Genomic DNA, 56,571 nt, shown 5'->3' with positions numbered 1-56,571 from the left:
AGGCCGACGACCTCATCGGATCACTCGGCTGACGAGGGGGCCTCGATCGACATCCCCATCGCCCTGAGCAGGGTGGCGAACTTCGCCGAGGTCTCCTCGAGCTCGAGACGGGGGCGCGAGGCAGGCATGATGCCGGCCCCCGCGTACAGGGTCATCGTGCGCTCGGCGATCTCCGCACACCGGATGCCCACCACCCACTGGCCGTCCCCGTCGGCGTCGCACCAGCCGATCGCCCCCGCGTAGAAGCCCCGGTCGAAGGGCTCGAGCTCGGCGATGGTGTCCCTGGCAGCCTCGAACGGGGCACCGCAGACGGCCGGGGTGGGGTGCAGCGCGGTGGCGAGCCGCAGCGACGAGACGTCCGGGTCGGCCAGCTCCCCGGTGACCGTGGTCGACAGGTGCCACACGGCGCTCGTGCTGACCAGCGAGGGCTGGTCCGGCACATGAAGCGAGCGGCAGAACGGGCGCAGCGCGTCGACCACCGCGGACACCACGACACGGTGCTCCTCGTGGTCCTTGGCCGAGGACAGCAGTCGCTGTGCGGCCTGGCGGTCACGCTCCGGGTCGGGGTGGCGCGGGATCGAGCCGGCCAGCGGGTTCGCCTCCACGGACAGCCCGGTACGGGTGAGCAGCATCTCGGGCGTGGCCCCGACCAGCGTCCGGCCGCCCGGCAGGTCCACGGCGTAGGTGAAGCCGCTGGCGTTGTCCCTGGCCAGGTTGGCCAGCAGCGCGGCGACCCGCACCGGCTCCGGCAGGTGCAACCGCAGCGCCCTGGCCAGTACGACCTTGTCCAGCTCGCCGGCACGCAGCCGCTGGACGGCGCGCTCGACGACGCGCTCGTACTCGGCTGGGGCGGGCACCGGGACCACGGTCGCCCCGGCGGCGACCGGAGCGCTCGGTAAGGACGCCGGACGCACCGGCCCCGACCAGCGAACGGACTCGGGGAGCACGATGTGGGGTGCGGCCGCGCGGTCGAACGGGAGGGCGCCGACGGCCAGCGGCACGTCCGAGTCGACCAGCAGCTTGGTGACCCGGGCGGCCAGCTCCTCGGGGTCGCGCTCGGTCACGACGGCCTGCGAACCGGTGGCGAGCAGCGCACGCCGCGGCGAGGAGAGCAGGAAAGAACCTGGCCGGTAGTCCGCCATGAGCCCAGAGGTCACACGACCCATCATGCCCACGACCCGGCTCGGAAAACTCCCTCGCGGGTAGGATTTTGAACACGTTCAGGGCCCGGCGGTAGTGGCTCTCACCACTACCGCCGGGCCCTGACCAGCGATTTCGTTAGTTCAGCGCGTCGATCAGCGCCGAACGCTGGCGCTCGCCGAGGCCGGCGGCACGCCGGTCCGGGTCGATACCCGCCTGCTCGAGCAGGGCGGCGACCTTCACCGCGCCGAGGCCCGGAACCGCCTTGAGCAGCGCCGCGACCTTGGTCTTGCCGATCGTCTTGTCGTCCTTCGCACGCCCGAGCACCGACGCGATGGTCTGCTTACCGGACTTGATCGACGCCAAGAGCTCGGACCGCGCCTTGCGCGCCTCCGCAGCCTTGGCCAGCGCCTCAGCGCGCTGCTCTGGAGTCAACGTGGGCAGAGCCACCGTGGTGATCCTTCCTTGCTCGACTTCTCCACTGGCCCACGAGCGGGCGCGACCATGCCCTGACCTGGTCGTTCCCCCGCGGTGCCGCGGCCAAGTAAACACACCGACGCTCCAGAACATACGCGCGACACGCGCATTCTTCTCGGCGAAAGCCCAGGTAACCCACGTTCTGGGGGTCTGATACGCAGCGTTACCCATGTCCAATGGCGCCATTCCGGCACTACTGTTCGGGTTCAAGACCGCTCGAGTCACCCAGGGAGCTTGAACAGCGATGTTGGGCACCATGCAGGACGGGCAACTGTCCATCGCCAACCTCTTGCGCCACGGCAGTCGGGTCCACGCCTCCGCGGAGGTCGTCACCTGGACCGGCGACGGGGCCAGGCGCACCTCGTTCGCGGAGGTCGGGCGTGAGGCGGCACGACTCGCCCACGCCCTGCGCGGCCTCGGGGTGACCGGGGACCAGCGGGTCGGGACCTTCATGTGGAACAACACCGAGCACCTGGTCGCCTACCTCGCGGTCCCCGCGATGGGCGCCGTGCTGCACACGCTCAACATCCGCCTGTTCCCCGACCAGCTCACCTACGTGGCCAACCACGCCGAGGACCACGTGATCCTGGTGGACGGCACGCTGGTCCCGCTGCTGGCGAAGGTCCTGCCGACGTTCGAGACCGTCCGGCACGTGATCGTGGCCAACGGGGACGCGAGCACGCTGAAAGCCCCGGAAGGGGTGTCGGTTCACTCCTACGACGACCTGGTCGGGGGACAGCCCGACGAGTTCGACTGGCCGGCCGTGGACGAGAACTCCGCCGCCGCGATGTGCTACACGTCCGGGACGACCGGCGACCCCAAGGGCGTGGTCTACACCCACCGCTCGATCTGGCTGCACTCGATGCAGGTCTGCATGACCGACTCGATGGGGCTGGCCCAGTCCGACCGCGCCCTGGTGATCGTGCCGCAGTTCCACGCGATGTCGTGGGGCCTGCCGTACGCGGCCCTGATGGTCGGTGCCTCGCTGATCATGCCCGACCGCTTCCTGCAGCCCGCGCCGCTCGCCGCGATGATCGCCGCCGAGAGGCCGACGATGGCCGGTGCGGTGCCCACGATCTGGCAGGGCCTGCTCGCCCACCTGCAGCAGCAGCCGCAGGACCTCGCCCCGCTCGGCCGGGCGGTGGTCGGCGGCTCGGCCTGCCCGCCGGCGCTGATGAAGGCGTTCGACGAGCTCGGCGTGACGATCATCCACGCCTGGGGGATGACCGAGACCTCGCCGCTCGGCTCGGTGTCCCGCCCACCGGCCGGGCTCGGACCGGAGGAGGCCTGGGAGTACCGGATCCTGCAGGGGCGCTTCCCGGCCTCCGTGCGTGCCCGGCTGGTCGACGACGACGGCAACGAGCTGCCCTGGGACAACGAGGCGGTCGGCGAGCTCGAGGTGGCCGGACCGTGGGTCGCCAAGTCCTACTACCGGGTGGCCGAGGGCGCCGAGGGCTCGGAGAAGTTCCACGACGGGTGGTTGCGCACCGGCGACGTCGGCGCGATCACGCCGGACGGGTTCCTCCGGCTCACCGACCGGGCCAAGGACATCATCAAGTCCGGCGGGGAGTGGATCTCCTCGGTCGACCTGGAGAACGCGGTGATGGCGCACCCGGCCGTGGCCGAGGCGGCCGTGATCGGGGTCCCGGACGAGAAATGGGACGAGCGGCCGCTGGTCGCCGTCGTGCTGGCCGAGGGCGGCAGCGCCACCGCGGAGGAGCTGCGGGAGTTCCTGGAGGACAAGGTCGCCAGATGGCAGCTGCCGGAGAACTGGGCGTTCGTCAAGGAGGTACCGAAGACCAGCGTCGGCAAGTTCGACAAGAAGGTCCTCCGTTCGGCCGCGGCCGAAGGGAAGCTGGACATCGCCCGCCTGGCGTAGTGGTCGATCTTGCCGCATTCGTCGGACCCGGTCGGTAAGGTCGTCCGGGTGCCGGAACCAGGGAAGAATCGGGACAGGCGCCGCAAGCTCAACGCCACGTCCTACGTCGTCCTCGGCATGCTCAGCTACTCGGCGGCCACCAGCTACGACCTCAAGCAGTGGGTGTCCGGCACCGTCGGCAACTTCTGGGCGTTCGCACACTCCCAGCTCTACGACGAGCCGGCGCGGCTGGTGGCCGACGGGCTGATCTCCGAGACGGTCGAGGAGACCGGGCGGCGCAGACGGACCTACGAGATCCTGCCCGCCGGACGGGAGGCGCTGCGCGACTGGCTCGCCGGGCGCACCGAGGACGCCGTCGAGGTGCGCGACATCGGGCTGCTCAAGCTCTTCTTCGCGAGCTTCGGCGAGCACGACGACCTCGTGCGCCTGGCGCGCGACCGCCACGCCTCCCACCGCCAGCGAGCCGACGACTACACCGCCCAGCGCGAGGAGCTCGTCGAGTACGCCGACCGGTGGCAGCTCAAGACGATCGAGCTGGGCATCCGCTACGAGCGGTGCGTGGAGCAGTTCTGGGCGGACTTCCTCGCCGAGCTGGAGGCCGAGCAGTCGTAAGCGGTTTACACAACGAGAAGCAGGGACGAAAATCAGCGTCATGAAGGCGCTCACCGTGCTGCTCGCAGCCGCCGCGGTCCTGCTGCACCTCGCCCCGGCGACGACCGCGCAGCCCCGGTCCGACGCCCCGGTCGACTTCCACCCCTGGCGCACCCCGCGCGACTTCCAGACCGGGCTGGTCGAGGGCCTTCGCCCCGGCCCGGGCGGCGGGCTGGTGATCGGCCGGCCGGTGGGTTCCATCGAGCACACCGAGCCCGCCCTCGGCACCACCCGCACCTACGAGTACGGCCGGTGGACCTCACCGTCCTACCAACCCGGCTTCGACGCGACCCAGCTGGTCGCCTCCTGGAACGCCAGTACGCCGCGGAGGACCTGGCTCCAGGTGGAGATGCGGGGCCAGACCACCGCCGGGGCGACCACACCCTGGTTCGTGATGGGCCGCTGGGCCCTCGGCGACCAGGACATCCAGCGCACCACGGTGTCCGGTCAGCAGGACGAGAACGGTTTCGTCGACGTCGACACGTTCGTCGCGCGGTCGGGCGTCACGCTCAGCTCCTACCGGCTGCGAGTCACCCTGTACCGGGAGGCGGGAACGAGGCTGACGCCGCGGCTGACCATGGTCGGCGCGATGACCTCGGCGATCCCCGACCGGTTCACGGTGCCGACGAGCCCCTCGGCCGGCGCCTGGGGCCGCGAGCTGCCGGTCCCCCGGTACTCGCAGAACGTCCACGTCGGCGAGTACCCGCAGTACGGCGGGGGCGGCGAGGCGTGGTGCAGTCCCACGTCGACGGAGATGGTCGTGGAGTACTGGGGCCGAGGCCCCTCCCCGGCGGACCTGGCGTGGGTCGACCCGTCCTACGCCGACCCGAGCGTCGACCACGCCGCGCGGTTCACCTACGACAAGGACTACGACGGCACCGGGAACTGGCCGTTCAACACCGCCTACGCGGCGAGCTTCGGCCTGTCCGGACACATCACCCGGCTGTCCTCGCTGGCGGACGTGGAGAAGTTCATCCTCGCCGGCATCCCGGTGATCACCTCCCAGTCCTTCCGCGCCGAGGAGCTCGACGGGGCCGGCTACGGCACGGCCGGCCACATCATGGTCGTCGTCGGCTTCACCGAGGAGGGCGACGTCATCGCGAACGACCCGGCCTCACCCGACAACGAGGCCGTACGCCACGTCTACCAGCGCGAGCAGTTCGAGACGATCTGGCTGCGCACCAAGCGGTACAACAGCTCGGGCGGGATCTCCAGCGGGTCCGGCGGCATCGCCTACATCATCACGCCACCCGGCAAGCCCTTGCCGCGCCTGTGAAGGTCCCCGAGTCCGCTCAGGGCACGTCACGTGACCCCGATGCAGGGGCTTGGTCGGTCGATAGTTGATCATGTCCATGTGGTGCAGGTGATCACAGCGTCTCGGTCGGAGTAGCTTGCTCCGTCCACCGGGTTTCTTCCGGGTCAGTTCCGCAAGCTGGCAACAACGCTGCAGGTCAGGGCTTGCCGGGCGGTGTCTCTGCGATTGGGCTGTCGCTGTTGCGTGCCGACCCGGCCGCCTCGATCGACTCGACGATGCCAGTGACCCTTATGCGTCCGCGGCCGGGAAACCACCACGCGGCCTTGCCGAACAAGTTCATCAGCGCGGGCACCAGCATCATCCGGATTACCGTGGCGTCGATGACGACAGCGACCGCCAGACCGATGCCAATCATCTTCACGAGCGGATTGGCGATGCCGACGAAGCTGAGGAACACCACAGCCATGATCGCCGCGGCTGAGGTGATCACCCGGCCGGTGGCCGCCATGCCGGTGATCACGCTGCGGTAGGCGTCGCCGGTGGCCAGGTAGTCCTCTCGAACCTTGGCCATCAGGAACACCTCGTAATCCATGGACAACCCGAACAGCACCGCGAAGAGGAACAGCGGCACCATGGACATGATCGGCACCGGTTCCTCGATGCCGAGCAGGGACAGCCCCCAACCCCACTGGAAGACCGCGACGATCACGCCGTAGGCGGCGCCCACCGACAGCAGCGTGAGCAGCGCCGCCTTGAGCGGGACCAGCACAGACCGGAACATCGCCAGCAACAACAGAAACGAGGCAACCACGACCCCGGCGATCACCCACGGCAGTCGGGTAGCGACCCGGTCCGCGGTGTCGATCATCACCGCGGTCGCTCCGCCGACATGGGCCCGCGCGTCCGAGCCGGCCAAGGCCTTGGGCAGTAGCTGGTTGCGGAGCCGGTGCACGAGGGCGGTGGTGGCCGGGTCCTGCGGTGCGCTGTCGGGAATCAGGGTGATCAGACCGGCCCGCCCCCCGTCGCCGAGCTGTGGAGGGGTCACTGCCGCGAGCCCGGGATCGGCGGTGACCGCTGCGACGATCCGCTCAAGGACAACCTGATCCGCTGCTCGTAGGTCGACGGCGACCAGCAGGGGCCCGTTGTAGCCGGGGCCGAGGCCGTTCGTGATCAGGTCGTAGGCCTGACGCTGCGTCTTCGACACCGGCTGAACCCGGTCGTCCGGCATGCCGAGCCGTAGCGAGAGCAGCGGCGCGGCAAGTACGAGGAGCAACAGCGTGCCGCCGACCGCGTAGAGCCACCGCCGCCTGCCGACGTGCTCGCCCCAGCGAAGCCAGCGGTGTGAGCCGGTCTGCCGCGACCCGCCGCGCCGAACCTGACCCAGCTTCGGCAACCGTAGCGCGTTGACGCGCTGGCCCACGAGGCCGAGCAGCGCGGGGAGCAGGGTCAGCGCGGCCAGCACCATCACCGCGACGATCAACGCGGACGCCAGCCCCATCGCGCCGACATACGGAATGCCCGCCCCGTAGAGGCCGAGGATCGCCACCACTACCGTGCCGCCGGCGAACAGCACGGCCATCCCCGACGTCGCGTTCGCCCGCGCCGCCGCCGTGGGCACGTCGAGTCCGTCGAGGAGATACTGGCGAAACCCGGTGACCAGGAACAACGCGTAGTCGATCCCGGCCCCGAGACCGAGCATGACCGCGACGATCGGCGCCACGCTGGGAATGTCGACCGCCGATCCAACCAACAGCACCAGCGCGGAGCCGGTTCCCAACCCGGCGACAGCCGTCACGATCGGCAACCCAGCCGCCACCAGGGACCCGAACGCCAACAACAGCACCAGAACGGCTGCCACCAGCCCCGCCACCTCCGCCACCCCTGTCTCGGGCGGGCTGGCGGCATCGACGACCTGGCCACGGAACTGCACCTCGATCCCGGCCGCGCGAGGTGACGCGGCCGCGTCCTGCAGTCGCTGGACCGCCGCGGCACCGAGTTCCTGGACCGGCCCGGCGTACAGGACCCTCGCCAACGCGGTTCTGCCGTCGTCGCTGACCAGCCCCGTGGTGATCGGATCCATGACCGCCGTCACCTGCGGCTGAACGGCCAACTCGGAGAGCATCCCGCGGATCGCCGCGGCCGGACCGGCATCGCGAACCGTGCCGCTGCGGACGTGGAACACCACGTCCGCACTCACCTCGCCCGCCTTGGCGAAGTGCTCTCTGGTGAGATCGCCTGCCTCCTGGGAGCCGGAGTCCGGTACCCCGAAGTCGTCCACGAACGAGCCACCGGCGATCCGGCCGAGCGCGACGAGCGCGGCTGCCAGCACCAGCCACGCCACGATGACCGAGTACCGGTGGCGAGCAGCGAACGAACCGATCCGAGCGAGCGTCCGGGACATGCCGACACAATAAACGCAGTGATCGCATTTTTGCAATCATTGCATTTTTGCATGGAGTCGTAGACTGCCGCCATGGAGGAGGGGCTGCGACAGCGCAAGAAACGCCGAACCCGGCGCGCCCTGGTCGACGCCGCCCTCAAGCTGTTCGCCGAACACGGGTACGACCAGACCACGATCGCCGCCATCACGGCCGCCGCGGACGTGGCCCCGAGAACCTTCTTCAGCTACTTCCGCAGCAAGGACGACCTACTGTTCGCCGAGTTCGACACCGCGATGGAGCTGATGCGAGCCGGTTTCGCTGCGCGGCCGACAGACGAAGGACCCGTCGACGCGCTCCGACGGATCGCCACGCAGGTCCTGCCGCAGGCGGCCGACCACCTGCTGGGCGAACACGCTGACGTCCGCCGTCGGCTGTTGCTGTCGCGACCCGAGCTCGCCGCCCGTGCGGTGCAATGCATGCAGGAGGCCGAGCGAGAGCTCGCCGCACAACTGCACGCGGCCTTTCCCGACCACCTCAGCCAGCTCCAAGCAGTCGCGGTCACCGCGGCCCTGGTCGCGGTCGCACTACGCAGCATGGAAGACGCGGAGCCACCCGACCGCCTGCACGCGAACCTCATGTGGGCACTCGACCTCGTCAAGCCCGTCATGGCGTCGCACAGCCGACCACCCGGTCCCCACACCTAGGGCACGTCCGCACAGCCCTCGATCGCGGTCTTCGCGCCCAGCCCGCCGCTGGCGGCGTTGTCGGACAGGCCAAGTACGACCCGGTACGAGGCCTGCCCTCCGCCTTGCCAGCGACGACCTGGATCACGAAGCCCATCGACCAGGACTGTGCGGACGCACCCTAGGGCACGTAACTGATCTTGTGGTTGGCGTTGGGCGGTTCTCGGGCGGTTGATCACGAATTACGTGCCGTCCCTTAGTCTGACCAGGTGTTCTCCGACGAGGAGTACCCGGCCTTGCCCTACCCCGGGAGGCGGCCCGACTGCTCGTTCGTGCACGACGACGCGACCGGCTGGCCGCTGCGACCGGACCCGACGGCGCTGTCCGGCTGGCGGCTCGCCGACGGGGTGGACCTCGACGAGTGGCTCACCGACCGGGGTGCCCCACCGCTCGCCCGCCGGGTGCCGCTGCTCTGCTATGGGTCCAACGTCTGCCCGGCCAAGCTGACCTGGCTGCGCGGGATGCTCGGGCTGGCCGGGCCGGCGGTGCTGCTGCGGGCCCGGTGCGCCGGGCTCGCCGCGGTCTGGGCGGCGGGCCAGCGGGTCGTCGACGACCAACGTCCGGCGACGCTCGCGGCGGTTCCGGGTGTCGTGGAGAGGCACGCGGTCTGGCTCGCCACCGCGGAGCAGGTCGCGGTGCTCGACCGCTGCGAGGGCCGCGGCAGCCGCTACCGGCTGGCGAACGTGATCAGCGGCGAGGTCCGGCTCGACGACGGCGCGCTGCTCGACCGGCCGCTGGCCTACGTCGCCGCCGAGACCGACGGGAGCGTGCCGCGGTTCGTGCGCTACCCGCTGCTGGTCGACGGGCGACCGGTGCGGTGCGCGGAGGTTCCGCAGGCGGCCGCCGCGGCACTGGTCGGCGAGCCCGCGCCAGGCGACGGGCTGTCGCTGCTCCCGGTCGAGGGAGAGCCCGTACCCGAGGACCACCCGCCCCGGCTGTTCGTCTACGGCACGCTCCAACCCGGCGCCTCGCACTGGCCGCTGCTCGAGCCGCTGAGCCGGGGCCGGCCCCGCCGCGCGACGCTGCCCGGCACGCTCCACGACACCGGGCTCGGCTACCCGGCACTACGCCCCGGCGGCGGGGCGGACGTGGCCGGGTGGGTGGTGGAGCTGGCCGCACCGGCAGCTGCGTTGTCTACTGTGGACGAGTACGAGGGCACGGAGTACCGACGGGTGCGGGTGACGCTGTCCGACTCCACGGTCGCCTGGACCTACGCGTGGACCGGCCCGTTCGACGACCTGCCCCCGCTCACCGCCCCCTGGCCGGGCACCTGAACGGCACGCGCACCTCGCCTCCTGCGGCTAGCCTCGAACCCGTGCGGATCACCATTCCGAGCCGGGACGGGGAGTTCGAGGGCTACCTCGCGCTCCCGCAGATCGAGGTGTCCGGTCCCACGCCGTGGCCGGGCGTGGTCGTCGTGCACGACCTGACCGGGCTGACCGACGACATCCGGGCGATCGCCGACCGCTTCGCCACCGCCGGGTACGTCGCGGTGGCACCGAACCTGTACTCCAGGGGTGGGTTCCCCCGTTGCCTGCGGTCGATGTTCGGCGATCTGATGGCGGGCCGCGGCCGGGTGTTCGACGACCTGGACGCCGCCCGTCAGCTGGTCGCGAACCGGCACGACTGCAGCGGCCGGGTCGGGGTGGTCGGGTTCTGCATCGGCGGTGGTTTCGCGCTGCTCGCCGCGACCCGGGCGTTCGACGCCAGCGCCCCGTACTACGGCGACCTGCCCGCCGACCTGTCCGTGCTCGAGGGCGCCTGCCCGGTCGTGGCGAGCTACGGCCGGCGCGACCCGATGCCCACCCTGCGCGGGGCCGCCCGCAGGCTCGAGGCCGCCCTGCGCGAGCACGGCGTACCGCACGACGTGAAGGAGTACCCGGCGGCGGGGCACAGCTTCGCCAACCGGATGGTGCCGGGGCCACTGAACCTGCTGCTCAGGGTGCCGGGAGTCGCCTACCACCACGAGTCCAGCGAGGACGCGTGGCAACGGGTGCTCGCGTTCTTCGCCGAGCACCTGGTCTAGGACGCGTCGTCAAGGTCCCAGTCGAGCGGTTCCCCTGGTCTCCGGCCCGGCCAGGGGGCAGGCTGGGGCCATGACCTCGGAGCAGGAGATCGCGACGCAGCCGGCGGCGCCCCGGGCCGGCGCCGGGCCGGACACCGGTGCGCCCGCCGCCGACGGCTCCGACCTCGGCGGGGCGGTCCCGACGCCCGGGGTCGCCACGCCCACCAGGGCCCGGTCCACGAAACGCCGCACCCAGGCTCTCGCGCCGGACGGGCCGCCGCCCGCCGCGCCCGGTCCCGAGCCGGCGGCGCCACTGGCTCCCGTCACTGGAACAGGTGAGCGTCCGGGCGAGGACCCGCCCGGCACCGACCCGCTGGCCAAGATCATGCTCACCCCGCGCGGGTTCGGCGCCGTACTGGCCGTGGTCGGGCTGCTGCTGGGGCTGGTCCTCGCGCTCGTCCCGGTGCACGTCGCGGGGATGGACACCGACGAGCCCAGCTCGGTGAGCTGCGGCAACACCATCGGCGGGGTGGAGACACCGCTGATCGCCCGGGGCCTCGGCCCGATCAGCGACTTCGACAGCGGGATCACCGCGGCCTACGTCGGCACCTGCCAGCAGGCGATCGCCACCCGCCTGATGTTCGCCTGGCCGATGTTCTTCGGCGGCATGATCGGCCTCATCTGGCTGGGTGTGGTGCGCCGAGAGTCCTCCTCAGCGGCCCAGTAGCTTGCCCGGGTTGAGCACCCCGGGCGGGTCGAGCTCGCGCTTCACCGCGGCCAGCACGCCCACCCCGAGCCCGCCCACCTCGGCCCGGAGGTAGCCCGCGTGGTCCACCCCGACCGCGTGATGGTGCGAGATGGTCCCCAGTGGACCGTCGGGGCCAGCGGAGATCGCCGCGCAGGCGGCGTCCTTGGCCCGCTGCCACTGTCCGAACGGGTCGGCCGCGTCACGCGGCACGATCACGGTGAAGTACAGCGAGGCACCGGTTTCGTAGGCGTGCGAGATGTGGCAGGCGACCACCGGCCGGTGCGTGGGCGTGGTTAGCGAGTCCACCAGCGCCGCGCTCACCGCCGAGCGCAGGGCGTCCAGGCGGGACCAGTAGGTCGCCGTCTCCAGCGTCTCGACGCACACCCCGGCGTCGAGCAACGTGTCCCGCTGGCGGGGGCCGGCGAACCGGCCGTGCAGCCACCGCTCTCCCGCCGCCGTGCCGAGCGCCACCGGCCGCGACCGGCGCAGCACCCGCAACGTCGCGCGGCGCCGCGCGGCGACCTCCGCTGACGACCCGCCCTCCCAGCCCAGCACGAGCAGGCAGGGCTCGAGCACGCCGCGCGCACGCAGGTAGGCCCGCACGGCCCCCGTCCGCCACCCGGCGGACATGGCGAACGCGACGTCGGTCTCCCGGGGGTCGGACAACCGGGTCACGTCGGCGAGCACGCGGGACTGCGCCAGCGCACGCACCGCGGCGGCCCCTCGCGCCCAACCGTCGAGCACGAACCCCTCGAACCGCCGTGCCGCGGGGCGCGCGCGCACCCGGACGGTGACCTCGGTGATGACGCCGAAGGCACCCTCGCTGCCGACCACGAGCTGACGGAGGTCGGGCCCGGCCGCGGAGGCCGGCGCGACGCCGAGATGCCACTCGCCGCGCGGGGTGGCGACCCGGACGCCCTGCACCATGTCCTCGAACCGCCCGTAGCCCGCGGATGCCTGGCCGGCCGACCGGGTGGCGGCGAAGCCGCCGATCGTGGCGCGCTCGAACGACTGCGGGACGTGGCCGAGCGTGAGCCCGTGCGCGGCCAGTGCGCGTTCGGCCGCCGGGGCCACCATGCCCGCCTGGAGCACGGCGAGCCGCGAGACCGGGTCGACCGACACGAGCTGGTCCAACCGGTACAGGTCGAGCACGACGACGGACTCCAACCCCGCGCGCAGCGCCGCCACACCGCCGACGACGGAGGTACCGCCGCCGAAGGGCACCAGACCGATCCCGTACTCGGCGGACACCTCGACGACCCGCTGCACCTGCTCCGGGTCGGCCGGCGCCACCACCGCATCGGGGACCGCCAGCTCACCGGTCCCCCGCTGCCGCAGTAGGTCCGTATAGGACAAACCACCGGCACGACCGAGCCGCGCGGACCGGTCGATGTGGACGTGTTCGGGTCCGACGATCGACTCCAGCGCCTTGCGCGCCATGTCCGGCAGCGCCGACTCGCCGACCACGAGCGCGCTCTCCGGCACGGGAGGGGTACTCGTCCGGGTAAGACCGGTTGCCGAAAATAGCCAACGAGCCGAGCGAGCGGGCAGGATGTAGTCTCGGCCGCCATCCGCTGTCCAGCCGCGACGGTCGTCGTGGTCGAGCCGCCCGCCGGTGTGGTCCCAGGGTTCGGTCACGAGTATAGTGTGACACATGACGACAATTCGTCACACGACGTCACCCAACCGGGTTGCCGACGACGTGCTGTTGGACGCGGCGATGGAGTGCGTGCTGGCAGTCGGCGTGCGGCGCACGACGCTCAGCGACATCGCGCGCACCGCCTCGGTCAGCCGGATGACGTTGTACCGGCGGTTCCCGGACGTGCGGGGCATGCTCTCCGCGCTGATCACGCGCGAGTTCGGCAAGATCCTCGCCGACGCGAACCGCGTCGCCGCGGGTGAGGACACCGCCCGGCGCCAGCTCGTGGCGGTGGCCACGCACACCGTGCGAGGGCTCGCGGCGAACCCCCTCATGCACGCGGTGATCGAGCGGGACGCCGAGATGCTGCTTCCGTACATCATGGAGCGGATCGGCACGAGCCAGCGGATGGCCGAGGAGTTCCTGCGCGCACAGCTCGTGGCCGGCCGACGCGATGGGTCGATCCGGGAGGGCGACCCCGGGGTCCAGGCCCGCACGATCTTCCTGTTGCTCCAGCCCTACGTGTTCGCCATTCGCCCGGCCACCTCGGACCTCCCGCTGGAGGCACTGTTGGTGGAGCTGGCCCGACTGCTCGATGCCGCGTTGCGTCCGTGAGCACCGCGCTCAACGCAGCGCGCCGGGCGAGCGAGCTGGAGGCACTGGCCGCGGGGGAGGTCGTCGACGTCCTGGTCGTCGGCGGCGGCGTCACCGGAACGGGCATCGCGCTGGACGCGGCGTCGCGCGGGCTGTCGGTGGCGCTCGTGGAGGCCCACGACCTCGCCTTCGGCACCTCTCGCTGGTCGAGCAAGCTCGTCCACGGCGGCCTGCGCTACCTCGCGAAGGGCGAGGTGGGCCTGGCGCACGAAAGCGCGGTCGAGCGCGGGATCCTGATGACCCGCACGGCACCACATCTGACCAGACCGCTGCCGCAGCTGCTCCCGTTGCACGAGCAGGTCTCCCGGGCCGCCGAGAGGCTCGTGCACCTCGGCCTGCACGCCGGCGACGCGCTGCGGCGAGCCGCACGCACGCCGTCGACGCTGCTGCCCGCCCCCCGCCGGATCAGCGGACAGGAGGCGCTCGCGCTCGCGCCGGGCCTGCGCGGTCGGGGCCTGCGCGGAGGGCTGCTGTCCTTCGACGGCCAACTGGTCGACGACGCCCGCCTGGTCGTGGCCCTGGCCAGAACGGCGGCCGGCCACGGGGCGCGGGTCCTGACCAGGGTCAGGGTCACCTCGGCCGAGGGCGACGCGGTCGAGGCCACCGACACGCTCACCGGACGGGTCGTCGAGCTGCGAGCCCGTCGGGTGGTCAACGCGGCGGGAGTCTGGGCGGGTTCGCTGGTCGACTCGGTCCGGTTGCGCCCTTCGCTCGGCTCGCACGTGGTGCTCGACGGCGACACGCTGGGGGTAGGCGGTACGGCACTCACGGTGCCGGTACCCGGCGAACGCAACCGCTTCGTCATCGTTCTCCCGCAACGGAACGGTCTTGTCTACATCGGACTGACCGACGAGCTGTACGACGGCGGCATACCGGACGAGCCGGTCGCCCCTCAGTCCGATGTGGACTTCTTGCTGACGGTGGCGTCCACGGTCCTGGAACGCCCGCTGTCCGAGGCCGACGTGCTCGGCACCTACGCCGGCCTCCGGCCCCTGCTCGACGCCCCTGGCCGCAGCGCGGACCTCTCCCGCCGGCACGCGGTGCTGACCGCGCCCAACGGCGTACTGACCGTGGTCGGCGGAAAGCTGACCACCTACCGGAAGATGGCCCAGGACGCCGTCGACGCGACGGGCCTGCCGGCCGGGCCGTCGCGGACCCGCGACCTCCCCCTGGTCGGCGCCGCCCCGCGACATGTCCTGTCCGCTCTGGACAGCCCGGCCCGGCTGGTGGCCTCCTACGGCACCGAGGCACCGCGGGTGGCGTCGGCGGCCGAACCCGTGGCCGAGGGGCTCACCGTGGGCGAGATCGCGTGGGCGGTCCGCTGCGAGGGCGCCCTCACCGCCGAGGACGTTCTGCACCGCCGCACGCGCCTGGGCCTGGTCCCGACGCGGCTCGCCGCCGCTCGCGACGTCGTGACGGCGGTGGTCGAGCAGACCCTTGCCGCACTCGGCTGAGCCGGGCGACGGACCCCGCCCCTCCACACGGCACCGGGCCGGCCACCGACGAGGTGACCGGCCCGGTGACGACGAACCCCGCTAACGACCCCCGTTGGCCTGGCGCAGGCGCTCGGCCACCCGGGTCACCTCCTCGACCGATCCGACGATCTCGAAGTGCATCTCGTCCGCGCGGCCGCGGTAGTCACCGCCCCAGCGGACCACGTTGTCCACCTCGGCCAGGATCGCCCGGATCTCGGCGGTCTGCGCCGGGGTGAACGTTCCGCGCTCACCGAGGGCGTGGCGGGTGGCATTGATGTCCACCGCGGTCGCGCTCGCGTGGTTGGAGATCGCCGAGCTGCCCCGCACGTTGCGCTCGGCGTAGCCCCAGTCGTCGCGCTCGCCGGCCGCGGAGTTCAGGGAGATGTCCTCGACCCTGGCGTGGACCTGTCCCAGCACGTGCATCAGCACGTCGCCAGCGGGGCCGTCGGCCACGTTGACCCGGACGTTGGTGCCCGGGATCGTCCGGACCCCGCGCGGCGGGTTCACCGGCCAGCCGTTCTGCGAGACCGGCCCGGTCTGCGTCGGCGTCGCCTGGGCCAGCTGCACGTTCTGACCGGCGATCTCCGGCTGCTGCCACTGGTACCCCGGCGCGATCGTGCCCAGCCGATGGGTGGTCGGGCCGGTGTCGACCGCGTTGACCACGGTCCCCATGGTTCCGTCGCTGGTCACCCGGTGGTTGGACAGCGTCTGCGTCTGCTGGCCGCTGGCCTTGCCGCCGATCATCTCCAGCAGCTCCTTGACCGTCTGAGCCACCTTCATGACCTGCTGCACGACCTGCATGATCTTCTGCAGCCCCTGGACCAGCTTCTGGATCTCCTGGACGAGCTTCTGCCCGGTCTGCACGGCCTTCTGCACCGACTGGGCGATGCCGAGCGCGATGCTCGCGCCGAAGGACAGCCACGACTTCGACAAGGCCTCGATGCAGATCTGGATGATCTTCTGCACGGCCTGGCTGATCAGGTCCATGACCGTCTTGCGCGCCGCGGCGAGCAGCTGCCCGCCCTGCTGCATCGCCTGGGAGATGCTCCGGCTGGCCTCACCGAGTGCGGCGAGCCCGTTGGCCTGGTTGCCGCTGGCCGCGCGGTAGCCGTCGGCGGCGGTACCGGTCCAGGACCGGGTCTGGTCGGTCGACGCCTGCCGGTACAGCTCGGCGGTCTGCGCCAGCCCGTTGGAGGCGGTGCCCCAGCAGGACGAGGACGAGGTGATCGCACCGGGATCGCCCTTGAGCACGTCGAACGGCTCGCGGAGGAACGACACGGCGTTGAGGACCCAGCTCACCCCGGAGGCGGTGATGGCGCCGAGCGGGTCTCCACCCATGCCGATGACGTCCATCGCGACCTTGGCCACGCCCATGCCGGCGTCGACCCAGTCGCCGTTCTCGATGGCGTTCGCGGTGGTGCGGATGTCGTTGTAGAGGGTCTGCGCCGAGGGCGTCTGACTGCCACCGGAGGGCGCCACCAGGGTGTTTCCCGTCGTCATCGGTCGTTCGCCTCCGGCTCCGGCACGGCGGCCTGGAACAGGGTCATGTGCCGCTCGTCGATCGCCTGGTACGCCTCGGCGACCTGGCACAGACCGGACTGGACCTCGTCCACCGTCTGGCTCGCGCGGGTGATGCCCTCACGCAGCTCGCTGGCCGCCTGGGTGATCGCCTGGGCGAAGAACTGGCCGATCTGCCCGAAGGCCCCGCCCCCTACCGAGTCGTACGCGTTGTCCGAGGCCGAGCGCACCATCGACGCCACGGTGGTCACCGTCGTCGCGTGCGCCCGCACCTCCCCGATGCTGACGTTGAAACCACTGCCCATGGGTCCGCCGATCATCTCGATTACCGGGGCTCCCGGTCTGCCCCGACCGGGAGCGCACATCACTTGATCACTTCAGGTGGGTTGTCGAAGTACTCGTCGTCCGTGCGCCGGTCCCGCTGTGCCTCGAGGTTGAACACCTCGTCCGTGCCGTCCCCGGCGAAGCCCTGGGGCAGGTGCTCCTTGACCGCCTCGAGCGCCTCGCCCTCCCCCACGAACCTGGTCATCACGTCGACGACCTTGGCGCCGAGGTCCCGCTGTGCCTGCCTGGTCGTTTCCATGATCACCCGCGCGAGCTGCTCCGGCTCGACATCGCGCACGCCCGGTCGGAGCACCAGATCCGTCGTCGCCCCGCTGGCGTTGACCCTGACCGTCACCTCGCCATCCTGCGAGGTGGCCGATCCCCCCACCGTCTTGAGCGCCTTCTCGGCCTTCTCCGCCCTGGTCGCCGCGTCGCGCAGCTTCTCGTCGTACTGCGCGAACCACTTCTCCGGGTCCATGCCCTAGCCACTCCAATGGTCCTTCGTGGATCACATGCGTCCTGGCCAGGAACCTACGCGGTTCGCTACCGGTCAGGTCGGAGTTCGGCGAAGAATTTTCAAATGTAATCCGTCGCCGACGGCCGGTAATCAGGTGAGGCGGGCGTACCTGGATACTCTTGTGGCCGGAGCTCGAGGAGGTCACGCGTGCCATCCGCGGTACTGGAGGTCGGCCGGTGGCCGGTGGCGCCCGCCGAGCGGGCGGCGACCCCTTCGCTCCACAGTGGACACAGATGGCGCTCCCCGTCCGGGGAGGCGGGCACATGAGCGACCACGGCAGGACGGTGTTCCTGGTCGCACGCCGCGAGCTCACGACCAGGCTGCGGGCCAGGTCCTTCGTCCTCGGAACCGTTGTCTCGCTGCTCGCCCTGGCGGGTTTCGTACTGACGCAGAGCAGGGTCTTCGACGGTGAGCACATCACCACGGTCGGCCTCAACGGCCAGTCGATGGCCGTCGCCGACGTGCTCACCGAGACCGCGGCACAACTCGACTACCCCGTGCGCACAACCCCGATCACCGACCTCACCGCCGCCCGCGAGCAGGTCGAGGACGGAACGCTGGACGCTCTGGTCAGCGGCGCCCCGGCGGCACTCCAGGTGCTGGTTCGGGGCGACCTCGACCCCGACCTGCGCAGCGTGCTCAACGGGATCGTGCAGCGGCAGGTGCTCGCCGGACTGCTCGCCTCGGTCGAGGAGCTCGACGCCAACCAGGTGCTGGCCACGATGGCGCGAGCGGGTGCCGAGGTGCGGTCGCTGGACTCGGACGACCCGCAGCAGGACCAGCGGCTCGCGCTGGCGCTGGTCATCGTCGCGCTGCTGTACGTCTCGCTGCTGCTCTACGCGTCGATGGTCGCCCAGGGTGTCGTCGAGGAGAAGTCCAGCGGGGTTGTCGAGCTGCTGCTGGCCACGGTCCGACCCTGGCAGCTGCTGTCCGGCAAGGTCGTCGGGCTCGGTCTGGTCGGGCTGATCCAGCTGACCGCGGTCGGCGTGGCCGGGCTGCTGCTGGCGCTGCTGACCGGCGCGCTGACGATCTCCGGGACCGCCGCCGGCACCCTCGCCTGGGGGCTGGTCTGGTACCTGCTCGGCTACCTGCTCTACGCGGCGGTGTTCGCGGTCGTCGGCTCGCTCGTCTCCCGGCAGGAGGACGTTCAGGCCGCGCTGATGCCGACCACCGCGGTGCTGCTAGTCGCGTTCGTCCTCGGGTTCGCCGTCCTGACCGGCAACCCCGCCGGGGCTACGGCGACGGTGTTGTCGCTGCTGCCTCCCCTGTCACCGCTGCTCATGCCGGGCCGGATCGCCCTCGCCGCGGTGCCGCTGTGGCAGGTCGGGGTGGCCGTGGTGCTGACCGCGGCGACGGCCGTACTGCTCGCTCGGCTCGGTGCCGTGGTCTACCGGAACTCCGTGCTCCACAACGGACCCCGCCTGCGGCTGCGCGAGGCTCTCGGCTGAGAACGACCGAGGCCCCCACCGCGTCGCGGTGAGGGCCTCGGTGTGGACGGGTCAGCGCTCGGTGAGCGGCGTGTAGTCCCGCTCGGTCTTGCCGATGTAGACCTGGCGCGGACGGCCGATCTTGGTGGCCGAGTCGTTCATCATCTCGCGCCAGTGCGCGATCCAGCCCGGGAGCCGGCCGAGCGCGAAGAGAACCGTGAAGAACTTCGTGGGGAAGCCCATCGCCCGGTAGATCAACCCGGTGTAGAAGTCGACGTTCGGGTACAGCTTGCGCTCGACGAAGTAGTCGTCGGCGAGCGCGTACTCCTCGAGCTGCTTGGCGATGTCGAGCAGGGTGTCGTCGCCGCCGAGCCGGCCGAGGATGTCATCGGCCGTCTTCTTCACGATGGCGGCCCGCGGGTCGTAGTTCTTGTACACGCGGTGGCCGAAGCCCATCAGCTTCACGCCCTCCTCGCGGTTCTTCACCCGCTTGACGAACGAGCCGACGTCGCCGCCCTCGTCCCGGATGCCCTCGAGCATGTTCAGCACCGCGCTGTTCGCACCGCCGTGCAGCGGGCCGAACAGCGCGTTGATGCCGGCCGAGATGCTGGCGAACATGTTCGCCTCCGAGGAGCCGACCAGGCGCACGGTCGAGGTCGAGCAGTTCTGCTCGTGGTCGGCGTGCAGCACGAAGAGCAGGTCGAGCGCGCGGACCAGCTCGGGGTCGACCTCGTAGGGCTCGGCCGGGAAGCCGAACGTCATCCGCAGGAAGTTCTCCACCAGCCCCAGCGAGTTGTCCGGGTAGAGGAACGGCTGGCCGACCGACTTCTTGTAGGCGTAGGCCGCGATCGTCGGCAGCTTGGCCAGCAGCCGGATGGTGGAGATCTCCACCTGCTCCTTGTCGAAGGGCCACAGGCTGTCCTGGTAGAAAGTGGACAGTGCGGACACCGCCGAGGAGAGCACCGGCATCGGGTGCGCGTCCCGCGGAAAACCGTCGAAGAAGCGCTTGAGGTCCTCGTGCAGTAAAGTGTGCCGGCTGATCTTCGAGGTGAACTCGTCAAGCTGGGCCTGGGTGGGCAGCTCGCCGTAGATGAGCAGGTAGCTCACCTCGATGAAGGTCGACTTCTCGGCCAGCTGCTCGATCGGGTACCCGCGGTAACGGAGGATGCCCGCGTCCCCGTCGATGAAGCAGATCTCCGACGAGCACGCCGCGGTGTTGACGAACCCCGGGTCGAGCGTCACGAGCTGCGTGGTCGACAGAAGCTTGCTGACGTTGATCCCGTGCGAACCCTCGGTGGCATGCGTGACGGACATCTCGTACTCGCCGCCCGGGTGGCGCAGCGCGACGGATTCCGGCGCGGCGTTGTGTGTCCCCGAGCCGTCGACGGCACTGTTGTTGCCAGTCCCGGCGGGGGCGGTCCTCGCGTCAGGCATGCGTAGTCCCTCTCAACAAATTTGACTTGTGTTGTTAACGCTAGTGCGAACCGCGCCGGCCGGACAGTCCACGGAGTGTGGGCCACCGCACTTTACAGCGGAATAGGCAGCTCAGCAGCGTAAGGAGGCTCCGCCCCCGCCCTCGAAACGGTGACCGAGGCGGTCAGGGCAGCGAATTCCAACCCGGCCCGCCAGGCATTGCCGTCGACCCCCGCGAGCCCCGCCCGGTCCTCGATTCCGACTTTGCGCAACCAGTACAGCAACGCACCGTGCACGGTGTCGCCGGCGCCGATGGTGTCGACGACCGCCGCGCGGACCGTCGGCACCTCGACCCGGTCACCCGCCGCCGTCAGCGCGACCAGGCCGTCGGCGCCCCGGGTGAGCACCACGGCCGGCGGCCCGGCGGCCAGCCACCCGCGCACGGCCTGCTCCACCTCGTCGGCCCGGCCGGCGCCCTCGAGCCCGGCCAGCCAGGCCGCGTCCTCAACGGACAGTTTGAGCAGGCCGACATGGGGCAGCCAGGACGCGAACCGCGCCCGGTACGCCGCCGGGTCGGCGATCATGGCCGGCCGGATGTTGGGGTCGAGCACGACCAGGCCGCCCCGCGCGGAATGCCGGCGCAGCAGGGTTTCGTAGGTCGTCGCCCCCGGCTCGAGCACCATCGAGAGCGTCCCGAGCGAGAGCGTGGTCACCGCGGCCGGCAGCTCGCCGGGGTCGGCCACCAGCCGGTCAGCGGTGCCCTCGACGTGGAAGGAGTAGCGGGCCGACCCGTCCGGGCCGATCCCGGCGACCGCGAGCGTGGTCGGCTCGTCGCCGCGCTGCACCAGCGAAGTGTCCACACCGGACACCTGGAGCCGCTCCAGGAGGGCCTCGCCGAAGGTGTCGGTGGACAGCCGGGAGAGGAACGCGACGGGCGCCCCGAGCCGGCCGAGCGCGATCGCCACGTTGTACGGGCCGCCCCCGGGCAGGGGCAGCAGAGGGCCGAGCTCACCCGGTCGTGCGGCGGGCGCCGGCACGAGATCGATGAGCGCCTCGCCACCGACACAGATCATGTACCACCTCGCGAGCCGATCCGGACTCCTACCCGACAGTAGGTCGTCATACTAATGGTGCGTGAAGAACCACGCACTGACCTGCGGAGGAACACCGGATGCCAGCCGAGCGCCTGTTGCCCAACCGGGACGCGGAAGACCTCATCAAGCTGACCAGGGAGCTCGCCCGGGACGAGCTCGCCCCGCTCGCCGCGCGGTACGAGGAGGAGGAGCGGTTCCCGCGGGACCAGTTCCGGCTGCTCGGCCGGTCCGGGCTGCTGGGCCTGCCGTACCCGGAGCGCTGGGGCGGCGGCGGACTGTCCTACGAGGTGTACCTGCAGGTGCTGGAGGAGGTCGCGACGGCCTGGATGTCGATGGGCGTCGGCCTCTCGGTGCACGTCATGTCCTGTTTCGCGCTGGCGGAGTACGGCACCGACGAGCAGCGCGCGCGCTGGCTGCCGGACATGCTGGGCGGTGAGCTGCTCGGCGCCTACGCCCTGTCCGAACCCCAGGCCGGCTCGGACGCCGCGGCCCTCACCACCCGCGCGGTGCGGGACGGGGACGACTACGTCGTGAACGGCGTGAAGGCGTGGATCACCCACGGTGGCCACGCCGACTTCTACACGACGATGGTCCGCACCTCCGCGAACGGCGGCAAGGGCGTCAGCTGCCTGCTGGTGGACGGCGCGACGCCCGGCCTGAGCGCGGCACCGCCCGAGCGGAAGATGGGCCTGACCGGCTCGACGACCACCCAGATGATCTTCGAGGACGCCCGGGTGCCGGTCGAGCGGCGGCTCGGCGGGGAGGGCGAGGGCCTGCGGATCGCGCTGACCGCGCTGAGCTCCGGCCGGCTGGGGATCGCCGCCTGCTCGGTCGGCCTCGCCCAGGCGGCGCTGGACGAGGCGGTCGCCTACGCCAAGGGCCGGAGCCAGTTCGGGCGGCCGATCATCGAGTTCCAGGGCGTGGAGTTCCTGCTCGCCGACATGGCCGCGGCCGTCGAGTCGGCCAGGGCCACGTACCTGGAGGCCGCCCGTCGTCGCGACCGCGGCCTTCCGTTCACCCGACAGGCGTCGATCGCCAAGCTCGTCGCGACCGACGCCGCCATGAAGGTCACCACCGACGCGGTGCAGACCCTGGGCGGCGCCGGCTACACCCGGGACTTCCCGGTCGAGCGCTACCTCCGGGAGGCCAAGGTCCCGCAGATCTTCGAGGGCACCAACCAGATCCAACGCGTCCTCATCGCCCGCGAGCTGCGCCGGGCCTGACCCGGCTCACTCCTGGTAGAAGGGGTCGGCGGTGACGCCGAGGCCGGTCGCCTCGTCGAAGTGGTAGACCTCCCGACCCGCGATGAAGACCCGGACGGCGCGGCTCATCACGTCCAGCGGGTCACCCGACCAGAGGACGAGGTCGGCGTCGAGCCCGGGTCGCAGCGCACCGACGCGGTCGTCCAGACCCATGATCCGCGCAGGGTTGACGGTGATCGCGCGAAGTGCGCTCTCGGTGTCCAGGCCTTCCTTGACCGCGAAGGTTGCCTGGTGCACGAGGTAGTCGATCGGCACCACGGGGTGGTCGGTGGTCAGCGCGATCCGCACGCCGGCCCTGGCCAGGATCCCCGGGTTCCGCATCGTCCGCCGCCGGACCTCGACCTTGGACCGCCCGACGATCAGCGGGCCGATGATCACCGGGATGTCCTTCGCCGCCAGCGTGTCGGCCAGCAGGTGCCCCTCGGTGCCGTGATTGACGATGAGCCGGTAGCCGAACTCCTCGGACAGCCGGATGGCAGTGGCGATGTCGTCGGCCCGGTGGCTGTGCTGGCTCCACGGGAGCTCCCCGTCCAGCACGCGCACCAGGATCTCCTGGGAGTTGTCCCGCTCGAACGGCGTGCCCTCCCTGGCCGCCCACTCCCGGGCCGTGCGGTAGTCCTGCGCCTTGGTGAACGCGTCGCGGATCACCGCGGCGACGCCGAGCCGGGTCGAGGGGAGCTTCTTCTGCTCCCCGTAGGTCCGCTTGGGGTTCTCACCCAGCGCGCTTTTCACGCTCACCGGCTCCCGGACGAGCATGTCCTCGACCGTGCGCCCCCACGACTTGACCGCGACCGTCTGACCGCCGATCGGGTTGCCCGACCCCGGCTTGACCACGACCGTGGTCACCCCGCCGGCCAGCGCGTCGCGGAAGCCCTGGTCGTCCGGGTTGATTCCGTCGAGCGCACGGAGCCGGGCCCCGTTCGGGTCGGTCATCTCGTTGACGTCGTCGCCCGCCCAGCCCTCGCCGGCCTCGAGCACGCCGACGTGACCGTGCGCCTCGACGAAACCAGGCAGCACCCAGGTGCCGGACGCGTCCACGATCTCGGCGTCGTCCGGGATGTCGGCGTCGGCCTCGGTGCACACCGCGACGATCTTCCCGCCCTCGACCAGCACGGTCCCGCCCTCGATGGGCTCACCGTCTACGGGGACGACGTAGCCGCCAGTGACAGCAGTAATCACCTCAGAAAACCTACCCGTGCAGCGGACGGATGCCCCAGCGGCCGGTCCACGTCTGGCCGGGGGCGAGGACGATCAGGTCGGTGCCGGAGTTCAGCGCGTCCGGCGGGCAGGTCATCGGCTCCACGGCCACCGCACGGCCGTCCTTGCCCGGGAAATCGCCGGTGGTGAACACCTGCACCCAGCCGAACACGGGTTCGGCCCACACCTCCACACCCCGCCCCTCGCGGGTCACCGTGTGGTGCACCAGCCCGTCCCCGGCCGGCAGGCAACCCCCGAACGCCGTGTCCAGCTCGACCCCCCGCAGCGGAGCGCCGACACGAAAGTCCAGGTCGGTGCCGTCCACGGGGACCGGCTTGCCGGTGGGCACCAGCGTCTCGGGGTCGACCGGCAACACGGTCGCCCCCGCCAGCCGCAGCTCGCAGTCGTCCACGTCGATGCCGCCCGGCCGGGGATAGGGGTGGGTGCCGACACCGAAGGGCATCTCCTCGTCACCCAGGTTGCGCACGGTGTGGGTGACGGTCAGCCCGTCGTCGCCGACGGTGTAGGTGATGGCGGTCCGGAACGGGAACGGCCACCCCTGCCGGCCGGCTATCTCCACCTCCAGTGTGACGTCGGCACCCGCGTGCTCGACGACAGTCCACTCCTCCCGACGCACCAGCCCGTGGATCGCGTTGCCCCGGGCCGGCTCGGTGACCTCGAGCTGCTCGGTCACACCCGCGTAGGGCCAGGTGCCGCCGGCGACCCGGTTCGGCCACGGCACCAGCACGCCGCCGGCGCCCAGCGGTGGGGTGTCCTCCTCCCCGAAGGTCTCCAGGTACGGCACGCCCGCCACCGCGAAGGCACGCAGCGACGCGCCGACCGACGTCACCGTCGCCCGTGCGTCACCGTGCTCGATCTCCAGCTGCTGTCCGGTAGGTCCCATACGAATGACCTTATTGCGGGTGCTCAGTCCTTGAGCGCCTGCGGGTCGAACTTTGTCGGCTCCTGGCCCCGGGAGCGCAGGTAGAGGCGGTTGACGAAGTAGAGCACGACCCCGCCGGCGAGCAGAATGCCAGCGATGTAGTACTGCGCCGCGTCGCGGCCGGACAGCCCGGGGATCGTCAGGTACAGGCAGAGCACGGCGCCGGCCACCGGGGCCCAGGTCGGGGCCCTGAAGTGCTTGTGCTCGGCCTTCTCCCGGCGCAGCACCAGGCAGGCGATGTTCACCACGGTGAACACCACCAGCAGCAACAGCCCGGTCGTGCTGCCCAGCTTGCTCACCGCCGAGCTGCCCACCAGCAGCACCAGCAGCGTGGCGATGCCGGAGGTGACCCCGATCGAGACCCACGGGGTGCGGCGGAACGGGTGCACGGTGGCGAAGGCCCGCGGCAGCACGCCCTCGTTGGCCATCCCGTAGAGCAGCCGGCTGGCCATCAGCATGTTGATCAGCGCCGAGTTGATCACGGCGAGGAGCCCGATGATCGCGAACACCCGCAGCGGGAAGCCCGGGGCACCGACCTCGATGACCTTGAGCAACGAGCCGGTGCCGGCCGCGGCGAGGTCCTCCGAGGACACCAGCAGCGAGGACGTGACCGCCACCAGGACGTAGATCAGGGCGGCCGTGGCCAGGCCCACGAGCAGCACCTTCGGGAAGATCTGGACTGGGTTGCGGCACTCCTCGGCCATGTTCACCGAGTCCTCGAAGCCCACCATCGCGAAGAACGCCAGCGAGGTGGCGGCGGTGACCGCGGCCCAGGCGTTCTGGTCCTGGGTGTTGATCTCGGTGAGCCGACTCGGCTCGCCCTCGCCCTGCAGCACGGCCCACACGCCGACGCCGATGATGATCAGCAGGCCGGACAGCTCGATGCAGGTCAGGACGACGTTGGCCTTGACCGACTCGGACACGCCGATGTAGTTGACCGCGGCGAGCACCAGCACGAACACCACGGCGATGAGCGCGACGCCCCAGGCGGAGATCTCAACGTCGAACGACTGCGGCAGGTAGGTGCCGCCGAACCCGTGCGCGGCGGTCGAGGCCGAGGTGAGCCCCGAGCACATCACGGTGAAGGCGACCAGGAACGTGAGGAACTGGACGTTGAACGCGCGGTGGGTGTACAGCGCCGCGCCGGCGGCTCTCGGGTACTTGCCCACCAGTTCCAGATAGCTGAACGCGGTGAGGAACGCCACGACGAAGGCCGCGAGGAACGGCAGCCACAGCGCGCCACCCACCTTGCCGGCGACGTTTCCGGTCAGGGTGTAGATCCCGGTGCCCAGGATGTCGCCGATCACGAAGAAGAACAGCAGCTTGGAGCCCATCACCCGGTTGAGCGCGGGCTGCTTCTCCTCAGCCGGGGGAACTGTGTTCTCGGTCACCATAGGGTGAGAGCATGCCGGATCATGGTCGGGCGGACCAGAGCAGGGTGTTACTAGTTCACTACTTTCCCGACACCGGCGCGCGATATCTCCAGAAACCGGGCAGGCAGGCGACCGCGACCACGGTCAGCACGATCACCAGCACCCCTCCGCCCCAGGCCGCGGCCGCGGTCCCGACGCCGGCCGCCGCCCACCCGTGGAGCAGGTCGGCGATGCGCGGGCCGCCGGCCACGACCACCGTGAACACCCCCTGCATCCGCCCGCGCATCTCGTCGGTCGCGGCGGCCTGCAGGATCGCGCTCCGGTAGACCATGCTGACCAGGTCGGCCGCACCGGCGAGCACCAGGAACGCCACCGCGAGCCAGAGCGCGTCGGCGAGCCCGAACCCGACCACGGCCGCCCCCCAGGCGCACACCGCGACCGCGACGCCGACGCCGTGGCGGCGAACGCCGCCGAGCCAGCCGGAGGCCAGCCCGAAGAGCAACGCGCCGATGGGGATCGCGGCGTACAGCCAGCCCAGCGCGATCCCCCCGCCGGGGGGATCGCCGAAGGTGCGCTCGGCGAGCTCGGGGAACAGCGCTCGGGGCATCCCGGCGACCATCGCTATCACGTCCAGCAGGAACGACGCGAGCAGCACGTGCTTGGCCGCGAGGTAGCGGAAGCCGTCGGCGATGTCGCGCAGGCCGGCCCGGCGCCGCACCCCGTCCAGCGGCGGCATCGCGGGCAGCCCGAGGATCATCGCGGTGGCGACGACCAGCGCCGCCGAGTCGACGAGGTAGAGCACCGGCAGGCCGGCGACCGGCATCAGCGCCCCGGCCAGCAGCGGCCCGAACACCATGCCGAACGAGGACACGGTCGCGGTCAGGGCGCTCGCCGACGGCAGGAGCTCCAGCGGCACCAGGCGAGCGACGGCCGCACTCCTGGTCGGCATGTTGATCGCGACGAACGCCTGCTGGACGGCGAGCAGCCCGAGCACGAGCCAGACGTCGTTCAGGCCGAGCGCCGCCTGTACCCAGAACATGACCGAGGTGACGGCGATCGCGGCGTTGCTGACCAGCATGACCGTGCGGCGGTCGACGGCGTCGGCGATCGCCCCGCCCCACAGGCCGAAGACCAGCAGCGGGACCAGGCCGAACGCACCGGTCAGGCCGACGAAGCCGGAGGAGGAGGTGATGTCGTAGACCTGTTTGGGCACCGCCACCGTGGTCAGCTGGCTGCCCACGGCCGTCACCGCCGTGGACACCCAGAGCCGCCGGAACGGCGGGATCCGCAGGGGGCGGGTGTCGATGGCGATCCGCCGTACCCGGCCCCCCGCGACATTCCCCACGCACAGGAGCTTAGTTCAGCTAACGACCTGCGCCTTCGTGACGACGCTCACGAGGTTGCCGCAGGTCACGGGCCGAGGCGCTCGACCTTCCAGCCGTCGCGACCCAACCGGAACTGCAGGCGGTCGTGCATCCGGTCCCGGCGGCCCTGCCAGAACTCCACGACCTCGGGCCGGATCCGCCAACCGCCCCAGTGCGGAGGTACCGGTACGTCGGCCACGTCGGCGAACTGACGCTCCACGTTCGCGAGCGCGGACTCCAGCGCGTTGCGCCCGCCGACGACGATCGACTGGGGCGAAGCCCAGGCGCCGAGCTGGGAGCCCCGCGGCCGGCTGGCCCAGTACGTCGCGGTCTCGGCGGCACTCACCTTCTCGACGGTGCCGCGGACCGTGGCCTGGCGGTGCAGCGTGTACCAGGGGAAGGTCGCCGAGGCGAACCTGGTGGCGAGCAGGTCGTGGCTCTTCGCCGAGGTGTAGTTGGTGAAGAACACCACGCCCCGCGCGTCGAGACCCTTCGCGAGCACGGTCCGCGAGCTCGGCATCCCCTCGGTGTTCGCGGTGGCCAGGACCATCGCGTTCGGCTCAGGCGCCCCCGCCCGGATGGCGTCGTCCAGCCAGCTCTGGAGCTGCTCGTGCCAGGTGTCGGCCAGCTCCGACTCGCTCAACGTGCCCTTCTCGTAGGAGACCCGCATCTTCGGCAGTTCGAAGGCGATGTCGCTGGTCGCGATCCTGGCGTCCGCCATGCTCGATCTCCTAGTCGCTTGGGGCCCACATATCAGTCGAGGGCCTTCCCGCCGACGCCGGTAGCCCTCACGCACGACGTTACGGAAATTTCGCCTGCTCGGAAACCAGCCGACGGGTGACGGGGGCCACCGGAATCGATGCGGATACGGAAAGCTTCCTGCCCGTTACGCCGGACGGGTGATGGCGGCCAGCGACACCTGCCGGATCTCGTTCGCGACGGCGGTGGCCGGCAGGGGCGGGTCCTGCGCCTGCCACTCCCGCAGGATCCCGGTCACCGCGCCCACCAGCGCGATCGCGGTGAGGTGATAGTCACGTTTGGGGGCGAGCCCGGCGGCTGCCGCGCGCTCGCACTCCGCCTCGATGAACTCGGTGTACCGGTTGAACCAGTTCCGGTGCTGGCGCTCCACGGCCTGGCTGATGCCGGGCGCCTCGACGTAGTTCAGCCGCGGGTAGCGGGGGTCGGAGGTCACCGCGGCGACGAACGCGTCGAGCATCGCGGTGAGACGGGTGAGCGCGTCCGCGTCGCCGAGTGACTCCAGCGCCGGCAGCATCCGTTTCACGGCAATCGTGTTGATGTGCGCGTGTAACTCGAGCAGCAGCGCTTCCTTGCTCGCGAACTTCTCGTAGAAGTTCCTGGTGGACACCCCGGCGCGGGCACACAGGTCCGCGATCTTCGTCTTGTGGTACCCGCGGGTCGTGAACTCGTCCAGCGCCGCCTCGAGCAATCTCTCCCGCCGCTCGGCACGTCGCTGTTCGGTGTCTACGCCCCGGTACATGCGGCCGTGCGGACCCTGCCCCATGAAGTCTCCTCAGCTCCCCTAGCTGGGAACATGCAACGTTTCAAAATTCCGGTGACCACCTTTGTGGAAACCAGGCCGAGGGTCGGCGCTCCGCGATTCGTACCCACCAGTCGCCGGACACGCCTAACGCTCACTTCGCTGACCATCATCACGATGTTGTTCATCGTGCCAGGCCGTACGAACCGCCGTTCCGGTGGGAGTTCCCGCACCAACGGCCGACCCGTTCTACACCCAGGACGACCGAGCGCGAGCAGGGGTCCCCCGCCCATGTCATTCCCGCTGGCGCGGTAAGAGGATCAGCCGCGGGCGGCGGCGGCGAGGCCCAGCCGGCGCACCGCGGTGACCGCGTCGTCGGCCAGGGCGGTGGTCAGGGTGCCGCCGGCGGCGAGCGGCGTACACGACCACCACTCACCACTGGCCGCGGCCGGCGTGGAGCCGTCGAGGTACAGCTCGGTCGCGAGAACACGTTTTCCCGCAAGGGAGGCAACACTCGCGTCCAGCTCGCGGTCGCCGACCCGCAGGTGTTGGCGCACCAGCGGCCGAGCATCCCGGCTGGCCGTCACCGCCGTCGTGAGCGTGCCCGGCCGCTCCCCCACCCGGCCGAGGACCAGCACCTCGCGGGCGCGCAGGGTCGCGTTTCCGGCCAGCTCCGCCACCAGCACCGACTCGTGGCACGCCCGCCCGGTCACCACCGTCGGCTCGGGGAGATAGGCGACGCTGGCCCCGGGGGCGAGGGTCAGCCGCACGCTGGAGCGGCTCGGCGCACCGTGCGGACCCGGCAACGCGACAGTCGCCGCGACGCCGACCAGGGTCAGCTCGGCGTGCGGACCGACCTCCACGGTCAGCGCGAGGTCGTCGCCGCCGAGCGGGGTGGCCGCCGAGCTGACCAGGTGCACCAGCGCGGTTCCGTTGGTACGGGCGGGAAGCAGCGTCAGCGGCGCGGCCGAGCGGAGCTCGCGCACGACGTGGCGGCCGGCGCCGTCCCGCTCGACACGCAGGTGCGCCCGAGCCCTCACCCCGTTGTCACCGCGGCCAACCTCGCCCGGACCCACTCGGCCACCGCCGGTGCGCCCGGAGTGTCCACAAGGGACTGAAGGACGACCGGTAGGCCGCCCCGCACCCGGTGCGCGTCGCCGGACATCACGTCGAGGTCGGCGCCGACGAGCGGGGCCAGGTCGGTCTTGTTGATCACGAGCAGATCGGCGGTCGTCACGCCGGGACCGCCCTTGCGCGGCACCTTGTCGCCGCCGGCCACGTCCACGACGAAGATCTGGTGGTCCACCAGGCCCCGGCTGAACACGGCCGTCAGGTTGTCCCCGCCGCTCTCGATGATGACCAGACGCAGGGCCGGGAAGCGCTCGGCGAGCGCCTCAACGGCGTCCAGGTTCGCCGTGATGTCGTCGCGGATCGCGGTGTGCGGGCAGCACCCGGTCTGCACCGCCTCGATCCGCGCCGGGTCCAGCACCCCCGCGCGGCGGAGGAACTCGGCGTCCTCGGTCGTGTAGATGTCGTTGGTCACCACGGCGAGCTCCAGGTCGGCGAGCGCCCGGCACAGCGCGGCCACCAGCGCGGTCTTCCCGCTGCCGACCGGACCACCGACGCCGATCCGCAGCGGCCGCCCGGCGGCGGGCGGTGCGGCGTGCCGATCGGGCTCGGCGGCCGTCGGGTCGAAGCTCACCGGGTGGGTGTGGGGATGGGCGGAGTCAGCTCGCAAAGAGACGCACCTCTTCTCGGTGGTGCCGGTCGTGTTCCTCGGCCAGCAGGTCAAGGGCCGGCGCGCCGGGCGCCGGTAGGGCAGCGGGATCCAGCGCCGCGCTGGCCGCCGCGTCGGCGGCGACCGAGCGCAGCAACGGCTCGAGCGCGGCAAGGGAACCGTTCACCCGCAGAGGGTCGAGTCCGAGCAGGCGGACCGAGGCGCTGGCCGGACCGCTCACCGACAGGTACGCGGCGACGAGCGCCGCATCCGGCGGCGAAGCGATCACCGCACCGAGCACGATCGCGTGGTGCGGTCGCGGGGTGGCGGCGAGCAGAACGCGTAAGGTTGATCCACATACGTTGTCCACACTGGGGACAGCCATGGCGGCCGCAGCTCTGGCCGTGGCTCTGCCCTGTGCCCGCGACGCCGAGCGCTGGGCCGAGGACGGGGTCCGTGCGTCCAGCTCCTCGTCCAATGTGGACCAGTTGTCGACACGGCCGGCAGCGCTGTGTGCCGCCGCGGCGGCGAACACCGCGGCCAGGACGCCCGCCGTGCGCAGCCGCCCGGACAGAAACGCCGGCAGGTCGGCCTCGGTGCGCACCAGCCCGCGGGCGGCCGCCTCCTCCAGCCCACCCGAGTGCGCGTGTCCGCCGCCGGGGAAGCGGGAGTCGGCCAGCATCAGCGCCAGGACCGACATCAGAACAGGAAGTACCGCTGCGCCATCGGCAGTTCCTCGACCGGCATCGGCTCGATCAGCTCCCCGTCCACGTGCACGGCGAAGCTGTCGGGGTCGACGGTCACCGACGGCAGCGCGTCGTTGGCGACCATGTCGGCCTTGGTCAGCCGACGGGTGTCGGTGATCGCGGCGAGTGGGGTCGCGGTGCCGAGGACCCCGGCGATCCCGAGCGCCGCCTCGGTGACGAAGTGCCGGCTGGACGCGGCCGCGACCCGGGGTGCCGCACCGTACATCGGACGGGCCAGCACCGGCTGCGGCGTCGGGATGGAGGCGTTGGCGTCACCCATGGCCGCCCAGGCGATGAAGCCGCCCTTGAGCACCAGCGAGGGTTTCACGCCGAAGAACTTCGGTTCCCAGAGCACCAGGTCGGCCAGCTTGCCGACCTCCACCGAGCCCACCTCGTGGGCCAGGCCGTGCGCGATCGCGGGGTTGATCGTGTACTTCGCCACGTACCGGCGCGCACGCAGGTTGTCGGCGGCGCCGTCGCCGGGCAGGGTGCCGCGGCGGCGCTTCATGGCGTGGGCGGTCTGCCAGGTCCGGATCACCACCTCTCCGATGCGGCCCATGGCCTGGGAGTCGGAGCCGATCATCGAGATCGCCCCGAGGTCGTGCAGCACGTCCTCCGCCGCGATCGTGGTCGGGCGGATCCGACTCTCGGCGAACGCGAGGTCCTCCGGCACCGACGGGTTGAGGTGGTGGCAGACCATGAGCATGTCGAGGTGCTCGTCGATCGTGTTCACCGTGTGCGGGCGGGTCGGGTTGGTCGAGGACGGCAGCACGTTCGCCAGCCCCACCACCCGGATGATGTCCGGCGCGTGGCCGCCGCCCGCGCCCTCGGTGTGGTAGGCGTTGATCGAGCGCCCGGCAATCGCGTCTATTGTGGACTCCACGAAACCGGCCTCGTTGAGCGTGTCGGTGTGGATGGCCACCTGGACACCGGTCTCGTCGGCCACCCGCAGGCAGGCGTCGATCGCCGCCGGCGTGGTCCCCCAGTCCTCGTGCAGCTTGAACCCCGCGGCGCCGGCCGCGACCTGCTCGCGCAGCCCTTCGGCCGAGACCGTGTTCCCCTTGCCGAGCAACACCACGTTCACCGGTTGGCCGTCCATCGCCTGGAACATCCTGGTGAGGTTCCAGGCCCCGGCGGTGACCGTGGTGGCCTTGCTGCTCTCCGCCGGCCCGATGCCGCCGCCGATCAGCGTGGTCACCCCGGAGGCGAGGGCGGTATCGGTGAGCTGGGGACAGATGAAGTGCACGTGGCAGTCGACGGCGCCCGCGGTGAGGATCCTGCCGTTGCCGCCGATCACCTCGGTCGACGGCCCGATCACCAGGCTCTCGTCCACCCCGTCCATCGTGTCGGGATTGCCCGCCTTGCCGATGCCGACGATCCGCCCGTCGCGCACCCCCACGTCCGCCTTGACCACGCCCCAGTGGTCCAGCACGACCACACCGGTGATCACGAGGTCGGGAGCCCCCTGCGCGCGGGTGGCGGTGGACTGTCCCATCGACTCGCGGACGACCTTCCCGCCACCGAAGATCACCTCGTCGCCGGCACCCGCCCCCATCGAGCGGTCCTCTGTGACCTCGACGAGCAGGTCGGTGTCGGCCAGCCGTACGCGGTCCCCGGCCGTCGGGCCGAGCAGCGCCGCGTACCGCGCCCGGTCGACCGAGCTCATGCCCCACCCCGCAGCCCAGGCACGATCCGCCGACCGGCCAGCGGCACCAGCGAGACCTCCCGCTCCACACCGGGCTCGAACCGGACCGAGGTGCCGGCCGGGATGTCCAGCCGGTGCCCGCGCGCGGCCTCGCGGTCGAACGAGAGACCGGGGTTCGCCTCGGCGAAGTGGTAGTGCGAGCCGACCTGGACCGGTCGGTCCGCGACGTTGCGCACGACCAGGCGCACCCGTGGCCGCCCTGGGTTGAGCTCGACCGGTTCGGCCGAGGTGAGGATCTCGCCGGGGATCACGCCACGCTCCTTCACACGATCGGGCTGTGCACGGTCACCAGCTTGGTGCCGTCCGGGAAGGTCGCCTCGACCTGCACCGAGTCGATCATCTCCGGGATGCCGTCGAGCACCTGCTCACGCGAGAGCACCGACCGCCCGGAGGACATCAGCTCGGCCACCGACCGGCCGTCCCGCGCGCCCTCGACGACGTGGTCGGTGATCAGCGCGACGGCCTCCGGGTAGTTGAGCCGCACCCCACGGGCCAGGCGCCTCCGGGCAACCTCGGCCGCCATCGCCACCAGCAGCTTGTCCTGTTCCTGCGGCGTGAGGTGCATGCCCAGAGGTCTACCACTGGTGGGCCGCCGTTTCGATTCAGGAAACGTACGCGTAACACCCGATTTCTGAATCGTTCTCCTGAATCGTGACCGAAACCACCGGTCCGGACAATTGCCCAGGCCTCCGAACAGGAGGAAGGTGGCCCCAGGCCTGCCCGTGCGGTGGCGTCCAAGGCGGCGAGGGGGAGCTCGCCCCCCGCCGGAAGCGTCCACCACGCGGAGGGTCCGGGGACCGGCGGAGAGGCTGAGGAAATGCACGGCGCGGTGCGACAGATCGATGAGGACGGCTCGGCGAAGGCGAAGCCCGCCGAGCCCGACGACGGCTTCCGGGCGGGGCTGGAGGGCGTGGTCGCCTTCCGCACCGAGATAGCCGAGCCCGACCGCGACGGCGGCGCCCTGCGCTACCGCGGTGTCGACATCGAGGAGCTCGCCGGCAAGGTCACCTTCGGCGACGTCTGGGCGTTGCTCGTGGACGGGCGGTTCGGAAAAGGGCTGCCGCCCGCGGAGCCGTTCCCGATTCCCGTGCACACCGGGGACGTCCGCGTCGACGTGCAGGCGGCGCTGGCCATGCTCGCCCCGATCTGGGACTACCGCCCGCTGCTGGACATCGACGACGTCGAGGCCCGCGAGCAGCTGGCTCGCGCGTCGGTGATGGCACTGTCCTACGTGGCCCAGTCGGCCCGGGGCATCGGCCGTCCCGCCGTGCCGCAGCGACGGATCGACGAGTGCACCACGATCACCGAGCGCTTCCTCACCCGTTGGCGAGGTGAGCCCGACCCGGCACACGTGCGGGCGATCGACGCCTACTGGGTCTCCGCCGCCGAACACGGGCTGAACGCCTCGACCTTCACCGCACGGGTGATCGCGTCCACCGGGGCCGACGTCGCCGCGGCCATCTCCGGGGCGATCGGCGCCATGTCCGGCCCGCTGCACGGGGGCGCACCGGCGCGCGTGCTGCCGATGATCGAGGAGGTCGAGCGGGTCGGCGACGCCCGCCGCGTCGTCGCGTCCATCCTGGACCGCGGCGACCGGCTGATGGGCTTCGGCCACCGGGTGTACCGCGCCGAGGACCCCCGGGCACGGGTGCTCCGGCGCACCTGCCACGAGCTCGGCGCGGCGCGCTACGAGGTGGCCGCCGAGCTCGAGCAGGCCGCGCTCAGCGAGCTCCGCGAGCGCCGTCCCGACCGTGCCATCGAGACCAATGTGGAGTTCTGGGCGGCGGTGATCCTCGACTTCGCGCAGGTGCCCCCGCACATGATGCCCGCGATGTTCACCTGCGCCCGCACCGCCGGTTGGTGCGCCCACATCCTCGAGCAGAAGCGCACCGGGCGGCTGGTGCGGCCCTCCGCGCGCTACGTCGGCCCCGCCCCGCGCCCGCCGGCCGAGGTCGAGGGCTGGGAGACCGTCACCCCCCAGTCCTGACCCGGGTCCGGTCCGGGCGTCCACCGAACGGTTGACAGGGAGTCGGTGGCCCGGACGGCGCGGCGTCGCGCGCGCGGCGGAAACCATGGGGGCATGGATGCGATAACCGTCCGAGGGCTCGGCAAGTCCTACGGCGACGTGACCGCGGTGGCCGGGGTCGACCTGGCCATCCGCCGGGGTGAGGTGTTCGCGCTGCTGGGTCCCAACGGGGCCGGCAAGACCACGACGGTCGAGGTGCTCGAGGGGCACCGGCGGCGCGACAGGGGTGAGGTGTCGGTCCTCGGCGAGGACCCGGGCACGGCGGGGCGTGCGTGGCGGGCCCGGATCGGCATCGTGCTGCAGACGGCCAACGACGCCGCGGAGCTGACCGTCCGGGAGAGCGTGCGGCATTACGCCGGCTACTACGCCCACCCGGCCGACGTGGACGAGGTGATCGAGCGGGTCGGCCTCACCGAGAAGGCCGGTGCGCGGGTCAAGAGCCTCTCCGGTGGCCAACGGCGCCGGCTGGACGTCGCGCTCGGCATCATCGGCGGCCCGGAGCTGGTCTTCCTCGACGAGCCGACGACCGGCTTCGACCCCGAGGCCCGCCGGCAGTTCTGGGCGCTGATCCGGTCGCTCGCCAGCACCGGCACGACGATCCTGCTCACCACCCACTACCTGGACGAGGCCGAGGCGCTGGCCGACCGGGTCGCCGTGATCGTCGGCGGGCGGGTCGTCGCCGAGGGCACCCCGGCCACGCTCGGCGGCCGCTCCCAGGCCAAGGCCACGGTCAGCTGGCTGGCCGAGGAGGGGCCGCGCACGATGCTGACCGACACGCCGACCGCGCTGATCGCGGAGCTGTCGCGGGGGCGCGAGCTCCCGGAGCTGACCGTGACCAGACCGAGCCTGGAGGACACCTACCTCGAGCTGATCGGAGAGACCCGATGACCACCGCACAGGCCACCGCGCTCCCGTCCCCCACGCGGGTCGGGCTCTCCCGGGGCCGGATCGAGCTCAGGCAGTTCTTCCGGCAGCGGGAGCAGGTGATCTTCACGTTCACCTTCCCGGCGTTCATCCTCGTCCTGCTGGCCTCGATCTTCAACGGCACCTACCCCGACGGCGTCTCGGTCGGGCAGGTGTTCTCGGCGAGCATGATCGGCGCGGGGATCGTGGCCACCTCGTTCCTGAACATGGGGGTCGGCGTCGCGCTGGACCGCGAGGACGGGACGCTCAAGCGCCTGCACGGCACGCCGGTCACCGCGACGTCCTACTTCCTGGGCAAGATCGTCCTGGTCGCGGTGGCGAGCCTGGCCGAGGTCGTGCTGCTGCTCGCGGTGGGCATGGCGCTGTTCGACGTGACGCTGCCCACCGACCCGGGCCGCTGGGTCACCTTTGCCTGGGTGTTCCTGCTGACCGTGGTCAGCTGCTCGCTGCTGGGCATCGCGATCAGCTCGATCGCCCGGGGCGCGCAGAGCGCGGCCGCCGTGACCAACGTCCCCTACGTGGCGCTGCTGTTCATGTCCGGGGTGTACATCACACTGGACGCGCTGCCCGAGTGGATGCTGCGGGTCGGCTCGCTGTTCCCGATCAAGTGGGCTGCCCAGGGCTTCCGCTCGGTCTTCCTACCGGACAGCATGGCGGTCCAGGAGGCGGCGGGATCATGGGAGCACGGGACGACGGCGCTGGCGCTGGGCGCGTGGTGCGTGGTCGGGCTGCTGCTGTGCCTGGTGACGTTCCGGTGGACGAACAGACGGGGATGAACGCGGCACGGGACGCCTGGCTGCGGTGGTACTGGCTGTGGGACGCCCTGTTCGCCATCGTGTCGGTCGCCATCGCCGTGATCATCGTGACCGACGGGGTCGGCGGGCCACTCCGCCGCTGGGCCGCCGTCGGCGTGCTGGCGCTGATGGCGGCCTGGTACGCCGGCTACGGACGGCCGGCGATCACCGAGGAGGTGTCGGCGGGGCAGGATCGGGGACGGATCTTCGCCGCCGGGCTCGTGCTGCTGCTGATGGCGGCCGTCGCACTGCAGGGCGGCGCGTCGTTCGCGCTGTTCGCGGTCTGCCCGCTGCTGTTCATGAGCCTGGCGCTGCGGGAGGCGGTAGCGGCCGTCGTCCTGGTCAACCTGCTGCCCGTGCTGGCCGCGTTGGTGGAGGACGGCACCGGGGGCCTGCTGGCGGTGCTGGGACCGGGCACCGTCTTCACGACGGCGTTCGGGGTGATGGTCGGGGTCTGGGTTCACCAGATCGTGTCCCAGAGCGAGCAGCGGGCCGACCTGATCAGGGAGTTGGAGCGGAGCCGGGAGGAGGTCGGGCGGCTGTCCCGCGAGGCGGGCGTGGCCGCCGAGCGCTCCCGGCTCGCCGCCGAGATCCACGACACGCTCGCCCAGGGCTTCACCAGCCTGGTGACGCTCGTCCAGGCCGCCGAGTCCGAGCTGGACCACGACACCGACAAGGCCCGCGGGCATCTGGCGCTCGCCGCGCGCACCGCCCGGGAGAACCTCGGCGAGGCGCGGGCGCTGGTCGCCGGCCTGATGCCCTCCGCGCTGGGCACCGGCTCGCTCGACGAAGCCATCATCCGCCAGGTCGAACGCCTGGCCGAGGAGACGGGCGTCCGCTGCGACCACCGGTTCACCGGGGACCTCGCCGAGCTGCCGACGGGCCTGGAGGTCGTGCTCCTGCGGGCCGTGCAGGAGGCCCTCACCAACGTGCGCCGGCACTCCGGCGCCCGACACGTGCGGGTGTCCCTGGACGTCACCGAGGCGACGGTGGCACTGCGGGTCACCGACGACGGCCGCGGCTTCGACCCCGACCCGGCCACCGAGGGGTTCGGCCTGCGCGGCATGCGGGCCAGGGCCGAGCAGGTCGGCGGGCGGCTCGCCGTGCACAGCGGGGCTGGCGGAACGACGCTGGAACTGGAGGTGCCCCGATGATCCGGGTACTGCTGGTCGACGACCACCCCGTGGTCCGCGAGGGCCTGCGGGGCATGCTGGAGGCCGAGCCCGACCTGACCGTCGTCGGCGAGGCCGGCTCCGGCGAGGAGGGTGTCGCCCAGACCCGCGCCCTGGCCCCGGACGTGGTCCTGATGGACCTGCGGATGCGCGGCCTGGACGGCGTCGGGGCCACCGAGCGGATCCTGACGTTCTCCGCTACGAAGGTGGTCGTGCTCACCACCTACGAGACGGACGCGGACATCCTGCGGGCGGTGGAGGCCGGCGCCTCCGGCTACCTGCTCAAGGACGCCTCCCGGGCCGACCTCGCCGGCGCCATCCGGGCGGCGGCCCGCGGGGAGACCGTGCTCGCCCCGTCGGTGGCCGGTCGGCTGGTGAACCAGGTCCGCCGGCCGGTCCAGCAGACGCTGTCCGCGCGCGAGGTGGAGGTGCTCGCGCTGGTGGCCAAGGGGCGGACCAACGCGGAGATCGGGCGCGCGCTGCACATCACCGAGGCGACCGTGAAGACGCATCTGCTGCGCGCGTTCGGCAAACTCGAGGTGTCCGACCGCACCGCCGCCGTGACGACCGCCATGGCCCGAGGCCTGCTGTCCTGACCTGGGAATCGTTAGCAGCGGTAATTGGTAACGCCACCTGACCGATCCAGAGGGAGTCCGGCATCAGACAGAATGCGGCCATGCTGCAGACCACCGAGTTCGCGTTGCTCCGCCGCGTCGCCGTGGAACAGGCCGAGCGCAGGGCGCCGTCGCTGGTCGCCGCCGTCGTCCGGGGGCAGGACCTGCTCTGGACGGGGGCGCGGGGCAGCGTGGACGGTGCGGCGCCGCACGTGGACACCCAGTACCGGATCGGCTCGATCACCAAGACGTTCATCGCCGTGCTGGTGATGCGCCTGCGCGACGAGGGCAGGCTCGACCTCAACGACGCGGTCGACAAGCACCTCGGTGGGACGTCCTTCGGACACCTGACCGTGGCCCAGCTGCTCTCCCACACCGGCGGCATGACCTCGGAGTCGCCCGGCGTGTGGTGGGAGCGCGCGCCGGGCGGCGGCTGGCCGGCGCTGGTCGAGAGCATGTCCGCCGAGCAGGCCAGGCACCGCGCCGGCGGCCGGTTCCACTACTCGAACCTCGGCTACGGCATGCTCGGCCAGCTGGTCGCCGAGCTGCGCGGCGCCGACTGGATGTCCTGCCTGCGGGAGGAGGTCCTGAAGCCCCTCGAGATGACCCGCACCACGCCGATGCCGCAGGCACCGCACGCGCTCGGCTGGGCCGTGCACCCCTACGCGGACGTGCTACTGCCCGAGCCGGCGCCGGACGCGGGCGCGATGGCCCCGGCCGGTCAGCTCTGGTCGACGGCCGGGGACCTGGCGCGCTGGCTGCGGTTCATCGCCGGAGACACCGGGTCGGTGCTGCACCCGGACACGGTCGCCGAGATGCGCATGCCGGTCGCCGTCGAGGACGGCGACGCCTGGACCTCGGGCTACGGCCTGGGTCTGCAGCTGTTCCGGGACTCGGGCCGGCGGCTGGCCGGACACGGCGGCTCGATGCCCGGCTTCCTGGCCACCGTCGTGGTCGACCCGGCCACGACCACCGGCGTGCTGACCCTGACCAACAGCACGGCGGGCGTCGGGGTGTCCGCGCTGGCCATCGACCTGCTCAAGCTGGTCGACGACTACGAGCCGGCGCTGCCCGCCGAGTGGGCACCGCAGACCGCGGCCGACCCGGCGCTGCTCGCGCTGACCGGCGAGTGGTTCTGGGGACCGATGCCGTTCGTGCTGCGTCTGCTGCCCGAGCGGTGGCTGGACCTGCGGCCGGCCTCCGGGAGCGGCCGCGCCTCCCGCTTCCGGCCCGACGGCGAGAACACCTGGGTGGGCCTGGACGGCTACTACGCCGGCGAGACCCTGCGCCTGCACCACCATGCCGACGGCACCCCGAGCCACCTCGACCTGGCGACGTTCGTGTTCACCCGCACCCCCTACGACCCGGCCGCACCCATCCCGGGCGGGCTCGACCAAGGTGGCTGGCCGGCCGAGTGAGCTGGTCCGGCCGGGACCGCGACCTCCTCCTGTCGGGCGTCCACGCCGGGTCCCGGGTCGCCGGTCGCCGGCGATGAGAGAGACTGGCCTCGGCAACGTCGCCGCGACCCGACCCGCACTGCCGAGAGGCGCAGCCAGATGACGCAGTCACCGACCTCGATCGATCCGACCTCGCTGGTGCTGCCCGCCGAGCTCAAGCCGTCCGACGGCCGCTTCGGCTCGGGCCCGTCCAAGGTCCGCCCGGAGCAGCTGGCCAGCCTGGTCTCCGGCGGGGCCGCGTTGATGGGCACCTCGCACCGCCAGAAGCCGGTGAAGTCCCTGGTGGGTCGCGTCCGCGCCGGGCTACGGGAGCTGTTCGCGCTCCCCGAGGGCTACGAGGTGCTCCTGGGCAACGGCGGCACCACCGCCTTCTGGGACGCCGCGGCCTTCGGCCTGGTCCGGGAGCGCGCCCAGCACTTCACCTACGGCGAGTTCTCGGCCAAGTTCGCCAAGGTCACCAAGGACGCGCCGTTCCTGGCCGACCCGGTCGTGACCTCCGCCGAGCCGGGCACCGCGCCGGAGATCATCTACGCCGAGGGCTGCGACCTGGTCGGCTGGGCGCACAACGAGACCTCGACCGGCGTGGCCGTGCCGGTGCGCCGGCCCGAAGGCTCGGACGCCGCGCTGGTCGCGATCGACGCGACGTCGGGCGCGGCCGGCCTGCCGGTCGACGCGAACGACTTCGACGTCTACTACTTCGCCCCGCAGAAGTCCTTCGCCTCCGACGGCGGGCTGTGGCTTGCCCTGGTCAGCCCGGTCGCGCTGGAGCGGATCGCCGAGATCGGCGCGAGCGGCCGCTGGGTGCCCGAGTTCCTCTCGCTGACCACGGCGCTGGACAACTCGCTCAAGGACCAGACCTACAACACGCCCGCGGTGGCGACGCTCTACCTGCTCGCCGAGCAGATCGACTGGATGCTCGAGCGCGGCGGCCTCGCCTGGACCACCGAGCGGACCAGGGACTCGTCCAGCCGGCTGTACTCCTGGGCCGAGCAGCGCGAGTTCACCACCCCGTTCGTCACCGACCCCGCGCACCGGTCGCAGGTCGTGGGCACCATCGACTTCGCGGCGGGGACCGACGCCTCGGCGATCGCCAAGGCGCTGCGGGCCAACGGCATCGTCGACGTCGAGCCCTACCGCAAGCTCGGCCGCAACCAGCTTCGGGTGGCCATGTTCCCGGCCGTCGAGCCGGACGACGTCACCGCGCTCACCCGCTGTGTGGACTGGCTGGTCGAGCGGCTCTGAGATGCGGCACGTCTACAGCGGCAAGGTCCGCGAGATCTACTCCGACGGCGCGGACCTGCTGCTGGTGGCGTCGGACCGGGTGTCGGTGTACGACGTCGTGCTGCCGACCCCGATCCCGGACAAGGGCGCGCTGCTGACCCAGCTGTCGGTGTGGTGGTTCGACCGGCTCACCGACGTCGTGCCGAACCACCTGGTGTCGGCGACCGACGTGCCGGACGAGTTCGCCGGCCGCGCGGTCCGCTGCCGGCGCCTTGAGATGGTGCCGTTCGAGTGCATCGCGCGCGGCTACCTCGCCGGCTCCGGGCTGCGCGAGTACCTCGCCACCGGCGCGATCTCCGGGGTGCCGCTACCGCCCGGCCTGGTGGAGGGCAGCCGCCTGCCCGAGCCGATCTTCACCCCGACGACCAAGGTCTCCGACGGCGGCCACGACGCGCCGGCCACGTTCGACGAGGTCGCCGACGCGGTGGGCACCGAGCTGGCCGGCCGGCTGCGCGAGCTCACCCTCGAGGTGTACCGCCGGGGCGCCGAGCGGGCGAGCGCCAACGGGATCATCGTGGCCGACACCAAGCTGGAGTTCGGCCGGGACGCAGACGGCGAGCTCGTCCTGGCCGACGAGGTCCTCACCCCGGACTCCTCGCGGTTCTGGCCGGCCGACGAGTGGGTGCCGGGCCGGGCCCAGCACGCGTTCGACAAGCAGTTCGTGCGCGACTGGGCCGCCGGCACCGGCTGGGACAAGAAGCCGCCAGGGCCGGAGATACCCGCCGACGTGGTCGCCGCGACCAGGACGCGGTACGTCGAGGCGTACGAGAAGATCACCGGTTCGCACTGGCGCCGGTGACGGCGAACCGGCAAGATCGGTTTTTGGACCCGAGGCACGGTACTCGGCGCGCCTAGCACGTCAAGGCGACCCGCCGAACTACCGTGGCAACTGGCGAGGTGAAGTCTGTTCCAGGGAGGCCGCGATGCGTTCGCTGCGGGTCGTCGGGCTCGGAGAGGACGGCAAGATCGTCATCTGCGAGGACCCGGCACGCGGCGAGCGCTTCCAGATTCCCGCGGACGAACGGTTGCGTGCGGCGGCCCGAGGAGACATCACCCGACTCGGCCAGATCGCCATTGAGCTGGAGAGCCAGATGCGTCCTCGTGAGATCCAGTCCCGCATCCGTGCGGGAGAGTCCGTAGAGCAGGTCGCGGCAGCGGCCGGCGTCCCGGCGAACCGCGTCGAGCGGTTCGCCTACCCGGTGCTGTTGGAGCGATCCCGCACCGCGGAGCTGGCGCAGCGCGCGCACCCGATCCGCGAGGACGGCCCCGACGTCCAGGAGCTGGGTGAGGTGGTCGGGCAGGCGTTCACCGCGCGGGGCCAGGACTACACCGCCGCCACCTGGGACTCGTGGAAGGGCGAGGACGGCAAGTGGGTGATCCAGCTGACCTGGACCGCCGGCCGCTCGCACAACCGCGCACACTGGGCGTTCCACCCCGGTGCGCACGGGGGGACGGTGACGCCCCTGGACGACCTGGCTGTCGACCTGCTGGACCCGAACCCGAACCGGCAGCTGCGGACCGTGCGGCCGGTGACCGAGCTTGCCGCACAGGCGTTGCAGGTGGAGCGGCCGCCGTTGGAACCGGTGGAGCGGCGACGAGCGGTCAACGGTGGTGAGCCGCCACGGGGCGGTGCCGACGAGGAGCCGCGGAGCGAGCAGGAGCTCGTGCAGGACATGGAGCTGACCGACGAGCCGGAGCTTCCGGTCGGGTTGGGCACGCCGGGCGGGGAGACACGCCGGCCGAGTCCGCACCCGCGCCAGCCTGTGGCGCCTCGGGTGCCTGAGCCTGTCGCGCCTGAGCCTGTCGCGCCTGAGCCTGTCGCGCCGCCGGTGTATCGGGAGCCGGAGCCTGCGCCTGCTTACGAGGCGCCGGCTGCTCAGCAGCAGTTGCCTGTTGAGGAGCCGGTTGAGCCGTCGGTTCCGGAGGAGCCGGTTCGGGAGGAGCCGGCTGCGGTTGAGCCCTCGGTCGAAGAGCCCGCTGTTCCGGAGGAGCCCGCTCCTGTCGTGTCGCCTGGCGAGTCGGCGGTGGGGGCTTCTGAGCCGGAGCCGGAGCCGGAGCCTGCGGTGCCGGCTGCGAAGGAGGAGCCCAAGCCGGCGCCTCAGCCTGCTAGGGCGAAGAAGGGGAAGAAGGGGCGGCCGATCGTTCCCTCGTGGGAGGACGTTCTTCTGGGGACCCGCTCCAACCGCTGAGCTGTGTTTGATTGTTCGCTCCGCGCGTCCGCTTGACCGCCGTCTTCCCTCCTCCGCGTCCTCGGCGCCAGGGGCGCCTGCGGGCGCTGCGTCAGTCCAGACGGCGGACGCTCCCGCGCTCCCGCTCACGCAGCCGCGGGCCTCAACCTGTTCCCGGGAGGTAGCTGCTGTGCGTCCCGGCTTGGGCAGCTGGCGCGGGGGTTACCCGCCCGAGGGAGGTAGCTGCTGTGCGTCCCGGATTGGGCAGCTGCGCGAGGTTTGCGTGCCCGAGGGGGTTAGGTGTTGTGCGTCCGGGCTTGGGTAGCTGGCGCGGGGTTGCCTGGGTTGGGGAGGTAACTGCCGGGTGTCCCGGCTTTGGGAGCTACAGGTCTCCTGTTGGGGGGAGGGTGTCCAGTAGGGCCAGGTCCCAGCCGGTCTGGTCGCACCAGTCCTCTGCTTCCTCGCGGGTTAGTGGGGTGGTTCCTGGGGGGCGGGTGGTGGAGCGTAGGCGGATCCAGCCATCGGGGGCCAGGACGTGCAGTTGACCGTCACGCACTGCCAGTAGGCGGCCGTCTGGGTAGGCCATCGTCGGCTCGGTGCGGAGGTAACGCACCGGCTCCGGTCGCGTCATGGACAGATGATCCCGCGCGCTTGACCTCCACCGCACACGAGGTCGCAGAGTCGAAAAGCAGATGCCGCGCGCCCCTCGATCACCTACCGTCGATGGGCACCCAGGGGAGCTCATGAAAAACGACACGATCGATTCGCATCAGCCTGCCCGAAACACGAACCTCGACGCGCTTCGCCGGCTTTCCCCCTACCTCAAACCCGTCCGCGGCCGGATGATCGGCTCGGCCGTGGCGGTGCTCGCCTCGATGATGTGCGGGCTGCTCATCCCACTGGTCATCCAGCGGATCCTGGACGGACCGGTGGCCACCGGCGACACCTCGGCTCTCGGCTGGATGGTCGCCGCCGTCGGAGTGCTCGGCGCGGCCGAGGCCCTGCTGTTCTTCACCCGTCGGCGGCTCATCTCCGGGCCCAGTACCCGGGCCGAGGCCGAGCTGCGCAAGGACCTCTACCACCACCTGCAACGACTGCCGATCGCGTTCCACGACCGCTGGCAGTCCGGCCAGCTGCTGTCCCGCGCGGTGTCGGACCTGTCGACACTTCGCCGGTTCATCGCGTTCGCGTTGATCTTCCTGGTCGTGAACAGCCTGACGCTCGTCATCGGGCTCGGCGTCCTGTTCCTGCTGGACCCGATGCTGGGGCTGATCTCGACCCTGTGCGCGGCGCCGCTGATCCTGATCTCCACCCTCTACGAGTCGCGCTACGCCGTGCTGGCCCGGCGCTCGCAGGACCAGAACGGCGATCTCGCCACGACCGTCGAGGAGTCCGTACTGGGCATCCGCGTGCTCAAGGCGTTCGGCCGCGGCCCGCACCTCGCCGCCCGCTTCGCCGAGCAGGCCCGCGAGCTGCGCCGCACCGAGCTGCGCAAGGTGCACGTGGTCGGCCTGCTGTGGGGCGCGATCATCGTGCTGCCCGAGATCGCGATCGGCGGGCAGCTGCTCTACGGCACGTTCGGCATCGCCAACGGGACGATGACCGTCGGCACGCTGGTCGCCGCGGTGGCCGTCGCGACCTACCTGCGCTGGCCGACCGACTCCATCGGCTGGCTGCTCGCCGAGACCAACCAGGCGGCGACGGCGGCCATGCGCTACTGGGAGGTCCGGGACGCCGAGATCACCATCACCGACCCACCGGTACCGCGCCGGCTGCCCGCCACCGCCCGCGGTCACCTGCGGTTCGAGAACGTGCGCTTCGCCCACCCCGGCAGCGACACCGAGATCCTGCGCGGCGTGACCCTCGACGTCCGTCCGGGTGAGACCGTGGCGCTGGTCGGCGCGACCGGCTCCGGGAAGACCACGCTCACCGCGCTGGTCCCCCGGCTGGTCGACGTGACCGGCGGGCGAGTCACGGTGGACGGCGTCGACGTGCGCGACCTCGAGCTCGGCCAGCTGCGCAGGGTCGTGGCGACCGCGTTCGAGGAGCCCGTGCTGTTCTCCGCGAGCGTGCGGGAGAACGTCGCGCTCGGCGGCACCGAGGTCGACGAGGACGACGTGCGGCAGGCGCTGCGGGTGGCCGCCGCCGAGGACTTCGTCGACGCGCTGCCGTGGGGCCTGGACACCCGGATCGGCGAGCAGGGCCTGTCCCTGTCCGGCGGGCAGCGCCAGCGGCTCGCCCTCGCCCGCGCTGTGGTCGGGCGGCCGTCGGTGCTCGTTCTCGACGACCCGCTCTCCGCGCTCGACGTGCACACCGAGGCCGAGGTCGAGCACGCGCTGCGCAGCGTGCTGCGGGACGTGACCGCGCTGGTGGTGGCCCACCGGCCGAGCACCGTCCAGCTGGCCGACCGGGTCGCGATGCTCTCCGGCGGGCGGATCACGGCCGTCGGCACCCACTCGGACCTGCTGGCCGGCAACGCCGAGTACCGGGCCCTGCTCTCCACCGACGACGATGCCAGGAGCGAGGTGGTCGCATGAGCGCGCCGACGAACCAGGCGGACCAGGTGACGACACCCGGTCCCGACGAGCAGTGGCGGGGCGTCGCCGCCGAGGACGTGACCGAGCTCGACGCGGTCGTCGGCGCCCGACTGCAGAAGCGGTCCCGCGTGCTGCTCGCCTCGCTGGTCCGCCCCCGGCTGTGGACCGCGCTGCTGGCGCTGGCGCTGGTGGTCACCGAGAACCTGGTGGTGCTCGCCGGGCCGCTGATGATCGCCATCACGATCGACACCGGCATCCCGAACGCGATCGACGGCGACACCGCCGTGCTCGCCTGGTGCGTGGGTGGCTACCTGGCGGCCGGGCTGGGCGGTGCCGCGCTGCGCTTCGCGTTCCTGAAGGTGTCCGGGCGGTTCGGCCAGGACGTGCTGCTGGACCTGCGGCAGCGGGTCTTCGGCCATGCCCAGCGGCTGTCGCTGTCCTTCCACGAGGACTACACCTCCGGAAAGGTCATCTCCCGGCTCACCAGCGACATCGACTCGCTGCACGACCTGCTCGAGGACGGCCTGGACGGGTTGCTGACCGCGGTCCTGTCGGTGTTCGGCATCGCGGTGATGCTCCTGGTCCTCGACCTGCCGCTCGGGCTGCTGGTGCTCACCGGGCTGATCCCGGTGGTGCTGGTGACCCGCTGGTTCTACCTGCGCTCGCGCTACGCCTACCGCAACACCCGCGGCGCCATCGCGAAGATCATCGTCCAGTTCGTCGAGACGATGAACGGGATGCGGGCCGTGCAGGCGTTCCGCCGGGAGTCCCGCAACGAGTCGATCCTCGCCGGGTTCAACGACGAGTTCCGCGGGGCGAACAAGAGGGCGCTGGACGTGATGGCCACGTTCACGATGACCGTGCGGCTGGTCGGCAACCTCTCGCTCGCCCTGGTGCTGGCGATCGGTGCGGTGCGGGTGGTCCAGGGTGGCCTCGAGCTGGGCGTGCTGACGGCGTTCACCCTGTACCTGCGCCGCTTCTACGATCCGCTCGACGAGCTCGCCATGTTCGCCAACTCCTACACCTCGGCGATCGCGGCGCTGGAGAAGATCTCCGGGGTGCTCGAGGAGCGGCCGACCGTGGTCGATCCGGCGAGCCCCGTGGCGCTGCCGCCGGCCAAAACCGGTCGCGCGGTGACCTTCGACGGCGTGGAGTTCCGCTACTCGACGGGTGGGCCGGTGGTGCTGCCCCGGTTCGACCTGGCCGTTCCCGCCGGGCAGACCGTCGCCCTGGTCGGCGCGACCGGCGCGGGCAAGTCGACCATCGCGAAGCTGGTGGCCAGGTTCTACGACCCGCCCAGCGGCCGGGTGGCGCTTTCCGGGGTGGACCTGCGGTCGGTGGCCGACGCCGAGCTGCGCCGTGCGGTGGTCATGGTCACCCAGGAGAACTTCCTGTTCGCCGGCTCGGTCGCGGACAACATCGCCCTCGGCCGGCCCGGTGCGAGCCGGGCGGAGATCGAGGCCGCGGCGGAGGCGGTCGGCGCGGACGAGTTCATCCGCGCGCTGCCCGGGGGGTACGACACCGACGTGCGCAAGCGCGGCGGCCGCCTGTCGGCCGGACAGCGCCAGCTGGTGGCGTTCGCCAGGGCGTTCCTGGCCGACCCCGCGGTGCTGGTGCTGGACGAGGCCACCTCGAGCCTCGACGTGCCGACCGAGCGGGCGGTGCAGCGGGCCCTGGAGTCGGTGCTGGCCGACCGGACGGCGCTGATCATCGCCCACCGCCTGTCGACCGTGCTGATCGCCGACCGGGTGCTGGTGGTGGAGGGCGGCCGGATCGTGGAGGACGGCTCCCCCGCGGAGCTCGTCGAGCACCCGGCCGGGGGCCGGTTCGCCGCCCTGCACCGCACCTGGTTGGAGTCGCTGGCCTGAGCCGGCGGGCTCGCGGGGTCCGTTCGCCGCCCCGCGAGCCCGCGCGGTCAGGGGGCTGCCAGGGCCTGCGTCGGCGCCAGGCGGGCGGCCCGCATCGCCGGGTAGAGACCGGCCAGGGCGCCGATGACCAGCGTCGCGGCGACGGCGCCCAGGGTCGCCCACGGGGGTACCGACGTCGGCCAGCCCCTGGTCGCCGCGTAGGCGGTGGTGACCAGGACGCCGAGCAGGGCGCCCGCGACCCCGCCCAATGCCGAGAGCAGCAGGGACTCGGCCACGAACTGGAGCCGGAGCTGGCCGCGGGTTGCGCCGAGCGAGCGGCGCAGGCCGATCTCCGCCCGCCGCTCCAGAACCGAGATCACCATCGTGTTGGCCACCCCGACGCCGCCGACCAGCAGCGCGACGGCACCCAGCCCGAGCAGCAGCCCGGTGAACGCCTCCTCGGTCGCCTGGCGAGCGACGAGCGCGTCCGACGGGCGGGACACGAGAACCTCACCCGGGGCGGCGGGGTTCGCCGTCGCCGCGAGCAGGTCGGCCACCGACTCGACGGCGGAGTCCAGGCTTCGGGTGTAGACGGTCGTCGGGTGGCCATCGAAGTCCAAATAGGACTTCGCGGCGGCCCAGCCGACCAGGGCGGCGTTGTCCAGCTCGGGGGCCAGCGGCGCCGGCGCCAGCACACCGACGACGCTGAACCAGCGACCGCCCAGGTAGACGTCGACGCCGGGAGCGACGCCGAGCAGGTCGGCCGCCGCCGCGCCGAGCACGACGGCGGGATAGCGGGCGGTCGCCTCGTTGAGCCAGGCGCCCTCGGTCACCTCGGTACCGACCGTGCGCGGCAGGTCCAGGGCGGCGGCCTGCACGGTCAGCCCGCGGGTCTCCACCTCGGGGATGCGGTCGTTGCGGTAGACGGTGGCATCGGCCACCTTCCCGGCCGCGGCGACCTCCCGGACCGGGGCGATCCTGGAGATCATCTCGGGCGCCTCGACCGGCAGCGTGGCCTCTCCGCCGTCCAGCCTGGTGCCGGGCTGCACGGTCAGGAGGTTGGTGCCCAGCGCCGCGAGGCGCCGGTCCAGGTCCACCCGGGAGGACGAGGAGATCCCGACCACGGACACCATCGCGGCGATCCCGATGGCGATCCCGAGCGCGGAGAGGAACACCCGCAACGGCCGGGCACGCAGCCCCGAGCCGCCGACCCGGAGCACGTCACCACACCGGAGACGGGCCGGAACCAGCGAGCCAGAACCACGCCGACCGCCACCGACCCGGCTCCCACCCAGCCGATCCCCACCCAGCCGGCCGTCGAGCGGATCCCGGTCGGCGGCCATCAGACGATCTCCCCGTCCAGGAGGGCGACCTGTCTGGGCAGGCTCGCGGCGATCTCGCGGTCGTGGGTGACGACCAGGACCGTCGTCCCCGCCGAGGACAGCTCCCAGAGCAGCGCCATCACCCCGGCGCCGGCGACCGAGTCGAGGTTGCCGGTCGGCTCGTCGGCCAGGAGCAGCGCCGGCTCGCCGGCCACCGCCCTCGCCATCGCCACCCGCTGGCGCTCGCCACCGGACAGCTCGTGCGGGCGGTGGTCGAGCCGCTCGGCCAGTCCGACGCGGACCAGTGCCGCCTCGGCCCGGCGCTCGCGCTCCCGGCGCGGCACCCCCGCGTAGAGCAGCCCCTCCGCCACGTTGTCCACCGCGGACCGGCCCGGCGCCAGGTGGAACTGCTGGAACACGAAGCCGATCCGGCTCGCCCGCAGGGCCGACAGCCGCCGGTCCGACAACGACGCCACGTCGTGGCCGTCGATCCGCACGGTTCCCGACGACGGCCGGTCCAGCGTCCCCACGAGGTGCAGCAGCGTCGACTTGCCCGAGCCGGACGGCCCGACAACGGCCACCAGTTCGCCGTAGGCGACCTCGAGCGACACCGAACGCAGCGCCGTCACCCCGGGGTAGGACCGCGTCACGTCGACCAGCTCGACCACCGGCCCGGTCATGACGGCACCCCCACCCGCATGCCCTCGGTCAGGCCCGTGCCGTCGACCTCGACCCGGCCGTCGGCGAACAGGCCGGTCTCCACCGGGACGAGCCGGGTCGACCCGCGGTCCACGACCTCGATCCCGTACCCACCGCCGGCCAGCGCGAGCAACGCGGCGACCGGGACGGTCAGCACGTCCGGCCGCCGCGAGGCGGTGAAGGCGACCCGCACGCTCGCCTCGTCGTAGGCACCCAGGACCTTCTGGTCGGCGACGGTCACGGTCACGACGAGCGAGGTCGTCGGGTCTCCGCCGTTCTCGGCCTGCGTCTCCACGGTGCGCGAGCCGGCCACCGTGCCGGCGACCCGCTTCCCGTCCGGGAGGGTGACGTCCACGGCCGCGCCCTTCGGCGCCAGGCGCTGGTCCTCGGGGTCCAGCTCGACGGTGACCACGCGGGAGGTGCCGGTGACCGTGAGCAGCTCGCCCTGGGCGGGGTCGCCGGGGGCAACACCGACCGTCTCGACCCGCACCGGTCCCGGCGCGTAGAACACCCGACCGATCTCGACCGTGCCGGTCTCGCTCAGGCCGAGGTCGTCCTGCCAGTCGGCCACCGCGGCGGCGGTGGCCGAGGTGTACTCCTCGTCCACGGTGAACCCGGTGTAGCCGAGCGCGGCGAGGTTCCGCTCGAACTGCACCACGTCGGCGCCCTCGACGCCCGGGGCGAGCGTCCGGTAGGCCGGCAGGCGACCGTAGAGCAACACCACCGGGGTGTCGTCGACCCGGTACAGCGCCTGGCCCCGCGACAGCGTCGCCCCGGGTGCCGGCAGCGCGGTCACCGTCCCACCCAGCCGCCCGGCCACGCCGGTGGCATCGCCGTGGCCGAGCGACCCGTTCTCGATCCGCCTGTCGACCAGGGTCTGCCGGGTCAGCTCGGCCGTCTCCGGAAGTCTCCGGGTGGGCGGGGACGTCGAGGCGGGGCCCCAGTCGAACCCCACCGCGGCCGCCGTCGCCGCCGCGGCGGTCAGAACGACGGCGACCACGGCGCCCACGAGCCTTCCCGCCTTCCCGGACCTCACGGGACTCATTCGCCGTCCTCGTGGTCGGTCGTGGCGCCCCGACCGCCGTCCGGCAGGTGCTTGGCGCACTTCTGCTCGGCGGCCTTGAACTCCTCGCTCAACGGGTCGAGGTTCGGGCCGCCCTCGACGGCGATCCCGCCGTCGGGCTTCGGGTCGGGGAAGTCCGGCAGCCCGTTCTCCCGCATGCACCGCGCGAACGCCCGCTGTTTGACGATGTCCTCCGGATCCATCTCGCGCGGCTCGCCGCCGTTGGGCAACAGGCGCTTGCACTCGGCGTTCGCGGCGTCCATGGCCTCCTTGTCGGCTCCCTCCGGAGTGGACAGCCTCGCTTCGCCGTTCTCGCCCGGCTCCGGGTCCGGGAAGTCGGGAACCCCGTTCTCCCGCATACACCGCGAGTACTCCAGCGCGGCCTCCTGCTCGTTCGGCTCGCTGCTCGGGCCCGGCGCCCCCTGGTCCCCGTCGATGCCGGAGCCGCACCCGGCCAGCACGAGCAACAACAGCCCCAGTGCGGTCGTCCTGACGCGCATGTGATCGCCTCCTCGACCGGCCGGGCGGGTCCCGGCCGTCGGCGGGGAGTACATCGACGCGGCCGTCACCGGGCCGTCTCCCGCGATGTTGACGCGGAGGTGACACCGCGGCGGGAGACCATGGCGGCCATGCGCATCCTGGTCGTCGAGGACGAGCCGCTGCTGGCCGACGCGGTGGCCGAGGGGCTGCGCGGGGCCGCCCATGCCGTGGACGTGGTGCACGACGGCGGCGCCGCGCTGGAACGGCTCGGCGTGCACGACTACGACGTGGTGGTGCTCGACCGCGACCTGCCGGTGGTGCACGGCGACGAGGTGTGTCGCGAGCTGGCCGGCTCGCAGGTGCGGGTGCTGATGCTGACCGCAGCCTCGGACGTCGACGATCGGGTCGCCGGGCTCGCCCTGGGCGCCGACGACTACCTACCCAAGCCGTTCGCGTTCCGCGAGCTGGCCGCCCGCGTGGCGGCGCTGGGCCGCCGGGCGCGACCGGCGGCGCCGCCGGTGCTCGAGCGAGCCGGGATCCGGTTGGACCCGCACCGCCGTGAGGTGTACCGCGACGGGCGGTACGTCCCGCTCTCCCGCAAGGAGTTCGCCGTGCTCACCGAGCTGCTGCTGGCGCAGGGCGCGGCGGTCTCGGCCGAGCAGCTGCTGGAGAAGGCGTGGGACGAGCACGCCGACCCGTTCACCCACACCGTCCGGATGATCATTCTCAAGCTGCGCCGCAAGCTCGGTGAGCCGGCGGTGGTGCTGACCGACCCGGGAGTGGGGTACCGCATCCCATGAGCAGGCTGACCATCCGCGCGCGGCTGACCCTGGTGTACGGCGGGCTGTTCTTCCTGGCCGGGTTGGTGCTGCTCGGGGTGACCTACGCGCTGGTCTCGCAGCGGTTCGCCGGCGGGGTCAGCGTCACCGACGTCCGCGGGCCGGGCTCGGTGCAACCGCCTCCGGGTGCGGTGCGGAGCACCCAGATCAGCGGGGTCAGCCCCGAGGACATGCTGACGGCACTGCTGGCGATGGGCGGGATCGCCCTGGCCGTGGTGGGCGCTCTGGCGACCGCGATCGGCTGGTTGATCGCCGGGCGGATGCTCCAACCACTCCACCGCGTGACCGAGACCGCCCGGCGGATCGCCGACTCCCCGCGCAACCTGCACGAACGCCTCGCGCTGTCCGGCCCGAGCGACGAGCTCACACGCCTCGGCGACACCTTCGACCTGATGCTCGAACGCCTCGACCAGTCGTTCGAGGGGCAGGCCCGGTTCATCGCCAACGCCTCGCACGAGCTGCGCACGCCGCTGACCCTCAACCGCACCCTGCTCGAGATCGCGATGACCCGGCCGGGAACCCCCGCGCGGACCCGCCAGCTGGGCGAGACCCTGCTGGAGGTCAACGCCCGGCACGAGCGGCTGATCGACGGCCTGCTGCTGCTCGCCCGGTCCGACCGCGAGCTCACCGACCGGTCCTTCGTCGACCTCGCCGACATCGTGGCGCACGTCGCGGCCCAGCAGTCCGCCGCGGTGGACGTGCGGGCCGGCGGCACCGAGGCCCCCACCGCCGGCGACCCCGTCCTGCTGGAACGGCTGGTGCAGAACCTCGTGGAGAACGGCGTCCGGCACAACGTGGCCGACGGCTGGGTGCGGGTCGACACCGGCAGCCGCCCGGACGGGACGGTCTTCGTGAGCGTCACCAACACCGGCCCCGCCGTGGCGCCCTACGAGGTGCCCTCGCTGTTCGAGCCGTTCCGCCGGCTCAGCCGCACCCACGGCGGCGGCGCCGGCCTCGGCCTGTCGATCGTGCGGGCGGTGGCCACCGCGCACGACGGGGCCGTGCACGCCGAGCCGCGCCCCGGCGGCGGGCTGGTCGTCACGGTCACGCTGCCGCTCGCACCGGCGGCGGCGGCCGTGCCGGGCGCGGGCCCCGACGACACCGACGCCGACTACAGCAGGACGAACGGCAGCACCAGCCAGGCCAGGACGATCGCCGCGCCGACGCCGTAGGCCACCCAGCGCCAGACCGGCTGGCGGCGCACCAGCCACAGCGAGGGCAGCAGCCCCACGGTGACCACGACGTTGGACGCCACGGCCAGCAGGGCATGTGTCGCGGCGAGCGTCGCGGCCAGGGTGACCACGGTGAACAGCACGATCGCCAGCACCACGCCGGACACCGTGAGGCCGGTCAGCCAGGGTGTCGGCTCCGGCGGACGCGGAGGGCGCCGCACCCGCGCCCGCGCCGGCGGCGGGTCGACCGTCCGCTCCTCCCCGGTGAGCGGGTCGAGGTAGTCCACCGGGGCGCCCATGGAGGCCGCCACCCGGGCGGCCAGCTGCAGGCCTCGCCGGGTCACCACGGCGCTCGCCGCGGGGTTGGCCTCCGGGCCGCCGCGGGCGACGGCCCCGGCCACCCTGGCCCACTCGTGCAGCGCGTCGGTCAGCTCCCCGCCCAGCGGCAGCCGACGGGGATCGACCTCGTGCTCGACCTCCCCCTCGTACCCGACCAGCACCGCACGCTCACCCCTGGCGCGCAGCTGCACAGCTGCTCCCTCCCCCTGCCGCCCCGTCTCCAGTTACCCCGGGAACGTACCGAGAGCGTAGAAGGCGACCGCGCCCGCGGTGGCCACGTTGAGCGAGTCGACGCCGCCGGCCATCGGGATCCGCACGGCGGCGTCGGCGGCCTCGATCGCCGCCGAGGTGAGCCCCGGACCCTCCGAGCCCAGCAGGACGGCCAGCCGCTCCACCCCCGCGAACTCCCCGACCGGCACGGCTTCGGCCGCCGGGGTCATCGCGAGCACCCGGAACCCCTCCTCCCGCAGCCACTTCAGCCCGACCGGCCATTCGGCAAGCGGCGCGAACGGCACGGCGAGGACGTGCCCCATCGAGACCCGGACGCTGCGCCGGTAGAGCGGGTCGGCACAGCCGGGACCGAGCAGCACCCCGTCCACGCCGAGCGCGGCGGCGTTGCGGAACAACGAGCCCAGGTTCTCGTGGTCGCCGACCCCCTCCAGCACCAGCAGCCGCCGCGCGTCCCGCACCACGTCCAGCGGCGTCCACGGCACCGGTCGGTCGGCGACCGCGAGCACACCCCGGTTGAGGTGGAAGCCCACCACCTCGGCCATCAGCTCGGCCGAGCACGCGTAGACCGGCGCGGTGCGGCCGGCGAGGTCCTCGGCGAGCTCCTCGAGCCGCCGCGGCACGCCGAGCACGGCACGCAGCGGGTAGCGCGAGGCCAGCATCCGCCGGACCACCACGACCCCCTCGGCGATCACCAGCCCACGACCACCCGGTCGGTCGGGGCGTCGATCGGCCGTGGTCAGCCCGCGGAAGTCGTCCAGTCGCGCATCGTCGGGATCCCGCACCTCGATCACACGGCGCATGGTCCCACAACCGTGGCGAGATGAGCCCTGCGTGACCTCCGACCCCTCGCAGTGCACCGTATTGGACGCTAGCCTTGTGTTTCGCAGCTGTGTCACGGTTGGTACTCCCGCGCACGTGCCGGTCCCCACCCGGCAAGGGGAGGTCCAGATGGGACAGGACGTGGCGACCGAGGTGTTCGACCGGTCGGATCGCCAGCGTTACCGGGTGAAGGTGCAGCGGTGTCTGGACGCGCTCGCCAGAATGCTGAGCCAGGGCGGGTTCGCCACCGCGCCACCGCAGATCGGTGTCGAGGTCGAGCTGAACCTGGTGGACGACCGGCTCTCGCCCGCGATGGCGAACAGCATCGTGCTGGAGAAGCTGAACGACCCGGCGTTCACCACCGAGCTCGGTCAGCACAACATCGAGCTGAACGTGCTGCCGCGACCGCTGTCGGGGAGCCAGGCCAGCGAGCTGGAGGCCGAGCTGACCGGATCCCTCGCGGCGGCCAACGGGAAGGCTCAGGACGCCGGTGCGACGCTGGTGATGATCGGCATGCTGCCGACGCTTCGCGAGGAGCACTTCAAGGCCAAGTGGCTGTCGAAGAACACGCGGTACGCGCTGCTCAACGAGAAGATCTTCGCCGAGCGTGGCGAGGACATGGTGCTGCACATGGACGGTCCGGCGATCCCCGGCCAACGCGGTGAACGCCTGCGCAGCAGCGCGGACTCGATCCTGCCCGAGGCCGCCTGCACGTCCGCGCAACTGCATCTGCAGGTGCCGCCGGACCAGTTCGCGACGCACTGGAACGCCGCGCAGTGCCTGGCCGGTGTGCAGGTCGCGATCGCGGCGAACTCGCCGTTCCTGCTGGGCAAGGCGCTCTGGCACGAGACCCGGATCCCCCTGTTCCAGCAGGCGACCGACACGCGTCCGCAGGAGCTGAAGAACCAGGGTGTGCGGCCGCGGGTCTGGTTCGGGGAGCGGTGGATCACCTCGATCTTCGACCTGTTCGAGGAGAACGTCCGCTACTTCCCGGGACTGCTGCCGCAGATCGACGACGAGGACCCGATCGAGGCGCTCGACTCCGGAACCGCGCCGAAGCTCGCCGAGCTGCGCATGCACAACGGCACGATCTGGCGCTGGAACCGACCGGTGTACGACGTCGTCGACGGCGTGCCGCACCTGCGGGTGGAGAACCGGGTGCTGCCGGCCGGTCCGACGGTCGTCGACCTGGTGGCCAACGCCGCGTTCTTCTACGGCGCCCAGCGCGCCCTCGCCGCCGAAGAACGTCCACTATGGACTCAGATGTCGTTCCAGGCCGCCGAGGAGAACCTGTACGCCGGCGCCAGGCACGCCTTCGACGCGCAGCTGTACTGGCCGGGCATCGGCTGGGTCCCGCCGGACGAGCTGGTGCTGCGCCGGCTGCTGCCGATGGCGCACGAGGGCCTGCGCGACTGCAAAGTTTCCGACGAGGTCCGCGAGCGGTACCTCGGCGTGATCGAGCAGCGCTGCCTGGCCCAGCGCACCGGGTCGACCTGGCAGCGGGAGACCGTGGCGCGGCTGGAAGAGCGGGGTCTGTCCAGGGACGCGGCACTGCGCGGGATGCTTGCCCGGTACCTCGAGCTGTCCTCGGCAAACGAGCCGGTGCACACCTGGCCGGGCCTGTAGAACACGGCGCTCGTTT

Annotated in this window: 53 protein-coding genes (1 of these 53 cut by a window edge); 26 read left to right on the top strand and 27 right to left on the bottom strand. The window is 71.9% G+C overall.

Annotated features, from left to right (window positions below; translation table 11 throughout):
- Window positions 1-32, top strand: the end of a protein-coding gene (locus BU204_RS09815; protein WP_075125281.1) for a 4'-phosphopantetheinyl transferase family protein. It extends 676 nt beyond the left edge of the window; 32 of the gene's 708 nt are visible here — the last part of the coding sequence; the start codon falls outside the window, past its left edge; its stop codon occupies window positions 30-32.
- Here the strand turns inward: BU204_RS09815 and BU204_RS09810 are convergent.
- Both BU204_RS09810 and mihF read right to left on the bottom strand, forming a co-directional pair.
- Window positions 21-1,166: an isochorismate synthase gene (locus BU204_RS09810; RefSeq protein WP_233159939.1), complete on the bottom strand. Its 1,146-nt coding sequence runs from the start codon at window positions 1,164-1,166 to the stop codon at window positions 21-23. The two genes, BU204_RS09815 and BU204_RS09810, sit on opposite strands and share 12 nt — an antisense overlap.
- Before the next feature lie 112 nt (window positions 1,167-1,278).
- Window positions 1,279-1,590 carry an integration host factor, actinobacterial type gene (mihF, locus tag BU204_RS09805; RefSeq protein WP_075125279.1) on the bottom strand — a complete coding sequence of 104 codons (312 nt, stop codon included), beginning with the start codon at window positions 1,588-1,590 and terminating at the stop codon, window positions 1,279-1,281.
- Window positions 1,591-1,861: 271 nt separating this feature from the next.
- Here mihF and BU204_RS09800 point away from each other — a divergent pair, with 271 nt between their 5' ends.
- From BU204_RS09800 to BU204_RS09790, 3 genes are read left to right on the top strand one after another with little or no spacing between them, the layout of a single operon-like run.
- Window positions 1,862-3,496, top strand: a complete 1,635-nt coding sequence (locus BU204_RS09800) for a long-chain fatty acid--CoA ligase (RefSeq protein ID WP_075125278.1) — start codon at window positions 1,862-1,864, stop codon at window positions 3,494-3,496.
- A 48-nt stretch (window positions 3,497-3,544) separates the two neighbouring features.
- Window positions 3,545-4,108, top strand: a complete 564-nt coding sequence (locus tag BU204_RS09795; protein WP_083661157.1) for a PadR family transcriptional regulator — start codon at window positions 3,545-3,547, stop codon at window positions 4,106-4,108.
- A 40-nt stretch (window positions 4,109-4,148) separates the two neighbouring features.
- Window positions 4,149-5,423, top strand: coding sequence for a C39 family peptidase (locus BU204_RS09790; RefSeq protein WP_083661156.1), 1,275 nt, complete (start codon window positions 4,149-4,151; stop codon window positions 5,421-5,423).
- 175 nt (window positions 5,424-5,598) lie between these two features.
- Here the strand turns inward: BU204_RS09790 and BU204_RS09785 are convergent, their stop codons facing one another.
- Window positions 5,599-7,803 carry an MMPL family transporter gene (locus BU204_RS09785; RefSeq protein WP_075125277.1) on the bottom strand — a complete coding sequence of 735 codons (2,205 nt, stop codon included), beginning with the start codon at window positions 7,801-7,803 and terminating at the stop codon, window positions 5,599-5,601.
- A gap of 72 nt (window positions 7,804-7,875) precedes the next feature.
- Here BU204_RS09785 and BU204_RS09780 point away from each other — a divergent pair, with 72 nt between their 5' ends.
- From BU204_RS09780 to BU204_RS09765, 4 genes are all read left to right on the top strand, one after another.
- Window positions 7,876-8,487 (top strand): TetR/AcrR family transcriptional regulator, encoded by a 612-nt coding sequence (locus BU204_RS09780; RefSeq protein WP_075125276.1) that lies wholly within the window; start codon window positions 7,876-7,878, stop codon window positions 8,485-8,487.
- A 248-nt stretch (window positions 8,488-8,735) separates the two neighbouring features.
- Window positions 8,736-9,800: a gamma-glutamylcyclotransferase family protein gene (locus BU204_RS09775; RefSeq protein ID WP_075125275.1), complete on the top strand. Its 1,065-nt coding sequence runs from the start codon at window positions 8,736-8,738 to the stop codon at window positions 9,798-9,800.
- Between the two features lie 41 nt (window positions 9,801-9,841).
- Window positions 9,842-10,552 (top strand): dienelactone hydrolase family protein, encoded by a 711-nt coding sequence (locus tag BU204_RS09770; protein ID WP_075125274.1) that lies wholly within the window; start codon window positions 9,842-9,844, stop codon window positions 10,550-10,552.
- A gap of 70 nt (window positions 10,553-10,622) precedes the next feature.
- A complete protein-coding gene (locus tag BU204_RS09765) occupies window positions 10,623-11,258 on the top strand; it encodes a hypothetical protein (protein WP_075125273.1) in 636 nt (211 codons plus the stop codon).
- Here BU204_RS09765 and BU204_RS09760 read toward each other — a convergent pair.
- On the bottom strand, window positions 11,244-12,935 hold the full coding sequence (locus tag BU204_RS09760; protein ID WP_075125272.1) for an FAD-binding oxidoreductase: 1,692 nt from the start codon (window positions 12,933-12,935) through the stop codon (window positions 11,244-11,246). The two genes, BU204_RS09765 and BU204_RS09760, sit on opposite strands and share 15 nt — an antisense overlap.
- Between BU204_RS09760 and BU204_RS09755 the strand changes: the two genes are divergently transcribed.
- Together BU204_RS09755 and BU204_RS09750 are read left to right on the top strand one after the other, a co-directional pair.
- Window positions 12,934-13,533, top strand: a complete 600-nt coding sequence (locus BU204_RS09755; protein WP_083661155.1) for a TetR/AcrR family transcriptional regulator — start codon at window positions 12,934-12,936, stop codon at window positions 13,531-13,533. The genes BU204_RS09760 and BU204_RS09755 overlap by 2 nt on opposite strands.
- A complete protein-coding gene (locus BU204_RS09750; protein ID WP_075125270.1) occupies window positions 13,530-15,026 on the top strand; it encodes a glycerol-3-phosphate dehydrogenase/oxidase in 1,497 nt (498 codons plus the stop codon). The genes BU204_RS09755 and BU204_RS09750 overlap by 4 nt, the downstream gene beginning before the upstream one ends.
- 81 nt (window positions 15,027-15,107) lie before the next feature.
- Here the strand turns inward: BU204_RS09750 and BU204_RS09745 are convergent, their stop codons facing one another.
- From BU204_RS09745 to BU204_RS09735, 3 genes are read right to left on the bottom strand one after another with little or no spacing between them, the layout of a single operon-like run.
- Entirely contained in the window at window positions 15,108-16,547 is a 1,440-nt protein-coding gene (locus BU204_RS09745) for a M15 family metallopeptidase (RefSeq protein ID WP_075125269.1), read from the bottom strand.
- The gene (locus BU204_RS09740; protein WP_158073424.1) at window positions 16,544-16,885 is read right to left on the bottom strand and encodes a type VII secretion target; all 342 of its coding nucleotides are present in this window, start codon (window positions 16,883-16,885) and stop codon (window positions 16,544-16,546) included. The genes BU204_RS09745 and BU204_RS09740 overlap by 4 nt, the downstream gene beginning before the upstream one ends.
- A gap of 44 nt (window positions 16,886-16,929) precedes the next feature.
- Entirely contained in the window at window positions 16,930-17,367 is a 438-nt protein-coding gene (locus BU204_RS09735) for a YbaB/EbfC family nucleoid-associated protein (protein WP_075125267.1), read from the bottom strand.
- A gap of 272 nt (window positions 17,368-17,639) precedes the next feature.
- On the opposite strand from BU204_RS09735, the gene BU204_RS09730 reads away from it, so the two are divergent.
- A complete protein-coding gene (locus tag BU204_RS09730; protein ID WP_233159899.1) occupies window positions 17,640-18,854 on the top strand; it encodes an ABC transporter permease in 1,215 nt (404 codons plus the stop codon).
- 51 nt (window positions 18,855-18,905) lie between these two features.
- Here BU204_RS09730 and BU204_RS09725 read toward each other — a convergent pair whose 3' ends face one another.
- Window positions 18,906-20,267 (bottom strand): citrate synthase, encoded by a 1,362-nt coding sequence (locus tag BU204_RS09725; RefSeq protein WP_083661154.1) that lies wholly within the window; start codon window positions 20,265-20,267, stop codon window positions 18,906-18,908.
- Between the two features lie 92 nt (window positions 20,268-20,359).
- A complete protein-coding gene (locus BU204_RS09720) occupies window positions 20,360-21,319 on the bottom strand; it encodes a carbohydrate kinase family protein (protein WP_075125265.1) in 960 nt (319 codons plus the stop codon).
- Between the two features lie 98 nt (window positions 21,320-21,417).
- On the opposite strand from BU204_RS09720, the gene BU204_RS09715 reads away from it, so the two are divergent.
- On the top strand, window positions 21,418-22,563 hold the full coding sequence (locus tag BU204_RS09715; RefSeq protein ID WP_075125264.1) for an acyl-CoA dehydrogenase family protein: 1,146 nt from the start codon (window positions 21,418-21,420) through the stop codon (window positions 22,561-22,563).
- A 6-nt stretch (window positions 22,564-22,569) separates the two neighbouring features.
- Here the strand turns inward: BU204_RS09715 and BU204_RS09710 are convergent, their stop codons facing one another.
- From BU204_RS09710 to BU204_RS09655, 12 genes are all read right to left on the bottom strand, one after another.
- Window positions 22,570-23,781 (bottom strand): amidohydrolase, encoded by a 1,212-nt coding sequence (locus BU204_RS09710; protein ID WP_075125263.1) that lies wholly within the window; start codon window positions 23,779-23,781, stop codon window positions 22,570-22,572.
- A gap of 10 nt (window positions 23,782-23,791) precedes the next feature.
- Window positions 23,792-24,703: an aldose 1-epimerase family protein gene (locus tag BU204_RS09705; protein WP_075125262.1), complete on the bottom strand. Its 912-nt coding sequence runs from the start codon at window positions 24,701-24,703 to the stop codon at window positions 23,792-23,794.
- Window positions 24,704-24,726: 23 nt separating this feature from the next.
- On the bottom strand, window positions 24,727-26,136 hold the full coding sequence (locus BU204_RS09700; protein WP_075125261.1) for an APC family permease: 1,410 nt from the start codon (window positions 26,134-26,136) through the stop codon (window positions 24,727-24,729).
- A gap of 58 nt (window positions 26,137-26,194) precedes the next feature.
- Complete coding sequence (locus BU204_RS09695; protein ID WP_075125260.1) at window positions 26,195-27,460, bottom strand: MFS transporter; 1,266 nt, start codon at window positions 27,458-27,460, stop codon at window positions 26,195-26,197.
- 65 nt (window positions 27,461-27,525) lie between these two features.
- Window positions 27,526-28,200, bottom strand: coding sequence for a pyridoxamine 5'-phosphate oxidase (gene pdxH / locus BU204_RS09690; RefSeq protein WP_075125259.1), 675 nt, complete (start codon window positions 28,198-28,200; stop codon window positions 27,526-27,528).
- A 165-nt stretch (window positions 28,201-28,365) separates the two neighbouring features.
- On the bottom strand, window positions 28,366-29,001 hold the full coding sequence (locus tag BU204_RS09685; RefSeq protein ID WP_075125258.1) for a TetR/AcrR family transcriptional regulator: 636 nt from the start codon (window positions 28,999-29,001) through the stop codon (window positions 28,366-28,368).
- 296 nt (window positions 29,002-29,297) lie between these two features.
- Window positions 29,298-30,017 (bottom strand): urease accessory protein UreD, encoded by a 720-nt coding sequence (locus BU204_RS09680; RefSeq protein ID WP_075125346.1) that lies wholly within the window; start codon window positions 30,015-30,017, stop codon window positions 29,298-29,300.
- Entirely contained in the window at window positions 30,014-30,715 is a 702-nt protein-coding gene (ureG, locus tag BU204_RS09675; protein ID WP_075125257.1) for an urease accessory protein UreG, read from the bottom strand. The genes BU204_RS09680 and ureG overlap by 4 nt, the downstream gene beginning before the upstream one ends.
- Window positions 30,705-31,394: an urease accessory protein UreF gene (locus BU204_RS09670; protein WP_075125256.1), complete on the bottom strand. Its 690-nt coding sequence runs from the start codon at window positions 31,392-31,394 to the stop codon at window positions 30,705-30,707. The genes ureG and BU204_RS09670 overlap by 11 nt, the downstream gene beginning before the upstream one ends.
- Complete coding sequence (locus BU204_RS09665; protein WP_075125255.1) at window positions 31,394-33,106, bottom strand: urease subunit alpha; 1,713 nt, start codon at window positions 33,104-33,106, stop codon at window positions 31,394-31,396. The genes BU204_RS09670 and BU204_RS09665 overlap by 1 nt, the downstream gene beginning before the upstream one ends.
- Window positions 33,103-33,396 (bottom strand): urease subunit beta, encoded by a 294-nt coding sequence (locus tag BU204_RS09660; protein WP_075125254.1) that lies wholly within the window; start codon window positions 33,394-33,396, stop codon window positions 33,103-33,105. Before BU204_RS09660 ends, BU204_RS09665 begins: the two co-directional genes overlap by 4 nt.
- Window positions 33,397-33,407: 11 nt before the next feature.
- The gene (locus BU204_RS09655; RefSeq protein ID WP_075125253.1) at window positions 33,408-33,710 is read right to left on the bottom strand and encodes an urease subunit gamma; all 303 of its coding nucleotides are present in this window, start codon (window positions 33,708-33,710) and stop codon (window positions 33,408-33,410) included.
- Window positions 33,711-33,962: 252 nt separating this feature from the next.
- Here BU204_RS09655 and BU204_RS09650 point away from each other — a divergent pair, with 252 nt between their 5' ends.
- The 11 genes from BU204_RS09650 to BU204_RS09595 all read left to right on the top strand — a co-directional run bounded on the left by BU204_RS09650 (window position 33,963) and on the right by BU204_RS09595 (window position 47,986).
- Entirely contained in the window at window positions 33,963-35,132 is a 1,170-nt protein-coding gene (locus BU204_RS09650) for a citrate synthase 2 (protein WP_075125252.1), read from the top strand.
- Window positions 35,133-35,225: 93 nt separating this feature from the next.
- Window positions 35,226-36,059, top strand: coding sequence for an ABC transporter ATP-binding protein (locus tag BU204_RS09645; protein ID WP_408607996.1), 834 nt, complete (start codon window positions 35,226-35,228; stop codon window positions 36,057-36,059).
- On the top strand, window positions 36,056-36,871 hold the full coding sequence (locus BU204_RS09640) for an ABC transporter permease (protein WP_075125251.1): 816 nt from the start codon (window positions 36,056-36,058) through the stop codon (window positions 36,869-36,871). Before BU204_RS09645 ends, BU204_RS09640 begins: the two co-directional genes overlap by 4 nt.
- Complete coding sequence (locus tag BU204_RS09635; RefSeq protein WP_233159897.1) at window positions 36,850-38,043, top strand: sensor histidine kinase; 1,194 nt, start codon at window positions 36,850-36,852, stop codon at window positions 38,041-38,043. Before BU204_RS09640 ends, BU204_RS09635 begins: the two co-directional genes overlap by 22 nt.
- Complete coding sequence (locus tag BU204_RS09630; RefSeq protein WP_075125249.1) at window positions 38,040-38,657, top strand: response regulator transcription factor; 618 nt, start codon at window positions 38,040-38,042, stop codon at window positions 38,655-38,657. The genes BU204_RS09635 and BU204_RS09630 overlap by 4 nt, the downstream gene beginning before the upstream one ends.
- Before the next feature lie 80 nt (window positions 38,658-38,737).
- The gene (locus BU204_RS09625) at window positions 38,738-40,093 is read left to right on the top strand and encodes a serine hydrolase domain-containing protein (RefSeq protein WP_075125248.1); all 1,356 of its coding nucleotides are present in this window, start codon (window positions 38,738-38,740) and stop codon (window positions 40,091-40,093) included.
- A gap of 138 nt (window positions 40,094-40,231) precedes the next feature.
- Window positions 40,232-41,374: a phosphoserine transaminase gene (gene serC / locus BU204_RS09620; protein ID WP_075125247.1), complete on the top strand. Its 1,143-nt coding sequence runs from the start codon at window positions 40,232-40,234 to the stop codon at window positions 41,372-41,374.
- A gap of 1 nt (window position 41,375) precedes the next feature.
- The gene (locus BU204_RS09615; protein ID WP_075125246.1) at window positions 41,376-42,212 is read left to right on the top strand and encodes a phosphoribosylaminoimidazolesuccinocarboxamide synthase; all 837 of its coding nucleotides are present in this window, start codon (window positions 41,376-41,378) and stop codon (window positions 42,210-42,212) included.
- Between the two features lie 124 nt (window positions 42,213-42,336).
- Entirely contained in the window at window positions 42,337-43,602 is a 1,266-nt protein-coding gene (gene sepH, locus BU204_RS41880) for a septation protein SepH (protein WP_083661153.1), read from the top strand.
- A gap of 722 nt (window positions 43,603-44,324) precedes the next feature.
- Window positions 44,325-46,118, top strand: coding sequence for an ABC transporter ATP-binding protein (locus BU204_RS09600; RefSeq protein WP_075125244.1), 1,794 nt, complete (start codon window positions 44,325-44,327; stop codon window positions 46,116-46,118).
- Window positions 46,115-47,986, top strand: a complete 1,872-nt coding sequence (locus BU204_RS09595) for an ABC transporter ATP-binding protein (RefSeq protein WP_075125243.1) — start codon at window positions 46,115-46,117, stop codon at window positions 47,984-47,986. The genes BU204_RS09600 and BU204_RS09595 overlap by 4 nt, the downstream gene beginning before the upstream one ends.
- Window positions 47,987-48,033: 47 nt before the next feature.
- On the opposite strand, the gene BU204_RS09590 is transcribed toward BU204_RS09595, so the two are convergent.
- From BU204_RS09590 to BU204_RS09575, 4 genes are read right to left on the bottom strand one after another with little or no spacing between them, the layout of a single operon-like run.
- A complete protein-coding gene (locus BU204_RS09590) occupies window positions 48,034-49,308 on the bottom strand; it encodes an ABC transporter permease (RefSeq protein WP_083661151.1) in 1,275 nt (424 codons plus the stop codon).
- On the bottom strand, window positions 49,308-49,967 hold the full coding sequence (locus BU204_RS09585; protein WP_075125242.1) for an ABC transporter ATP-binding protein: 660 nt from the start codon (window positions 49,965-49,967) through the stop codon (window positions 49,308-49,310). Before BU204_RS09585 ends, BU204_RS09590 begins: the two co-directional genes overlap by 1 nt.
- Window positions 49,964-51,031 carry a peptidoglycan-binding protein gene (locus BU204_RS09580; RefSeq protein WP_075125241.1) on the bottom strand — a complete coding sequence of 356 codons (1,068 nt, stop codon included), beginning with the start codon at window positions 51,029-51,031 and terminating at the stop codon, window positions 49,964-49,966. Before BU204_RS09580 ends, BU204_RS09585 begins: the two co-directional genes overlap by 4 nt.
- Window positions 51,028-51,549 (bottom strand): hypothetical protein, encoded by a 522-nt coding sequence (locus BU204_RS09575; protein WP_083661150.1) that lies wholly within the window; start codon window positions 51,547-51,549, stop codon window positions 51,028-51,030. Before BU204_RS09575 ends, BU204_RS09580 begins: the two co-directional genes overlap by 4 nt.
- A gap of 129 nt (window positions 51,550-51,678) precedes the next feature.
- Between BU204_RS09575 and BU204_RS09570 the strand changes: the two genes are divergently transcribed.
- Both BU204_RS09570 and BU204_RS09565 read left to right on the top strand, forming a co-directional pair.
- On the top strand, window positions 51,679-52,329 hold the full coding sequence (locus tag BU204_RS09570; protein ID WP_075125342.1) for a response regulator transcription factor: 651 nt from the start codon (window positions 51,679-51,681) through the stop codon (window positions 52,327-52,329).
- Window positions 52,326-53,540 (top strand): sensor histidine kinase, encoded by a 1,215-nt coding sequence (locus tag BU204_RS09565; protein WP_075125240.1) that lies wholly within the window; start codon window positions 52,326-52,328, stop codon window positions 53,538-53,540. Before BU204_RS09570 ends, BU204_RS09565 begins: the two co-directional genes overlap by 4 nt.
- Here the strand turns inward: BU204_RS09565 and BU204_RS09560 are convergent.
- A complete protein-coding gene (locus BU204_RS09560) occupies window positions 53,480-54,070 on the bottom strand; it encodes a DUF2537 domain-containing protein (RefSeq protein WP_075125239.1) in 591 nt (196 codons plus the stop codon). The genes BU204_RS09565 and BU204_RS09560 overlap by 61 nt on opposite strands.
- A 33-nt stretch (window positions 54,071-54,103) precedes the next feature.
- The gene (locus tag BU204_RS09555) at window positions 54,104-54,910 is read right to left on the bottom strand and encodes a TrmH family RNA methyltransferase (protein WP_075125238.1); all 807 of its coding nucleotides are present in this window, start codon (window positions 54,908-54,910) and stop codon (window positions 54,104-54,106) included.
- 148 nt (window positions 54,911-55,058) lie between these two features.
- Here BU204_RS09555 and BU204_RS09550 point away from each other — a divergent pair, with 148 nt between their 5' ends.
- A complete protein-coding gene (locus BU204_RS09550) occupies window positions 55,059-56,555 on the top strand; it encodes a glutamate-cysteine ligase family protein (RefSeq protein ID WP_075125237.1) in 1,497 nt (498 codons plus the stop codon).
- The last annotated feature ends 16 nt before the right edge of the window (window positions 56,556-56,571 follow it).

It is taken from the genome of Actinophytocola xanthii (assembly GCF_001921205.1).
Lineage (GTDB): Bacteria > Actinomycetota > Actinomycetes > Mycobacteriales > Pseudonocardiaceae > Actinophytocola > Actinophytocola xanthii.
The sequence above is the reverse complement of the archived record's forward strand: the minus strand, read 5'-3'. Positions and strand labels throughout refer to the sequence as shown.

Bases quoted from the DNA above. Each gene is read 5' to 3' on its own strand.
- BU204_RS09810 (WP_233159939.1), bottom strand. From the start codon at position 1,166: ATGGGTCGTGTGACCTCTGGGCTCATGGCGGACTACCGGCCAGGTTCT.
- BU204_RS09800 (WP_075125278.1), top strand. From the start codon at position 1,862: ATGTTGGGCACCATGCAGGACGGGCAACTGTCCATCGCCAACCTCTTG.
- BU204_RS09790 (WP_083661156.1), top strand. From the start codon at position 4,149: ATGAAGGCGCTCACCGTGCTGCTCGCAGCCGCCGCGGTCCTGCTGCAC.
- BU204_RS09785 (WP_075125277.1), bottom strand. From the start codon at position 7,803: ATGTCCCGGACGCTCGCTCGGATCGGTTCGTTCGCTGCTCGCCACCGG.
- BU204_RS09780 (WP_075125276.1), top strand. From the start codon at position 7,876: ATGGAGGAGGGGCTGCGACAGCGCAAGAAACGCCGAACCCGGCGCGCC.
- BU204_RS09765 (WP_075125273.1), top strand. From the start codon at position 10,623: ATGACCTCGGAGCAGGAGATCGCGACGCAGCCGGCGGCGCCCCGGGCC.
- BU204_RS09755 (WP_083661155.1), top strand. From the start codon at position 12,934: ATGACGACAATTCGTCACACGACGTCACCCAACCGGGTTGCCGACGAC.
- BU204_RS09760 (WP_075125272.1), bottom strand. From the start codon at position 12,935: ATGTGTCACACTATACTCGTGACCGAACCCTGGGACCACACCGGCGGG.
- BU204_RS09745 (WP_075125269.1), bottom strand. From the start codon at position 16,547: ATGACGACGGGAAACACCCTGGTGGCGCCCTCCGGTGGCAGTCAGACG.
- BU204_RS09740 (WP_158073424.1), bottom strand. From the start codon at position 16,885: ATGATCGGCGGACCCATGGGCAGTGGTTTCAACGTCAGCATCGGGGAG.
- BU204_RS09735 (WP_075125267.1), bottom strand. From the start codon at position 17,367: ATGGACCCGGAGAAGTGGTTCGCGCAGTACGACGAGAAGCTGCGCGAC.
- BU204_RS09730 (WP_233159899.1), top strand. From the start codon at position 17,640: ATGGCGCTCCCCGTCCGGGGAGGCGGGCACATGAGCGACCACGGCAGG.
- BU204_RS09725 (WP_083661154.1), bottom strand. From the start codon at position 20,267: ATGCCTGACGCGAGGACCGCCCCCGCCGGGACTGGCAACAACAGTGCC.
- BU204_RS09720 (WP_075125265.1), bottom strand. From the start codon at position 21,319: ATGATCTGTGTCGGTGGCGAGGCGCTCATCGATCTCGTGCCGGCGCCC.
- BU204_RS09715 (WP_075125264.1), top strand. From the start codon at position 21,418: ATGCCAGCCGAGCGCCTGTTGCCCAACCGGGACGCGGAAGACCTCATC.
- BU204_RS09705 (WP_075125262.1), bottom strand. From the start codon at position 24,703: ATGGGACCTACCGGACAGCAGCTGGAGATCGAGCACGGTGACGCACGG.
- BU204_RS09700 (WP_075125261.1), bottom strand. From the start codon at position 26,136: ATGGTGACCGAGAACACAGTTCCCCCGGCTGAGGAGAAGCAGCCCGCG.
- pdxH (WP_075125259.1), bottom strand. From the start codon at position 28,200: ATGGCGGACGCCAGGATCGCGACCAGCGACATCGCCTTCGAACTGCCG.
- BU204_RS09685 (WP_075125258.1), bottom strand. From the start codon at position 29,001: ATGGGGCAGGGTCCGCACGGCCGCATGTACCGGGGCGTAGACACCGAA.
- BU204_RS09670 (WP_075125256.1), bottom strand. From the start codon at position 31,394: ATGTCGGTCCTGGCGCTGATGCTGGCCGACTCCCGCTTCCCCGGCGGC.
- BU204_RS09665 (WP_075125255.1), bottom strand. From the start codon at position 33,106: ATGAGCTCGGTCGACCGGGCGCGGTACGCGGCGCTGCTCGGCCCGACG.
- BU204_RS09655 (WP_075125253.1), bottom strand. From the start codon at position 33,710: ATGCACCTCACGCCGCAGGAACAGGACAAGCTGCTGGTGGCGATGGCG.
- BU204_RS09650 (WP_075125252.1), top strand. From the start codon at position 33,963: ATGCACGGCGCGGTGCGACAGATCGATGAGGACGGCTCGGCGAAGGCG.
- BU204_RS09645 (WP_408607996.1), top strand. From the start codon at position 35,226: ATGGATGCGATAACCGTCCGAGGGCTCGGCAAGTCCTACGGCGACGTG.
- BU204_RS09640 (WP_075125251.1), top strand. From the start codon at position 36,056: ATGACCACCGCACAGGCCACCGCGCTCCCGTCCCCCACGCGGGTCGGG.
- BU204_RS09630 (WP_075125249.1), top strand. From the start codon at position 38,040: ATGATCCGGGTACTGCTGGTCGACGACCACCCCGTGGTCCGCGAGGGC.
- BU204_RS09625 (WP_075125248.1), top strand. From the start codon at position 38,738: ATGCTGCAGACCACCGAGTTCGCGTTGCTCCGCCGCGTCGCCGTGGAA.
- serC (WP_075125247.1), top strand. From the start codon at position 40,232: ATGACGCAGTCACCGACCTCGATCGATCCGACCTCGCTGGTGCTGCCC.
- BU204_RS09615 (WP_075125246.1), top strand. From the start codon at position 41,376: ATGCGGCACGTCTACAGCGGCAAGGTCCGCGAGATCTACTCCGACGGC.
- sepH (WP_083661153.1), top strand. From the start codon at position 42,337: ATGCGTTCGCTGCGGGTCGTCGGGCTCGGAGAGGACGGCAAGATCGTC.
- BU204_RS09600 (WP_075125244.1), top strand. From the start codon at position 44,325: ATGAAAAACGACACGATCGATTCGCATCAGCCTGCCCGAAACACGAAC.
- BU204_RS09595 (WP_075125243.1), top strand. From the start codon at position 46,115: ATGAGCGCGCCGACGAACCAGGCGGACCAGGTGACGACACCCGGTCCC.
- BU204_RS09590 (WP_083661151.1), bottom strand. From the start codon at position 49,308: ATGGCCGCCGACCGGGATCCGCTCGACGGCCGGCTGGGTGGGGATCGG.
- BU204_RS09585 (WP_075125242.1), bottom strand. From the start codon at position 49,967: ATGACCGGGCCGGTGGTCGAGCTGGTCGACGTGACGCGGTCCTACCCC.
- BU204_RS09580 (WP_075125241.1), bottom strand. From the start codon at position 51,031: ATGAGTCCCGTGAGGTCCGGGAAGGCGGGAAGGCTCGTGGGCGCCGTG.
- BU204_RS09575 (WP_083661150.1), bottom strand. From the start codon at position 51,549: ATGCGCGTCAGGACGACCGCACTGGGGCTGTTGTTGCTCGTGCTGGCC.
- BU204_RS09570 (WP_075125342.1), top strand. From the start codon at position 51,679: ATGCGCATCCTGGTCGTCGAGGACGAGCCGCTGCTGGCCGACGCGGTG.
- BU204_RS09565 (WP_075125240.1), top strand. From the start codon at position 52,326: ATGAGCAGGCTGACCATCCGCGCGCGGCTGACCCTGGTGTACGGCGGG.
- BU204_RS09555 (WP_075125238.1), bottom strand. From the start codon at position 54,910: ATGCGCCGTGTGATCGAGGTGCGGGATCCCGACGATGCGCGACTGGAC.
- BU204_RS09550 (WP_075125237.1), top strand. From the start codon at position 55,059: ATGGGACAGGACGTGGCGACCGAGGTGTTCGACCGGTCGGATCGCCAG.